Here is a 57671-nt window from a genome sequence, read left to right as displayed (position 1 = left end):
CTTGTTCCCTAAACCGATCACTAGAATTTTTGAATCCGCCGTAATCTTGACATCCTTGTGCAGATCATGCAGGTAATGGATTAAAGATTCCTGCATTTGCTCAAATCCATGGCGGTCTTCCGAAGTTAATGTAGGGATCGACAACGTTATATACGTCCCTTGCTTTTTACTTATTCTTTCTTCCCCGGTAGCATTCACTTCAACTTTTGTGATTTTGACACGATTTTGTTGGGATTCTTCCATGTGAATGCCACGTTCATGTTCCAATGTTTCCTTTTGTTGTTTCGTTTGATGTTGGACAACTTCTGCTGTTTCATCAATTAAATCTGTTCGATTCCAATCAATTTTTTTCATAATGCACCTCCACAATTCAGTTTGTTCAAACTGTCAAGTAAATATTCTTTGCATTTATGTATTGCAATTCTTTCAATCCTTTGGTAGAATGATTTTTGTTGTATTGACACATGAATAAGTGAGAAAATACTCATCTCGTACCTAAATCTAGGAGGTGAAAGAAATGCCAAACATTAAATCTGCTATCAAACGTGTAAAAGTTAACGAAAAAGCTAACGCTGCTAACGCACAAGCAAAATCTGCAATGCGTACTACAGTTAAAAAAGCTGAGCAAGCGATCGCAACAGGTGCTGAAAACACACAAGAATTAGTAGTTGCTGCTTCTAAAGCATTAGATAAAGCTGCTTCTAAAGGTCTTATTCACAAAAACGCGGCTTCTCGTAAAAAGTCTCGTTTAGCGAAAAAAGCTTAATTGTAAACTTATAAAGCCAACTGTGCATTAAGCACAGTTGGCTTTTTTCGTTGTTTCCTAGAATATAATAATTTCTATAGTTTCTTCATTAAAAACAGCTCAAGATGACGCTCACGATTTCCGCCTGTTGTTTTCAACTGCAGATCTACTTCCGCCAGACTATAGAGTGCTTGAAGTAAACGCTGGTCGGATGGCCGGTTTCTTTGACCTGAAATAACCTGCACTCGGTATGGATGAATTTTAAGCTGCTTTGCAATCTGTTGCTGATGGTACCCCTTTTTTTGCAAATAGAAAATATTGGTCATCGTCCGAATATTGTTTGCTAAGAGGCCTACAAGTTTGATTGGTTCTTCTTTTTGTCGTAATAGATCATGATATATTTTGAGCGCTTCTTCTTGATTATGCTCCAAATAGGCATTCAGCATTTTAAATGCATCATGCTCAAGCGTTTTTGCTACTAAATCCTCTACAAGTTCACGTGTAATTTCATGATCCTCACCTAAATACAAGGCCATCTTTTCTATTTCCATCTGAAGCTGGAGCATATTGGGACCAACCATTTCAAGAAGCTTACCGACTGCTTCATCTGTAATCGCTTTCCCATGCTGCTGTGCTTCATTTTTTACCCATACATTCAAGTCGTTGTTTTGAGGTGTTTCCGCTATTAGCAATGTACATTTTTCTTTCATAAGCTTCGTTACTTTTTTTCGCTCATCCAACTTTTCGTACGGCGCGATAAATATGGTGATGGCTGTATCAGTAGGATGTTGCAGCCAGCTTTCAAGGCGCTTTAAATCATGGTCAATCTTTTCTTTGCCTTTTTCAGTCACTTTTAAAAATGATGCATTTTTAGCTATTATTAATTTACGTTCCGAGAAAAACGGGATCGTATCCGCTTCATCAATAACATAATCAATCGGCTGTTCATTTAAGTCAAAGGTCATGATTTCCGCTTCTTCATTTTTTTGAAGAGCCGCCTTCAACTGCTTAATTGTTTCATCTACAAAATAGGATTCTTCTCCTACAAGCAAGTAAACCGGTGCGAAATTCCCCTTTTTAAAATCTTGCCATACTTTTGTTATCATACTGGGAACCTCCTTTACTTTCGTAGTTCTAAGTATACCATTTTTTACGTTATTGAGGATGTCCAGTTTCTTATCTCAATATGCCATGAAAAAAATATCCTTTCTATCTCCTCTTAATTAATTTATGGATATTTATTGAAACTCTCAACGATATAATAAACCAATAAAAGGAATAATTAGCATTTCATATAGCATTTTCAGTTAGAATATTCTATAATTATTGAAGATTAGGAGGGATACTTATGGCAGGACATCAAGATCCAAACTATGTAGCTGAAAACCCATTTGAAGGTCGTGGCCGCGCGATGAAAAGCAATGACTTCCCAGATGCCGGTTACGGTTTCGCCATCGGTGGCGGATTCTTCATCGTATTGTTTATTATTGCAATAATCGTAGAAGCAGCTACACGTCTGTAATTCCTTAGTAGTGGAATGATTTCTTATTAAAATGAGAAATCATCCCACTTTTTTATTTCCTGAAAAGAGCATTCGATTTTTCAATAAATATTTGATTCTCATAGATTGAGACTTCTACCGTACCATCTAATCCAGTTGTTGCGTATGGGATATTTTTCTCCTCAAACCGATTAACAACATCAATATGCGGATGATTGTATCGGTTATTTTCTCCTGCCATAAACACGGCAAATTTAGGGTTTGTTACTGTGACAAATTCCTCGATGCTAGATGTTTTACTGCCATGATGCCCCACTTTTAACAAATCGATATTTCGTAATTTCTCTTCATAAAGCTGAATCAGCTCCTTCTCGCCTTCCTGCTCCAAATCCCCTGTAAACAATGCGCGAAAAGCATTATGCTTTACGAAAAGAACGAGGGAATCATTATTTCCTTCATATTCAATTTCCAGCGGCCATAAATATTCAAAAGCAGTTTCTCCGATTTGCCACTTATGACCAGCCATTTTCTCGATCAGTTTTGTATTTGTTTTCTCTAGCTCATACAAAAAATCGTTCATAACCGGCTTAGCGATCGAGCCTGGTGTCACATGAACCTCCTTTACAAGGATTTCCCGCAACACCTCTTCAGCCCCCTCTACATGATCGGCATCCGCATGTGACAGCACAAATGTGTCGATTGTTTGCATCCCTCGACCTTTCAAATAGGGAACAACAACTTGACGCCCTACTTCATATACGGTTTTGCGCTCCTTCCATTCTTCCTGTTCAAATCGTAATATGCCCCCTGCATCGATAACGATGACCGATTTTCTGTGTGGCAACTCAATAACAATGCAGTCCCCTTGACCGACATTGACAAAAGCAATTTTCAGATCACTATGCAAAAGTGGCTGTACATGAAATATAAAGGCAGGCAGTATTAAAGCAATGAAGACCTTTTTTAACGTAGCATGCTGATCGAGCAAATATAAAGCGAAAAAAACAGAACTATATAAAAGGATCAGCCACATAATTGAAGGTTTACCAGGGTTCCACATTTGAACAATCGGCTGCTGAATATAAAGAATGAAATTTGTCAGCGCTGTACGCAAGGGCTCATAAATATAAAACAGAAAGGAGTCAAGCGGGAATGGCAAAAAAGTCAGTACAAGAGCAAATAAATTTATGGGCAAAATAATAAAGGAAAATAGAGGGACGAAAAAAATATTGGCGATAAAAGAGGAAAGGCTGATCTCATAAAAATGGTGTAGTAACAAAGGGTAAACGAGGATTTGACAAACAAAAGTAATATAAAAAGATTGTATCCAAAAATTAGAATAGCGCGCTAAAATACGGCTGGAATATACTAAGCTGTAAGTAGCCAAATACGATAGCTGAAAGCCGACTTGAAAAACTGCACCAGGCTCCAGTAATACAAACATAATAAAGCTAATTGACAGTGCATCATCCATCGGTATTTTCCAGCGAAAATACTGCGCAAGCATGATTAATTCGACGACGCTGACCGCACGCCAGATAGACGGTGCTCCTCCTGCTAAAACTGCATATAACGGCAATAAAATAAGCAGTAAAATTGTAGCGATTTCTCTGCGAATCCTCAAGCGAAGCAACAACTGAAAAAACAGGAATGAGACAAGTGCGACATGCAAACCCGAAATCGCGAATAAATGGGTAATCCCAAGCTTTTGATAGGCGCGATTTAATTGGTCATCGACATTTTCCTGGAAACCAATCAATAGAGCTTGTGCCTCTGCTGCAAGCGACGGCGGAAAAGTTTCGACAATGTGGCGCTTTAACTGAAAGCGCTGTTCAAAAATAGGCTGCATGATGGATTTTTTTTGATGGGAATATTGAAGCTGTTGAATTTCGATGATTCCTCTTGCATTTCTGCTTTGCAAATAGCGGGCCATAGAAAAGCCATAGCGGTGTGCAGGGATTGATGGGGATACTTGCTTCCCGGTTACAATAAAACTTGTACCAGCGAGCTGCTGTGCCTCAAAGCGCTGTTTTTCTTTTTCATTTTTCAATTCATAGGTAACATATACTTTCTCACCCGATTCATTAATCATGAATCCTCGCAGCATCACACCATTTATATTGTACTCATCGGTCCATGTCAACAATGCGGGAAGCTCGACCGGCCATGAAAGCTTATTGGCCTCATAGAAGAAATAGCTGTAACTCCCAATCCCAACAATTAAAATAAGCAACAGATGAATGTTTAACAGTCGTTTATAAAGACTAAATAATAACAATAAAGCAAGCAGGAAAAGAAGCCTTCCCGATTCAAATGCAGCAAGTGCACTAATACAAATCGACAAGGCGAAAAAAATCCAGTTATGCCTGAATAAGTTTACCAAATAAAGCATGCATCTTCTCCTCTAATGGGAGCAATTGATCGCGGCTTGCGCCTAACTCACGAAGTTTTTCGAGCATTTCAGCGGTTAGTGCGAACTTTTCATCTTGCAGAAAGTCAATTTTTGCTTCATCAAATGGAATATGTGCAACATGGACGTTAGCTTTTTTGAACAATTCCATTGCATAATTATTATTTTTATAATCTTTTGCATAATACACATTTTTAATTCCGGCCTGAATAATTGTCTTCGTACATGGCAGGCATGGGAAATGTGTGACATAAAGATCCGCACCATTTGCTGGCGTACCATATTTTGCACATTGCAGTAATGCATTTGTTTCAGCATGCACTGTGCGGACACAATGGTTGTCCACAACATAGCAACCTTCTTCGATACAGTGTTCGTCACCTGAAATGGATCCATTATATCCGCCGGCAATGATGCGCTTCTCCCGTACAATTGTCGCACCAACTGCAAGACGGCTGCATGTGCTTCTTAATGCGAGTAAATGACTTTGCGCCATAAAAAATTGATCCCAAGTAATTCGCTCCATATGATAACCCCCAAATGTTTTGTCACCTATCAGTTTAAACGTAGTTCCTGTCATTCGCAATGCAGGTTCGTTCAGAAATTTCACTTTATTTTACATCAATTAAGTCCTTTAACTGTTCAAATGTCTTATCTCCGATTCCCGTGACATTTTTTAAGTCTTCAATGATTTGAAAATTTCCTTGTTCGGACCGATGCTGAATAATCGCAGCCGCCTTGGCTGGGCCAATTCCTGGCAGCTGAGTCAATTCCCCTTCCGACGCTTTATTTATATTAATTTTCCCGTTGGAACTTCCACTACCGGAACCGGTTGCCGGACTCGCCTGTACCATCTGTTCCATTAACTCTTCAGGTTCTTCCCCTATTTTCGGTATATAGATTACCATTTCATCATGAAGCTTTTGAGCATGGTTAATGAGCGCCGGATTGGCATCGTCCGTGTATCCTCCTGCCGCTTCAACAGCATCGACAATCCGTTGTTCCTCGGATAATGTGTACACACCCGGATATATTACCGCGCCTTTTACATCCACCACTATTGGCTTAGATTCAGTTTCGATTTCCGTTTCCGGTATTGTGGAAGGTTCATCACTTGCAGCAAGTGTCATTTGGTCAATTGTTTCGATCGTAGCACGGTTAGAGGAATCATCAAAGACTAATAAGTAAATCAAAATCGCTGCAACTACTCCGCCCAGTATGGCAATTTGCTTTTTATACTTCTCCAGAAATGGCTGCAAAATAAAAAACACCCTTTCATAAAGAAGGTTTTATATATGGAGCTTACCTCCACTATACAAATTCCGCTTCTTTATGAAAAGGTATTTCAATCAAAACTGCCGAAACTTACTTTTTCGGCTATTTTATTTAACCGCCCGAATAAAAATTCGTTCGCTTTCATCAGTCGGTTGTGCTGTCGTCCAGTCTGCCGTCACTTCAACATGAGAAAAACCGATTTCTTTCAGCCATTTCACATATTGCCCATATGCAAATGTGCGCTGATAATGTTCCTCGTCAAAACGTTCATACAGTCCGCTTTCTGTTAATACAAAAAACGTCATCTGATGATACACGGAATGCTGTTCTTCACCCGGTTCAGTATGCCAAACATAAGAAATTTCCCCGTCATCAAACGTAAAAGGACCATCCAGAAAAATATTGTCCATCTTAAATAATGAATGTACATCAAAGAATAGCTGTCCGCCTTCACGAAGACTGTCAAATATCCGCTTCAATGTTTCCATTACATTGTGATGCTCTTTTACATAGTTGATCGAGTCAATCGGAATAATGGCAACATCCAAGTCGCTGAAGCCTTCCAGCTCGTCCATTGACATAGCAAAAAGAGGCATTGTAACTTTCTCAGCATCCATACGGGCACTGGCAATAGATAGCATTTCTTCCGATAAATCAATCCCTGATACAGCGTAACCGGCTTTATGCAACATTAATGCAAGTGTTCCTGTACCACAGCCAATATCGAGCAGATTTTTATAGTTCTGTGCAGGTGCATATGTCTGAATCCATTCCACATATTCCGTGTACGGGATATCGGTCATCAATTCATCATAAACTTCTGCAAAACGCTCATAACTATTCATTGTCCATTTGTGGCGCGTCTAGTTGTGGTGCATCTCCCCATAGGCGCTCTAGGTTGTAATAGGCACGCTCATCTTTATGGAAAATATGTGCAACAACATCACCCATATCGACTAAAATCCAGCGTGCTGTGTCAAAGCCTTCAAGCTTACGTACTGTGTAACCCGCTTCTTCTGCTTTTTCTTTAATTTCACGTGCAATTGCCTGTACTTGGCGCTCTGAGCTACCTTCCGCAATGATGAAATAATCAGCTAAAAGTGAAATCCCCTGCATATTCAATGCAACGATATCCTCTCCTCGCTTGTCATCGATTGCTTTGTACGTAATATTTAATAACGTTTCATTCATGTATGTTTATTCCTCTCTTATTAAGCTGTTGTAGCATTCAATTGAAACAGGGTAAATTGCCTGCTGTGACGAAACTAAAAAACTGAGCGTATGGGTCACACATGCCCTGAATGCATCCTCTAAACTGATGTCTGCCAATGTTCTTAGTTCCTCTACACCGAGAAATTTACGATTTGGTTCAATCATATCTGCTACATAAATAATTTTCTCAAAAGTTGTCATATTCGCACGTCCGGTAGTATGGTAACGAATTGCATTTAAAATGGCTTCATCATTAATTTGGAATTCCGTCTCGACAATCCAGGCACCGACCGGACCATGCAATATTTCTGCATCCCAGTCAAGCAGGCGTGCATCCAACTGCTGCTCGGTTACAACTTGCTTCATCCAGGTAACATCCGCATATTTGGCGATATCATGGAAAATTGCCGCAATCTCTGCTTTTTTGGGATTTTCATCGTATTGCTGAGCTAAACGGATCGCTGTTTCCATTACACCAATCGTATGAATATACCGCTTTTCGGGCATTCGCTCTTTAATCGCTGCCAGCATCGTTTGACGTTCCATACAAACCTTCCTTTCGAATATACTGTTCAACTGCAGCAGGCAATAAAAACTGTAAAGGTACCTCTGTTTGCTGTAATCGATTTCGAATATATGTTGAAGAAAGGTCAATTTGCGGAGCTTCCACCATACACACATCGTAGGTTGATTTTGCTTCACTGCCAGGGCGCTTTACTCCAACAAATGTGACAAGTTCCATTAACTCATCGATACGGTGCCATGTATGCAAAGAATCGATCATGTCCCCGCCGATAATAAAATAAAACTGTGTTTGTGGTTCTCTTTCGCACAACGCTTTCATTGTATCGAATGTATAGGATACCCCTCCGCGCTCAAGTTCATATGTTTCCACATGAAAATATGGAATGTCCTCGATCGCCAGCTCAACCATCCGCAGACGCTGTGCATTTGTTGCCGAGCGGGACAAATCCTTATGAGGCGGTTTTGCATTCGGCATGAAGCGTACTTCCGACAAACCAAGCGCTGCATACACTTCATTAGCCATCATTAAATGTCCGATATGCGGTGGATTAAAGGTTCCGCCAAAAAGACCGACTTTCTTCATTACACTTCACCTTATTTCGTAGCTACTTTAGGTAATACGATTTTTTTATTGTTGCGTGATTCTTTATATAATACAACTGTCAAACCGATCAGTTGAACGAGCTCTGCACGAGTACCGGCAGCCAGTTCTTCCGCCACGACATTTTTGTCTTCTTCACAGTTGTCTAAAATGCGTACTTTAATAAGTTCGCGTGCTTCCAATACATCGCGTAATTGTGCAATCATTGCATCATTTACGCCACCTTTCCCAACTTGGAAAATTGGATCTAAGTGATGTGCCTCAGCACGTAAAAAACGTTTTTGTTTACCTGTTAACATAATTTCCTCCTAATTGCGCCGTTAAACGGGCAATCATTGCATTTGTATTTGGATAATGACCTAACCAGTGTTCGTAGGCTATCGCACCTTGATGCACGAACATGCCTAACCCATTGATAATTATCGCCCCTTTTTGCTCAGCCGCTTGCAAAAATGGCGTCATTAATGGATTATACACAATATCTGCAGCAATTGCGCCTGCCGGGAACTTTTCAAGCGAAAATGGTAATGCAAAGTCGCCTGTAGTCATACCTGCTGGTGTTGTTTGAATAAAAATTTCAAAATTAGCAAGGCTTTGTTCTGCTTCTTGCATTGAAACAGCTTTGCCGGCATGCATGTCGTCAATGATCCGCTGTGCATTTTCAACTGTTCGGTTGGCAATAGTTATATTTTTATAACCTGTAAGCTGTAGAGCAAATGCAATACCACGGGCTGCGCCACCTGCTCCGATTAGTAAAATCGGTGCGTCACGCTTCATTGTACCGATCGCCTGCTCAAGTGATCTTACAAAACCAGGACCGTCAGTATTATAGCCTTTTAATTTACCTTCTGCAGTGCGCACGACCGTGTTGACCGCACCCATTTTTTCGGCAAGGTCGTCGAGCTCATCCAGGAACGGAATGATCGTTTGTTTATGCGGAATCGTTACATTCCAGCCGCTTGTCCCTAACAGTTTGAATGATGCAACAGCTTGTTGTAGATGTTCTGGCTTCACGTGTATCGGAATATACGTTGCATCCACATTTCCCTCTTCATACCATGCATTATGCATTTCTGGAGATTTTGACTGTGCAATCGGATCCCCAATAACCGCAAACCACTTTTTCATCGACATTTCCCTCTTTCCTGCTACCATTCATTCACTACAAAGTAACACTTGCTCCTACTGATGAAGAGACCGTTCAGTTAAATTAGTGACGGGCGAATGAATACTTCTACGCCTTTTGGTGCGTGTGCTGCTACGACAACATTGGCATGCTGCACGGTAATCCAGCCTAGCCCTGAGATGACTACATCTGTTTTCGGTTCTTTAATCGAAAACTCGTGACGCACTAATGGCGGTAATTGATCGATATGTTTAGATGTTGGAGGTGCCAGTAACTCACCTTTGTGCTCTTCATATAATTGATCCGCACGTTCCAGCTTCGTACGGTGAATCGGTAAGTCATTTGCCACATGGACAGTAAATGCCGAACGCTCGCCTTGAATAAAATCAAAACGGGCAAGAGCACCGATAAATAGAGTTTGTCCAGCATTTTGCTGGTACACTTTTGGTTTAATTTCTTTTTTCGGCATAATATATTTTAATTCGCTTGAATCGATATGGTGTGCCATTTGGTGATGATTAATAATACCAGGTGTATCATATAAAGATGATCCGTCATCTAGCGGAATGCCAATCATATCAAGCGTAGTTCCCGGGAAATGAGAAGTTGTAATAATTTCTCCTTCACCTGTAGCTTGCTTAATAATTCGGTTGATAAACGTCGATTTTCCGACATTTGTACAACCTACAACATATACATCTTTGCCATTACGGTATTCTTCAATTGCTTCAACGACTTCCTGCATGCCTAATCCTTTATGTGCCGAAACAAGCTTCACATCAACAGGCTTTAAACCAAGTGCTTTCGCTTCACGTTTTAACCAGTTAATTACTTTCTTTTCTTTTACCGATTTAGGTAAAAGGTCTGCTTTATTTGCTACTAAAAGAACGGGATTATTTCCAACGAATCGGTGTAAACCTGGTAACCAGCTGCCATTAAAATCGAATATATCCACGATTTTTACGATTAGACCTTGCTGTTGTCCAAGGCCGTTTAAAATACGTAAAAAATCATCATCCGTTAAACTAACAGGTTGGATTTCATTATAGTTTTTTAAACGGAAACAACGTTGACAAATAATCATTTCCTTTTCCAGCGAGGATGCAGGTGCATACCCTAATCCATTTTTATCTTCAGTTTGAATCACTGTTCCACAGCCAATACATTGTGGCATTTCATTCATTCACTATTTCCTCCTAACTACTATTGCACATTCATGCAAAAAAACTCGGGTCGTTTTTAGTCTTCCCAAGGATACTTACCTTTCCGCTTTAAATCGTTGTATACACGACGTTCAACAAAGCGGTTAAATTTTGTAACGAGTCCATCAGAATCAGCAACAGGACGAACTAAAAACGTATAAAGTTTTTGACGTTTTGCGCCCATCACATCTGTTAAAAGCTGATCTCCCAGCATCGCAACTTCATGGCGACGTAGACGTAGCTGAACAAGGGCCGCATAATATGCTGCACCTAATGGTTTTTTGGCACGAAAAATAAACGGAATGCCATGCGGTTCTGCAAACTGGCGTACACGTGCTTCATGATTGTTTGAGGCAATTATAATTTTTATGCCTGCTTCACGCATCATTTCAAACCATTGTACAAGCTCTTCCGTTGCATCAGCACGATCCCATTCAACAAGCGTATTATCTAAATCTGTTATGATCCCTTTAATGCCTAAATCCTTTAATTTTTCAGGTGTAATTTCATATACACTGCGAATAAATTCATCTGGTAATAAAAAGTTATACAAAGCCGTAACCCCTAACTCAAAATTTATTTATTCATTATACCATAGTAGCAAAGGCTTCTCCCATTTTTATCTTCGCCCCATTTGTTACATTCTCTGTAAATTCAATTGTATTTTGTTCGAATAGCATTACAACAGTTGAGCCAAAAGCAAAATAGCCAACTTCTTCGCCTTTTTTCCACTGTGTTGATGTGTTCGTAAGTTCGATTGAATTCACAAATGTCGCTCCTACTTTAATGAATGCTGTATAATGATCTTTTTCATAGTTAATTTCGCTAATCATACGATAATTATGACTGATCGGTTTTTTCCCGTATTGTAAGCCCATCTGGTTAACAGGATAAGACTTTTGCCCAAGTATGTATTGTCGCGTAACAACACCATCAATCGGACTATGAATACGGTGATAATCTGCAGGACTCAAGTAAAAAACAATATATTTTCCATTATTATACCTCTTTGCCTGTGTTTCATTTCCCATTAGATCAATTAAAGAATACGGCTTATTTTTCACAGTAAACATTTCCTGATCTTCAATATTGCCGAAAGCTTCTATTTTCGCATCAACAGGACTCGCAAATATATCCGCGCGAACATCTACCGGACGCACTTCTTCTTTCAACTGACGAACAAAAAAATCATGCAGGCTCGTAAATTCTTTTGGAGATTTTGAAACTTCTTGTATGTTAATTCCGTATATTTGACTATAGCTACGAATAAAATTTTTACTTAAACGGGATTGAGCAATCTGTTGTAAAATTTTCGAAGAGATTTTACCATTTGATAGTTCTATCATATTCCGGTATAATTTTTCCTTCATTCTAGGTCCTCCGGTTTTAATTAAGTATTGGTAAAGTGAATACGGGATAAAAGTAAATTATATAATGACTGGCCATACAAAGATAGGTCTTAATATGAATTAACTATTACCTTTTTTTAATAGAACAAGTATAATAGAATATAGCCGATGTGCAAGGGAGTGTTTTCCAATGTTTCTACTTCAAAAAGTCGATTCAACATTTAAAAAAATAAAAGCAAATGCTGCTAACATTATTACAATTACAAATATGTCATTTGGTGGGGCTGCAATTATGGCTACATTGAATGAGTATCATAGCTATAGTGTATTATTAATTTTTATCGCTGCTTTTTTAGATCGGTATGATGGTAAAGTTGCCCGTAAATTTAATCAGGAGTCCGAATTGGGAAAACAGCTTGATTCAATGGCAGACATTATTTCCTTCGGTGTGGCACCTGCCCTTTTAATGTATGAAATGGCATTAATGAATGCAGGGTTTACAGGAATGATGATGCCCGTGTTATTCATTGCTGCCGGTGCGTTGCGTTTAGCTCGATTCAATGTAATGGATTCAACAGGCTATTTCGTAGGTCTGCCAATTACAGCCGCAGGTACGTTACTAACTATTTCATATTTCTTTACAAATACGTTATCTGAAACATTTTATTTTATTCTTTTTCCGGTATTAGCATTATTAATGGTAAGTACGTTTACATTGAAAAAAGTGTAAGAGCAAAATATCGCTCTTACACTTTTTTTCATTTCTGCGCAAAATTCATCATATACTGTCGAAAAGATGAAAGGATGTTAATTGCTTGAGCGGTTTTGTGACAGCATTGGTTCAACTTTGGCTTGAGCTTCCCGCATTATTAGGCTATTTAAAAGGGCAGACGTTTTATAAACCGTTATCACGCGAGGAAGAAGAGGAAGTCATCAATCGTTTTATAAAGGGGGATGAAAGCGCTCGTGTTGAATTAATTGAGCGAAACATGCGTTTAGTTGCACATGTCGTAAAAAAATTCCATCCTTCACACGATTTGCTTGATGATTATATTTCAATTGGCACGATTGGTCTTATGAAAGCCGTGAGCAGCTTCACACCAGAAAAAAAGACACGTCTCGCCACATATGCCGCCCGATGTATCGAAAATGAAATTCTGATGCATCTTCGTGCACAAAAAAAAGTGCAAAAGGATGTCTCGTTATTTGAGCCGATTGGTATCGATAAAGATGGGCAGTCTCTTCAAATCCGTGATTTACTGCAGCTTGACGAACCTTCAACAATCGAAAAAATTGAACGACAGGAAGATTTTGCCCAACTGTATCGCTATTTAGATACATTAGATCCGCGTGAGCTCGAAATTATTTCCTACCGCTATGGGCTCCAAAACTTCGACCCGCATACCCAAAAAGAAATTGCTAAAAGACTCAATATTTCACGCAGCTATGTTTCACGCATTGAAAAACGGGCACTTATTAAGCTTTACCAGCAGTTTAAGCATGGAGAGAAAGAATAAGCTAACTTTTACAAAGGAAGTTATTTTCCAACAAACATTAAATTAAAACATGATAAAAAAAATGCCCAATCTTTTTTGTGATTGGGCATTTATCATTTTAATCCAAATTATAATTTTGTAATAGCGTTTAATACGATTTCTGTTGAGTGTTTGGCTGCAACAGGTAAAAACTCATCAAATGACATGCTTGATTCTTGTCCTGCAATGTCTGATAGTGCACGAATGACAACAAACGGTGTATTGAATTGATGGCATACTTGCGCTACAGCCGCCGCTTCCATTTCCACGGCTTTCATTGTAGGGAAATCTTTTCGTACTGCTTCAACACGCTCAGGATTGCTCATAAATACATCGCCTGAACAAATTAGACCTACACTGTAATTATGCTCTCCCACTTCTTTTACTGCCTGTTTTGCGACTTCCATTAAATTTTCGTCCGATTTATATGCTGCCGGCATCCCAGCCATTTGACCGATTTCATAGCCAAAAGCTGTTACATCTACATCATGGTGACGTACTTCATCCGAAATGACAATATCCCCAACTTTTAATGCTGCATCAAAACCGCCTGCAGATCCTGTATTGATGACAACTTTCGGATTAAACTTTTCCAATAAGATTGTCGTAGACATTGCCGCATTCACTTTACCGATACCGCTTTTTAAAAGTACCACTTCCTTGCCTTCATATGTACCTGTTGTGTATTCACTGCTTGCGATTGTTTCAGTTTTCGTATTTTGTAGTGCGCCTCGTAATAATTCTACTTCCTGCTCCATTGCGCCGATTACTGCTATTGTCATTTATTCATTCCTCCAATTAAACTTGCTCATAAACGCGTTATTGTGAACCTTCCAGTGTTGATAAAACTTCCACTTGAATCGGTTTCCAGCCTTCATTGTCGACCCATTCAATACTTACACGGTATTTCTGTTCTTTATCCATCGATGTGACAACGGCAATTGCATTTTCCGCGCTACCGTTATTATTCACCCGCAGCACAATACTGTTTTCCTGCTGTAAATCGATGACACTAAATATTGCTTTAAGTTTTTCTTCGTAATCAATATGCCCTTTTTCATATGTCGACACATGTTCACCAGTTTGTGCCGTCGGATAGGCCGGCCAATTCGGATTTGTAATGACTTCTTTTACTGCCGGATCATTGGAAGGACTTACCATATTACCCGATTCAGAAGTCGGCTGTTCCGTTTCATCCGAAGAGTTTTCTTCCTCTTCCGCTTCTTCCGGGACATTTGTTTCTGTTTCATTATCTTCCGTCTCCTGCCCAGCATCATCTTCCGGAACATCTGTAGCTACTTCCGCCGGTGAATCTTGTTGTTCGGCTTCGTTTTTGGGGCTTGGCTCTTGCGTAATAATAAAAATTAATGTTGCCACAATTAATACAGCGACTACGGCGATTAAGTAATTTAATCTTTTATCCGCTTTCTGAAATTTCGTCTTTTTTGATTTTTGTTCAGCATACTGTTGTCGTGTTTGAAATCGTCTTTTTCGTTCCATTTCAATTCCTCCTATGCAAACCTATTTTAGCATTAGAACATCAAAGGTTGCACGGAAATTAAACACTGAAAAGTCTTCCAGTAATCAACAAGAGAAAAGCAGCTAGCAATTTATGCTAACTGCTCCAATAATTATTTTACTTCTAAAATAATAACTTCCATTTCTCCGCCTGGTGTTGTCAGTTTTACAACATCATCCACATGCTTGCCCATCAATGCTTTAGCAATTGGAGAATCATTTGAAATTTTACCTTCCATCGGATCGGCTTCAGCTGAACCAACAATTGTGTATGATTCTTCAAAGTTTGCACGTTTACCGTTGATCAGCTCATCAAATGTAACTGTTTTACCTAAAGAAATTGTATTTGATGAATCGTCCTCAGTAATAATAACAGCATTGCGCAGCATTTGTTCAATCAAAGAAATACGACCTTCCACAAATCCTTGCTCTTCTTTTGCTGAATCGTATTCAGAGTTCTCAGAAAGGTCACCGAAGCTGCGAGCTACTTTAATGCGCTCTACTACTTCCGGACGCTTTACTGTTTTTAATGTGTTTAATTCATCTTCTAATTTTTGTTTTCCATCAAGTGTCATTGGATATTGTTTTTCGTTTGACATTATTCCCACTCCTTAGTATTAACTTGAAAACGTTTACTTTTAGCGTTTTCTATTTCTATTTCTAAATAAATACGTATAAATTTAAATGTTATTTTCACGTATTTTGTTCATAAATAACAGAAAACCCGACTACTAGTTTACGGTATGTGTAAATGCCTTCTTTTAGAAGAAGTTTACACCGTAATACGGGCAGCCGAATTTTATGATTAATTATTTATGTTGTTCTATCAATTTAAAATGTAATTATTGTAAATACTACATCATCATATTACAAGTTCGATTCAGTTTCAAGAATTGTTTTTATTTTCGTTACCATTAAGTCAATTGCAACGTTATTTTCCCCACCTTCAGGGATGATTACATCTGCATATCGCTTAGTAGGTTCAATAAACATATTGTGCATTGGACGCACTGCAGTTAAATACTGTTCGATTACCGAATCAGCTGTGCGACCGCGTTCTTTAATATCGCGTTGAATGCGTCGGATAATACGTAAATCAGAGTCCGTATCCACAAATAATTTAATATCCATTAAATCGCGCAGACGCTCGTCCTCCAGCACTAAAATTCCTTCGACGATGATTACATCTTTTGGTTCCACATGAATGACTTCATCTGAACGTGTATGCTGTACATAATCATAGACCGGTTTTTCCACTGATTCATAGGCAAGTAAACGATGAATATGCTCAATCAGCAAATTATTGTCAAATGCCAGCGGATGATCATAGTTCGTTTCCAGACGCTGTTCAAACGTCATATGGCTTTGGTCTTTATAATAATAATCCTGTTCGATTACAACTACTGAATGTTCACGGAAAACATCATATATAGAACGTGTCACGCTAGTTTTACCTGAGCATGAACCACCGGCAATACCGATTACAACTGGACGGTTTGACATTTAATTATTCTCCTTTCGCATCATATCAAAATGTGATAATGAGCGATCAACTTTAAATTTAACGATTTGTAGCGGGTGGCGGGCAACATCTAGTTCATTGCCGTCTTTATCCCAAAGCTGGCCAACCGTCATTTTGAATGTATCCATATTAGGGCCGAAAAATTCAACCGTATCGCCTGTCTTGAAATAGTTACGTTGTTCCAATGTAACCATTTGAGTGCCGGCATCGTAATCCATTACAAAACCAGCAAAATCCCACTTCATTTTATGTGAATGGAAACCAAACATTTGTTGCTTATAGCTTGGCTCACCTTCAAAGAATGACGAAGCAGTTGCACGGTTTGCACAGCGCGCCAATTCTTCCAGCCATTCTTTTTCAAATGTAAAGTTTTCCGGGTCTGCACAGTATGCATCAATTACTTTACGATAAACAGAAATAACTGTAGCGATATAGTGAATCGATTTCATACGGCCTTCCACTTTTAATGAGTCAATACCTAACTCAATCATGTGAGGAATGGATTCGATTAATTTCAGGTCTTTCGGGCTCATTGCAAACGGTGCTTCGCCTTCGTTAAACAATGCCACTTCTTCACCGTCATTATTTTCATATAAATCATAATCCCAACGGCAAGACTGACAGCAGCCGCCACGGTTTGAGTCACGTGCCGTCATATGGTTTGAAAGCGTACAGCGCCCTGAATAAGCGATACACATTGCACCGTGCACGAAAGCTTCGATTTCAATGTCTACCTCTTCTTTCATTTTACGCATTTCTTCTCCGCCTACTTCACGTGCCAAAACAACACGCTCCAACCCTTCTTCTTTCCAGTACTTTACCGCTTTCCAGTTTGATAAAGACTGTTGTGTAGAAAGGTGGATTTCTAAAGAAGGTGCACATTTTTTACAAGTTTCAATAATTAACGGGTCTGCAACGATAATCCCTTTTACGCCTGCTCCCTCGATTGCTTGCAGATATTCTTCCAAACCGTCCATGTTTTCATTATGAGCGAAAATATTCGTTGTTACATATACAACGGCTCCGTATTTGTTTGCAAATTCAACGCCTTCCTTCATTTCTTCAATCGTGAAGTTCCCTGCGTTTGAACGTAAACCAAATTCCTGGCCACCGATAAATACAGCGTCGGCACCGTAGTGTACGGCTACTTTTAATTTTTCCAGGCTTCCTGCTGGTGCTAAAAGCTCTGGTTTTTTCGTAATTACTGTTTTCCCGTTAATTGTTTCACGGATTCTTTCATTTTGAATTAATTGTAGCATACTGCGTTCGTTCTCCTTTCTAGTAAACTGTTTCCTTGTAGATGAAGCCAGTATCCAGTGGACGTAACGCTGGCTGAATTGCTTCGATTTGCTCAAATAGTTCAGATTTAATGTCATCGTACGCATCTTCACCTTGCTCAAAATACGTATCAATCGCTTGACGGTAAAGTTTTGTAACTGTCACCGTATAATCAAATGTTTGAAGGACACCATCGATTTTAAATGAATCGATGCCCGCTTCAAATAATTCATTTAACTCCTCGATAATGCACATATCATTCGGTGAGAAAATATGTGTGCCATTCATATCCTCATAGATCGGATATTTATTTTTGCGCTCTTTATCGTGAAGGAACATATTTTTGTTTTCTTTTCGATTTTCAATTTCCATCGCTTCGTCACGGTAAAGGAAATAGTTTCCTAAAAGTGAGCGCTTAGATTGGAACATACAAGTCATACCATGTACTTGCACTTCGATTTCATGCTTTGTATTTTCTTTAATTTCGATAACTTCATCCACTGAAAGTTCACGTGCCAGTACAGCACGCTTACTTCCGCGTTCACCCCAATAGTTCACTTGGAAGAAGTTTGTTGCTGTCGTTTCCGGATTCCAATGTAACGGAATGGTTACGTTGTTTTCACGCACAGCGATAATTACGGCTGGGTCTCCGAATAATAATGCATCTACCCCAATACGCTGCATCTCCACTAAATATTCATCCAACGCATCTAAACGATCGTTGTGGAATAAAGCATTGACTGCTACATAAACCTTCTTACCTGCAGCGTGAATCAGCTTTGTTGCTTCTTCCACCTGTGTTACCGTAAAGTCTCCAGCCAAACGTAAGCCAAATTTTTGTTCACCGATCACAAAAGCATCTGCACCTGCCTCAATTAGTGCTGTAATATGCTCAATGGATTGTGGTGTTACTAATAATTCTGGTTTTTTCACACTAATCACCTCTTCAAACAAATTAACAAACCATCACCGACAGGGAAAAAGGCACTCGAATAATCCGGATGTGCCATAATCCAGTCTGAAAATGTTTTTAAGTTGCGAATCATCGTTCTTTTTCTTCTAGGTACTTCTTTTATATCTAAATCCGATAGTCCGTGCATATACATATTATCGATGTATAAAACGCCACCCGATGGAACAAGTGATGCATATTTTTCGAAAAACTTCATGTATTGCCCTTTTGCCGCATCAATAAAAACAGCATCAAAAGTAGTAGGAAGTGTTTCCATGTCTACCTCTAACGCATCGCCCTCAATTACTTGTATGCGGTTTGCCACCTCTGACCTTGCAATGAATTCCTTGGCATACTGAACCCGCGATACATCGCGTTCTATCGTCACAATATGACAATTTGGCAGCGCTTGCGCCATTCGTATAGCAGAATAACCAATTGCCGTACCAATTTCCAAAATCGATTTCGGATTTTGAATGCGTAAAATTTGATTTAGTGACTCAATCCCGGCAAGCTGCATAATCGGGACATGATTCTGTTCTGCGAAGCGTTCCATTTCCATAAGTAATTCATCACGTTCAGGAATGAAGGAAGCAATATAAGCGTCTGATAATTCCATTCGTCATTCTCCCTTTACCTGGTTGTTTGCGCTCATCTTTCATTCACAAGAAAAAAGACGAAACGAAGATGTTTGCGCCTACAAAATTGTTATATAAGGACAAAAAATCACAATTTATAATAGCATGAAAAGAAAAGGAATGCGAACAATTTACTGAATTCCATTGTAAAACGGAAATTTCAAGCCATTCGATTCCTTTTCATCCATTAAACTTTCTTAGCGTAAGTATTTTTCGATGTTCGTTAAATGTTCATCATACGTTTTAGCAAAATGATTTACGCCTTCTTTATCTGCCAGGAAGTATAAATAATCCGTTTGTGAAGGGTTCAGTGCCGCTTCAATCGATGTTTTACCGGCTCCTGCTATTGGTCCCGGCGGTAATCCAACATTTTGATACGTATTATACGGGTTGTCCACTTCCAAATCTTCATACAACACGCGGTCTTTATGAGAGCCTAATGCATACAGTACGGTTGGGTCTGTCTGTAAAGGCATATCAATTTCTATACGGTTATAGAATACACTTGCAATTGTTTCACGGTCCGTTTGGGCAGTTGCCTCTTCTTCAAGCAGTGATGCAAATGTCAATAGTTCATGAACAGATGTTTCACGTTCTTCCAATACCGGTGTATATTCGGAAACAATCGTATTCATTGCAGTAAGCATTGTATCGATAATTTCCTCAATTGATGGATTTTCCTCAAAGAATGGATATGTTGCCGGATATAAATAACCTTCTAATGGATGACGAATATTTTCCTTTAAAATGGCCTCTGACAATAAATCAGGATACTCAGTGATCAATTGCTCCACATAAGCGGCATCCGTCACTTTTTTCATGAAGTCCTCTGCTTTGTGAGAAGTATTTTTCTGTACAACATCAGCTACTTGCTCTAGCGTTAACCCTTCTGGCACTGTCATTGTAAATACAGGCTCGCGATACACACGACCTGTCTTTAAGCTTTCAATAATTTCGTCGAGTGTCATGGATTTCGTCAAAGCATAACTGCCTGCTTGGAATTCCGATTCATTTTTAAATTTAGTGTAATATTTAAAAATCTGCGCATTCTTTACAATGCCCTCATCTTCTAAAATAGTTGATATTAATGTAATACCCGATCCCATCGGAATTTCGACTTCAACTTTTTCGTTCGATTCCGGATCCGTTGGTTTCAATGCCGATGTCACATAGCTATATCCTGCGAAACCGACGATGGCGATAATCAGAAGAGCGACAAGCGCGATGATTCCCACAATTTTACGCACCGTTTTAACTTCTCCTTTACGCTCTTTCATTTTATTGAACATTTCTTGCTTTTTATTTTCGTCCAGCACGGGAGCCCCCCCTTTTTCTCTTTCATAATGATACATAAAAATCTCTTTCGACACAATATCGAGCGACGAAAGGTATGTAAATTCTCACTATTTGCGACGTTTTATAATAGAAAATGTTCGTTTTTGTCTAATTTTGAACAATAAAAAAACCTTACTGCTGTATACATCGTCAGTAAGGTACTTGAAATTAGTTTTGTGCTAATGAATTTAATACTTGCTCTACCATTTCCCACTCTTCGTCTGTTTCGATAGGCAGCAAGTCCGCTACTTCACCGTTGTCGCCAGCGATATAGGCAGAAGCGAATACTTCTTCAAGAGCAGGCTCATCGTCTTCCATTATGGCATAGAATAAGTAATTTTTGCCGTTGCTTTCGAAGCGGTGCAAAATTTGGCACATAACTTCTTCGTCATCTTCATTCGTGATCGTGAAGTAATTTGTCTGATCTGCGCCAAACTCCGCTAGCACCGTATTCATAACCTCTTCAACCATCGCCCATTCGTCATCTGTTTCAATATCCGAAAAGCCGCTCATTTCGCCATTTTCGTCAAGTACATAGCGAAGTGCAGAAATACCGGCTTCTTCATCACCGATTAATGAGAATAACACATAAGAATGCTCTTCTGAATCAAATGTAAAAACAACGCGGCATTGTTGCTCCCCGCCGTCTTCTTTTTGCAATATAAAAATATTTTCTTCCATACTATTTCCTCCCAATGAATGAATAAAACAGAGCAGGCTCAACACCCACTCTGTTTTTATCGTGTCAAATGAATTATTCTTCTTCGCCTAATTCGTCTTCGATTTGGTTTAATACTTCTTCGATTAAATCCCATTCTGCTTCTGTTTCAATCGGCGTTAATTCGCCATCTTCACCGTTTTCAGCAGGAACAAATGCAGAGGCAAAGATTTCAACTGCGCCGTCTTCATCTTCTTCTGCACCTACTAGAGAGTATAATACGTATGATTTACCGAACTCTTCTGAATCGAAAGTGTGTAAAATTTCGCAAAGTTGTTCGTTGCCGTTTTCATCGACTACTGTAATGTGGTTTTGTTGTTCTGACATGATCGTCACCTCTTCATAATATTTAGGCATTGGTGCCTGTTGCTGCTCAATTCATTATACATAAAGCCTTTTCGGATAAGTACAAAAAAGCCTCATATAAAGCAACTTTAGTTTTTACTATCTAAATAACCTTGTAAAATCATGACAGCAGCCATTTTATCAATAACTAGCTTTCGCTTTTTACGGCTTACATCTGCTTCGATCAGCATACGCTCAGCAGCCATTGTTGTCATACGCTCGTCCCAAAGTTTAACAGGAAAACCAAATGTATCTTCCAGCAACTTTTTATAGCTTTCGGAAGCTTCCCCGCGGGGACCGATTGTATTATTCATGTTTTTTGGGTAGCCAACAACAAATTCTGTTACATTGTGTTCCTTTACAAGCTCATTAATACGTTCAATACCAAATTCGCCTGCCGCTTCATCGATTTTTATCGTTTCGATTCCTTGCGCTGTCCACCCTAGCGCATCGCTAATTGCAACGCCGACTGTTTTCGAGCCGACGTCTAAACCCATAATTCTCATTTATCCGCCTCAGTATTCTTTCTAATATAAAATCTAACGAGTTCCTCTAAAATCTCGTCACGTTCAAGCTTGCGGATTAAATTACGTGCGTCCTGGTGGCGAGGGATGTATGCCGGGTCGCCAGATAATAAATACCCCACAATTTGATTTGTTGGATTATACCCTTTTTCCTCTAAAGCCGTATACACCTTCAGCATCACTTGCTTTACTTCTTGTTCCATGGATTCTTCTGGAAAACTGAATTTCATTGTTTTATCGAAAGAACTCAAGACCAGCACCTCGCTTTCAGCAATAGGGAGATGGAGCACTATCTCCCATCTCCATTTATATCATTATAACTTATTCCTGCAAGCACTTCAAATATGCCAGTAGTAAAATTTAGATGTTTAGAAAGATTTTACATGTTCGTAAACAGCATTCAACGCATCTTCCAATTTAGAAGCATCTTTCGCACCGGCCATCGCCATATCCGGACGACCGCCACCTTTACCGCCGCAAGCTTCAGCAACCTGCTTCACAATGTTACCAGCGTGATAGTTTCCACCAACGATTTCCTTCGTTACACCCGCACATAACATGACTTTATCGCCATCGACTGCGCCAAGAACAATTACAGCTGATTCCATTTTTTCTTTTAAATCATCCATCATCTGGCGTAATTGATTATTGTCTTTTGCTTCTACACGAGTTGCAAGTACTGTTACATCACCAATTTTTTGTGCAGCATCCAATACTGCGCCAGCTTGTGCATTTGCGATTTTTTGTGACAATGAATCATTTTCGCGTTGCAGTTCTTTGTAATCTGCTTGAAGTGTTGCAACACGAGTTGCCACGTCTTTTGCATTCGATTTTAAAAGGCCTGCTGCTTCATTTAAAATTGCTTCTTCTTCTTTAATCGCTTCATATGCCGCTTTTCCTGTAACAGCCTCGATTCGGCGTGTACCTGCACCGATTCCGCTTTCGGATACGATTTTGAAAATGCCGATTTCAGATGAACGGCTTACATGCAGTCCACCGCAAAGTTCGATCGAATAATCCGAAACAGCTACTACACGGACAACATCCCCATACTTCTCACCGAACAGTGCCATTGCACCCATTGCTTTTGCAGAATCAATATCCATTTCCTGAATCACGACTTCGATATCTTCCCAAATTTTTTCGTTCACTGCACGTTCAACTTGTGCAAGCTCTTCTTTTGTTGCAGCACCAAAGTGAGAGAAGTCAAAGCGCAAACGATCTGGTCCTACATAAGAACCTGCTTGTGCTACATGGTCACCTAATACATCTTTTAATGCACGGTGCATTAAGTGTGTTGCAGTATGGTTTTTAAGGATTAATTTACGTTTTGCTTCTTCAACTTTTGCAGTAGCGATATCGCCGACATTCATTTCACCCGATTCCACTACAACTGTGTGCAATGGCTGGCCGTTTGGTGCTTTTTGAACATCTTTTACGATGGCCGTGAATCCGTCTGCTTCAATGATACCTGTATCTGCAATTTGTCCACCCATTTCAGCATAGAACGGTGTTTCAGATAGAATAACCAACGCTTCTTCACCTTCGGAAGCTGTTGAAGTTTCTTGACCGTTAACAACAATTGCAGCAACTTTTGCAGAAGCTTCAAAAGCATCATAAATAAATGTAGATTGCTGTGTTAAATTTGACAGCACTTCGTTTTGCACTTGCATTGAATCAACATCAGCACGTGCATTACGCGCACGTTCACGCTGTTGTTCCATAGAAGCTTCAAAACCTTCATGGTCAACTGTCATGCCAACTTCTTCTGCGTACTCTTCCGTTAATTCAATCGGGAAACCGAATGTATCATACAGACGGAATGCATCAGCACCCGGGATAACTGTTTCACCTTTAGCTTTTTGGCTTTCTGCAACTTCGTTGAAAATTGCTAATCCGCCATCAAGTGTTTCATGGAAACGCACTTCTTCATTTTTAATCACACGTTGAATAAATGCTTCCTTTTCTTTTACTTGCGGATAAAAATCATGCATAATCTCTCCGACAGTCGGCACTAATTCAAACATAAACGGTTTTTCGATGCCGATTTTTTTCGCATATCGAACAGCACGACGTAATAGACGACGCAATACATAGCCGCGGCCTTCATTTGATGGCAATGCACCATCCCCAATAGCAAATGCTACTGTACGGATATGGTCGGCAATTACTTTAAATGGTGTATTCACATCTTCGGTCGATCCGAAAATTTCTTTTAAATCCACTTCATGCGGACGTTTGTAAGTACGGTTTGCGAACGTTTCTGTTTTTTCAATGATTGGCATGAAAAGATCTGTATCAAAGTTTGTTGGTACATTTTGTACAACAGAAACGATACGCTCAAGACCCATACCTGTATCGATGTTTTGCTTTGGAAGTGGCGTATAAGTGCCGTCCGGATTATGGTTGAATTGAGAAAATACAAGGTTCCAAATTTCAAGATAGCGCTCGTTTTCCCCGCCTGTGTACATTTCTTCTTCCGGTGCACCAACGCCGTACTCTTCACCGCGGTCATAGAAGATTTCAGAGTTTGGACCTGATGGACCTTCCCCGATATCCCAGAAGTTGCCTTCCAATCGGATTAAGCGCTCTTTCGGAATCCCGATTTCATTGTGCCATACGTCATAAGCTTCCTGATCTTCCGGGTGGATTGTTACCGATAACTTTTCAGGATCGAAGCCCATCCATTTTGGATCCGTTAAAAACTCCCAAGCGTAATGAATTGATTCTTTTTTAAAGTAATCCCCAATAGAGAAGTTCCCTAACATTTCAAAGAATGTGTGGTGGCGCGCTGTTTTCCCTACGTTTTCGATGTCGTTCGTACGAATCGATTTTTGTGCGTTTGTAATGCGCGGGTTATCTGGAATGATACGTCCGTCAAAATACGGCTTTAATGTTGCCACACCTGAGTTGATCCATAAAAGCGATGGGTCATTAATTGGCACTAATGGTGCTGATGGTTCAATATGATGCCCTTTTTCTTTAAAGAAATTCAAATAAAGACGACGAATTTCAGAACCTGTCATAGTTTTTGTTGTCATGATTTTTTCCTCCTAAAATTTATTGAAGTCGATGAATTGTGGTACAGATTAATTACACCTTCACGCATATAAGCGCTTCATTTACCGGAAATTTCTATGTTCCGCAAAATGAAAACAAAAAAAGCCTCCATCCCGGTAAAGGGACGAAGACTATTATCTCGTGGTACCACCCTAATTTATAATGCGCTGTGCATTATATCTCAAGTGCTTGTAACGTAAGCAAACGGCAGTGGTTAGCTGCACTCTGGAGTAGCTTTCAGTATTTGTTCGGGGAGATTTTTTCAGCCGGGAAATCTCTTTCTGTTCACGAAGTCCATACGTACTTGTTCCATCATCGTTTTCATTTTATTATGCTCTTCATTATAAAAAATAGACATCGTGCTGTCAATTGGCATTCCTTAATAATTAAAACGTTTTTTCGTCAGTAAAATTAATAGGATGGCCGGCACGGTACAAATGATCATTCCCAAGAATGCCAAACCTGGCTCGATTTCATAAAGTGCACCACCTAAAAGTGTAAGAATCGCTGCACTTAAACTCATTGCAAGTGCAGAATAAATCCCCTGTGCATTTGGGATCTGCTCTTGAGGTAAAGCTTTGGAAATATAGCGGATAAAGGCATAATGCGCCATCGCAAATGACAGAGCGTGTAGTGCCTGAGATAAGATAAACATCGGCATATTCGGAAATGCGTAAACTAGTATCCAACGAACACTCGAGCCAATTGCAGCAACGAGCATTAACGAAGAAGGCTTCCATTTTGTCAAAAATGTATCTGCCTTATAAAAATAAAGGATTTCAAATATTACTGCGACATTTAAAATCATTCCGATATAAAACGGATTGACATTCAGCTCCTGTAAATAAATATAGCCGTAGTTATAATACGATGCGTGTGCCCCCTGAAGCAAAATAACAACAAACAATACGATGATGAAGCTTTTTACTTCAAATAGCCCTTTCATTGAGAGCGTTTTACCTTCCTCTTTTACCGGCACTAAACTCAATACTTGAGGTGCAGGCATAAATTGAATGATGAGTAATGCGGCCAATCCTACAATCATCATCCATAAAATCATTTGCTCCCCGTACATCCCGCTAATCATACTAATGATCAATACAGCGACAACAAACCCGAAAGATCCAAATGAACGTGCTTTTCCATAATGGATGGATCCATGTTGCATTAATGTGGAAGCACTGCTCTCAACAGCCGGTAGTAATGCCGGGTAAAAGGCGCTGAACAGCAATGTCATTAAAAACAGGCCGCCAAATGAATTAATCGGTATGTATAGCAGTGTCACAACTAATGAACTTGCAGTAAAAAAGATCAGCACATTTTTGTTGCTCATCACTTTTGAAACAAACGGAAAAATAAACATCGTTGAAAGGGCCCTTGCAACCAGCCCAAAACCCATTATTATGCTCGCTTCCGAAACCGTAAGCTCTTTATCATTAATAAGCCAACCCGTCCAATATGGCAGGAAAATCCCCCACGTAATAAAGAACATAAAGAAATTTTTCGCGAGCCAACGCTGATTATTCATAATCTTCATCCTTTTTTCAAATTTATTAAGTTGAATATTAACATGAGAAATACTACAATAATGTGAGAAATCTCATATTTTATTGGAAGGAGTTGCTCTATAATTTGAGAAAGTTACCAATAGATGAAAGTCTCCCCTATATCGAACAATACCCGATTTCCCAATTTTTTTCGTTTGACATTGTGCCATATATCAATGTGTACGAATTCGACAAAGGGGAATTTATTTTCCATGAGCATTCTTTCCCCGACTATTTATATTACATGGTTGAAGGGAAAGCTAAATTATATATTACCCATAAAAACGGGAAAATTTCGCTCATCGATTTTATTACCGCCCCCACGTTTATGGGGGAAATGGAGCTGCTAAACGCTGAACGCTATTCAAAAGGCATTCAAACTTTGTCAAAGTCGGTATGTTTTGCGATTGCGATTCAGGAAGTGAAGGAAAAATTATTGGCAGATCCTGTTTTCCTAAAAATGCTCTGTCTATTTTTAAGTCATAAAGCAACAACAGCAACAACAAAATATACGCAAAATCAGGCCTATCCTCTGGAAAACCGGTTAGCTTCATTCATTTTACTATCATCGGATCAACAATTCTATAAAGAAAAACATACTGAAGTCTGTGATTACTTAGGTGTATCATATCGCCACCTGCTTTTTGTTCTTGCACAATTCAGCGAGGCGGGCTATATCACGAAGCAAAATCGGGGTTATATTCTGACAAATCGGTCTGAACTGGAAAAACTCGCAGCAGAAATTTCGTATTAAAAAAAGACTGCGCTAAATATATTTTTAGCACAGTCTCTTGAATACTGAATGATATTAAATAAACATACCGGCAATTGCAGCTGATAATAATGATGCCAATGTTCCTGCAGCAACTGCTTTAATCGCAAGCTGTGCAATCATTGGACGTTTATCCGGCGCCATACCACCTAAACCACCGATTAAAATACCCATTGAACTTAAGTTTGCGAAACCACAAAGCGCAAACGAAATAATGATGGCTGTTTTGTCTGAAAGCTCGCCGATAACCGGACCGAAGTTAGAGTAGGCAACAAATTCATTTAAGATTAATTTTTGACCGATAAATGAACCTGCACGTACTGCTTCATCCCAAGGAACACCGATTAAAAATGCCAGTGGAGCAAATACATAACCTAATAAACCTTCAAGTGTTACATTTTCAAAGCCGAATAATCCTGTGATACCGCCTAAAATACCGTTTAATAAGGCAATTAATGCGATGAAACTTAATAGCATTGCTCCAACGTTTACTGCTAATTTCAAACCGTCAGATGCACCAACAGCCGCTGCATCAATAACGTTTGTTGCTTCAGAGTTACGCTCTAATTTAAAGTCATCTTCATTTACTTCTTCTGTTTCAGGAATCATTAATTTTGCCATTACCAATCCTGCTGGTGCAGCCATGAAGCTTGCCGCCAATAAGTATTCAAGCGGAACACCTAATAAAGAATAACCGATTAAAACTGAACCCGAAACCGATGCAAGTCCACCTGTCATAACCGCGAACATTTGTGATCTTGTCATTTTATTTAAAAATGGACGAATAACAAGCGGAGCTTCTGTTTGTCCAACGAAAATATTAGCAGCAGCATTCACTGATTCCGCTTTTGTCGTACCTAATACTTTTGATAAGAAACCACCGATAATCTTAATGACAAATTGCATAATCCCTAAGTAATAAAGGACAGAGATTAAAGATGAGAAGAAAATAATAATTGTTAATACGCTCATTGCGAATACAAATCCGACATTATCCGGATCTGCTAAACCGCCAAATACAAAGACAATCCCTTCATTGGCATAACTAACCAGCTTCTGCACACCTTCAGAAAGTTGCATAAGCTTCTCACGGCCGAAAGACCATTTTAATACGATAAATGCAAAAATCAATTGGACAATTAATCCTGAAATAATAATTCTCCATTGAATTGCTTTACGGTTATTAGATAACCCGATGGCAATCGCTACGATTCCCAGAATACCTATGATTCCCCATACGAAATCCATGTATGTGCACCTTCTCCTTTGTTTTGAAAACCTTTTCATTTTGTAATTACTGACATCCAACTTCGGACGTCATATAAGTTTTTTTCATACTAACATACCCATAGAAATAATATTAATTAATAGTTTCTTTTAAAAGTTCTGATTTTTCAGCAAAAAGTTATCATTTTTTTAGTATGCCCCGTTTTGTTTCAAACTTTTATTATATTTTAAAAACATTTTCCCTGTACACGTGAACATAAACTCATCATTTTTTAAAATTTGTCCTAAATAGTACTTTTCCATAAATTAAAAAAACTAGCCATTTCCGTTCAAACATGAACGGAAATGGCTAGTACTATTCTTCGTTGAAATCATACGGCGATATATTTGCCATACCAATTAATGGATGAATATATGGTGCTGTTTCTGCCGTTAAGTGATTTGGCAGGGATTCCCCGATCTTATGTGAAGCCGAAACATTCAAGAGACCGAGCTGCTCTGATGAAGGAATTTGTTTCACTTCACTTACAGACGCCTTTTTCTCTTCCAATTCCGGTGTCGCTTCCATCTTTTCTTCAGCAATAAATTCTGAATTTAAACGTGCCTTCAATGTTGTCAAGCGTGTTAAATCATCTGTTTTTGCTAAACCGCTCGCCAGTACATCCGGCTCACCACATAATATTAAAAAGTTTTTAGCACGTGTAATACCCGTATACAGTAAATTTCTACGAAGCATTTTCGAATAGCCGCGAACAATCGGCATAATGACCGTTTGAAATTCAGAGCCTTGCGATTTATGGATCGAACAGCAATAGGCCAATGTAATCTGATTTAAATCAGCACGCTGATATGTTACTTCGATCCCATCATAGCTGACGATAAGTAAATCCTGCTTTTCCACTGTTTCCTTTGCACGGATAATGGAAATCACTTCTCCCATATCCCCGTTGAATACATTATTATCCGGCTGATTCACTAGCTGCAGCACTTTGTCCCCTATACGATAAATCGTATCACCAAAAACAAGTTCTTTTCTCGTCCCATCATTCGGATTGACGAGCTGCTGAATTTCTTTATTTAAATTATCGATGCCTGCAGGTCCTTTGTACATTGGCGCCAATACTTGAATATCTCGAATTGCCTGTCCCTTCGCAAGTGCACCTTTTACAACCTGTGTGACAACACTCGTTACTTGTGCGGCTCCAGCTTGTATAAACGAGCGGTCCGTTGTTTTTGCAGTCAACGTATCCGGAACTTTGCCTTTTTTGATTTGGTGGGCCATCTCGATAATTGTAGACCCTTCCGCTTGACGGTATATATCCGTTAATTCGACAGTCGGAATTTGTTTGGATGCAAGCAAATCCTTTAAGACTTGCCCTGGACCGACAGGCGGTAACTGATCTTGATCCCCTACAAAAACTACTTGAACATCTTCATGCAGTGCTTTTAACAGTTGATGTGCCAGCCATGTATCAACCATCGACATCTCATCGATAATAATGAGACGACCTACGACTTCACGCTCTGTTTCTTCATCCTTTTCCTGACCATTAAAGCCTAACAGCCTGTGTATTGTCATAGCAGGTAAGCCTGTCGATTCCGCCAGTCTTTTCGCTGCACGTCCTGTTGGGGCTGCAAGGACAATAGGAAACGGTTCCTCTTTTTCAGCATATGTTTTTGGATTTAATGATAACCCGTGAAGTTCCGCATATACTTCCACCAAACCTCGTACAACGGTTGTTTTTCCCGTGCCGGGTCCTCCTGTTAAAATCATGACGGCAGAATTGATCGCCGTTTCAATCGCCTGTGCCTGTGTTGGCGCATACGTCACATCATATTGTTCTTCAATATCGCCAATCGCTTTTCGGATTTCATCTTTCGTAAAACTTTCGGCTGTTTTGTTTTTTTCTTTCAGTTCATTGATCTTACTTGCAATACCTACTTCACTAAAATAGAGTGACGGTAAGTACATGCGTGTTTCCTCACCGCAAATTTTCGATTCCTCACGCATATCGATTGCCGCTTTCGAAATCGCTTCATACGGGATTTCGATGCGCTGACTTTGTTCAAGCATATCTTTAACCATTGGAAGCACCATTTCCGCATCCAAATAAACATGTCCTTCTGATAACGCGGCATTTGTCAGTACATGGAAAATGGCAGCCTTTATTCGATCCGGGTGATTTCCCGTAATACCCAGCTTCGCACCAAGTTCATCGGCACGTATAAAACCGACCCCTTCCACTTCCTCGATTAAACGGTAAGGGTTTTCTGTCAGTAACTGAATTGTTTCTTCCCGATAAGCCTGGTAAATTTTCATCCCAAGCTGTGGCCCAAAGCCCCAATCATTCAGCCGCACCATCACCCGTTCCAGTCCAAGGTTTTCCTCGATCGTTTGGCGAATATGTAACTTTTTTTCAGCTGATAACCGGGGAACAGCATCGAGTGCAGACGGATCCTCCAGTATTTTCGTAAGAGCATCCATACCGAGCTTTTCCACAATTGTCTCTGCCGTTTTTCTGCCCACACCTGAAAATAGGTCACTTGATAAATAATGGACGATTCCTTGCTCGGTTGTCGGCACTTCTTTTTCAAATGTATCAATTTGAAATTGCATCCCGTATTTCGGATGACTTTTTAACTGCCCTGTAAAGCGGTATTGTTCATCATTGACTAATTGCGGGAAGTAGCCAACAATGATGATTTCTTTTTCGTCATACTGAATATTTGTTTCTTGAATTTTGACACGAACAATGGAGTACATATTCGTTGCATTATGAAAAATTGTTACAATCGGTCGACCTAAAATAAAGAGCTTATTTACGTCAAACAAATTTAGATTTTCCGCCATTTCCATGCCACGCTTTCTAATAAATTGTAAGCCCATTTTATCATACCGATTAAAGCATGTCCTACAATAATGCAAACAAGCCATTACGTCTGATTTTTCTATTAATTTAGTACACTAAAATGTTATGATGATAATAGAATGTTAGAGAAAGTAGTGACGAACATGAATTTTAGACCTTGTATTGACTTACACGATGGAGAAGTAAAGCAAATTGTCGGAAGCACACTTGGCTACGAAAATAAAGAAGTGGTTGAAAATTTCACTTCTGACCAAGGCGCCTCGTATTACGCTTCATTATTTCTGCAAAACAAACTGACGGGCGGACATGTCATCATGCTTGGTCCCGGTAATGAAGAAGCGGCAATTTCTGCTTTACAAACTTACCCGAACGGTCTTCAAATAGGCGGCGGTATTACGGCCAACAACGCACAAAAATATATTGATGCTGGTGCTTCACATGTAATTGTGACATCATATATTTTCCATGACGGCCAGCTCGATATGGACCGGCTGGAACAATTAGTCAAAAAAATCGGTAAAGAAAAACTTGTCCTGGATCTGAGCTGTCGGAAACGTGACGGTAAATGGTATGTTGTAACTGACAAATGGACAAAATTCAGCGACTTTGAAGTTAATGCGCAGTCAATTAAAGAAATTGAAGAATATTGTGACGAGCTGCTCATCCATGCGGTTGATGTAGAGGGAAAACGCAGTGGTATGCAGGAGGATTTAGTACGTGACTTGGCAGAATGGACATCAATTCCGACAACGTATGCTGGCGGTGTGCGTTCAATTGACGATCTGAAAAAGTTCGAATCACTTTCAAATGGAAAATTGCACGTTACAATCGGCAGCGCCCTTTCCATTTTCGGCGGTGACCTCGACTTCCAAACAGTAGTGAACTATTGCGAAGGTATTGAATAGCCTAAACTTTAATTACGAATGCTGAAGATGAAGATTTTTCAATGAATACGGTAAGAAACGGATATTTTTAACAACAAACACCCATTTTTCTCAGAGAAAAATGGGTGTTTGTATTACATATTGAACATAAGACGTTTCGCGATCATCTGGAACTCTTCCGGACCGATACCCGGTGCAAACTCTTCCGGCAATTCATCTAAATCCGGCATTTTTGCACCTTTTGGCGTGCCCTCTTCAACAATGAGCGGTGCATTCGTTGTCGGATGTGTCCCTTTCCATATTTTATTAATATCCTGGTAATCCCCTACGTAATTCCACGTAAACAATACATTTCCATAACCACGTTCTTCGTATTTTCTTGCGTGGTCAAATACATGATTGTCAAGGCTAGGAATTGGAACCATTCGAGTTACATCCACACCTGTCGCCATTTCCAGTGCTTTTGCATAGGCAACAACATGTGTCCCGCCGCGCACCAGTAAATAGCCGATCATTTCACGGGCTGTCGGATGATCCGTCATCTCATATACCCGCATTTTATGTGTCCGCGCGCCACACTCCAAGAAGAAATTATGCAGTAAATCGAGCACTAAATTCCCGCTGGTAAACACATATTCCCCATTCCATGGCTTACCCATCGAATCAACAGGTAAAGCTGTCTGTGCAGAAGCGATAAAGCTTTGCGTATTGCGCATATTTTTGGCGTTCATCATCGGTGCCAGATTCGGGTTTCCGGAAAACGTCGTATCTTTGCTGAGTAAATTGATTGTCGTCGCTACGAGCTCCACATGTCCAAACTCTTCTGCTGTAATACTCGCAACTAAATCATAAAATGGCTTTAATTTCTTTTTACCTCGGAAATTGAATGACTGATACATATAGTTATTCAAAGTCGACATTTCGCCAAACTTACCGCCTAGTAATTCCTGTACTGCACTTGCAGCATTTGCGTCTCCATATTCAACCTGTGGTAAATCAATAAGTAATCGATTGACGCGTTGAAACAATAAAGCACCCCCTAATTGTCATTGTAAGCTTATGACGATTAGGGAGTGCGTAGACCACATTCATTTTATTTTTTTAAAAACGGCATGATCGAGACTATTTTATCGATACGAATATAGAACGGTGTCTGGCAAACATCAAGCACAATATAGTCCGGACAGATTGCTGCCAATATCCCTTGCTGAACACGATTCCCTTCTTGCTGGACGGCAACCATTTGCCCTAAATAATTTTGGATCGCTTCAAGCCAGTACGCGTTCGGATATGCGTTCATTTGAACCAAAAAATCACTCCTTTGTATGCATACTGTACAATATGCGAAAAAGGAGTGATCCGTTCATCGATTATTTACCTTTAGACTCAATCGTGATTGTTACAGGGCCATCATTAATAAGCGCGACATCCATCATTGCACCAAAAACACCTGTTTCAACATGTAAACCATTCGCCTTTAACTGTTCGTTAAGTGCTTCCCATAACGGCTTTGCTTGTTCCGGTCTTGCCGCTTCAACAAAACTTGGTCGCTTCCCTTTTCGAGTATCGGCATATAGTGTAAATTGGGAGATTGATAAAATGTCACCCCCTGCTTCAGCAATGGAACGATTCATCTTGCCGTCCTCATCTTCCCAAATACGCAAGTCGGTAATTTTTTTCGCTACATATGCGATATCCTCTTCTGTATCACTATGTGTAATGCCAACTAGCAGTACATAGCCTTTTTGAATAGCACCTGTTACTTGTCCATCGACTGTAACAGATGCCTGTTTTGAACGTTGTAATATTACGCGCATCTTTTCCCCCTACTATCTATTAATTAATTACACGCTGAACCGAATAAATATCCGGTAGCTGTTTAATTTTTTCGACAACACGATGTAGTCCCGAAATATTGGTGATGGCAATCGTTAAATGAATCGTGGCAATTTTTTCACGATCCGCACGGCCTGTAACTGCCAATATATTGGTTTTCGCTTCACTGACAGCATGCATGACATCATTTAAAATTCCTGGACGGTCGAATGCAGAAATCTCGATATCTACTGGGTAGTCTTTCCGGATTTGTGTGCCGTCATTTTCCCATTCCACTTCAATAAGACGCTCCAGGTTTCCATCCTCCTGGATGTTCGGACAATCTGCACGGTGTACTGAAACACCACGACCTTTCGTAATAAAGCCGACAATATCATCACCTGGTACCGGAGTACAGCAACGTGATAAACGAATTAATAAATTATCGATTCCTTTAACTATAACACCTGATTCCGTCCGTTTTTTCGGTGTCGGGTTATTCATGCTTTTAACGATTTTTTCGAGCGCTTCTTCCTGTTCACGCTCTTTGCGCATTTTTTCTGCCAGACGATTGACGATTTGCTGAGCCGTTATTCCGCCTACGCCTACAGCTGCATATAAATCATCTTCATGTGTATAGTTGAATTTTTCAATAACCCGTTTAATATTTTCGGTTGTTAAGACTTCCTTCATATCAAACTCCTGAGCCTTAATTTCTTTTTCAACGAGTTCTTTCCCTTTAACAACGCTCTCTTCACGCACATGCTTTTTGAAAAATTGCTTGATTTTGTTTTTCGCCTGCGAACTTTGTGCAATCTTGATCCAGTCTCGGCTCGGGCCGAATGATTGTTTCGATGTTAAAACTTCTACAATATCCCCAGTTTTTAAAGGCGTATCAAGCGGTACCATTTTACCGTTTACTTTTGCACCAATTGTTTTATTCCCGACTTCCGAGTGAACGCGGTAAGCAAAGTCGATCGGCACAGAACCGGATGGAAGCTCAATAACGTCCCCTTTTGGCGAGAATACATATACCATGTCCGAGAATAAATCGAATTTCAGCGATTCCATAAATTCTGCTGCATTCGACGATTCATTTTGGAACTCCAGAATTTCACGGAACCAAGTCAGCTTTTGATCAATTGTTTCAGCATTTTGTTCAACGGTTTTGCCTTCTTTATAAGCCCAGTGTGCGGCGATACCGAACTCCGCTATTTTATGCATTTCCTTCGTACGGATTTGCACCTCAAGCGGATCCCCATATGGTCCGATGACAGTTGTATGTAGGGATTGGTATAGATTTTGCTTTGGCATCGCAATATAATCTTTAAAACGTCCCGGCATCGGCTTCCATAATGTATGGATAATCCCGATTACCGCGTAGCAATCTTTAATACTATCGACTAAAATACGTACAGCCAGTAAATCATAAATTTCATTAAACTGCTTTTTTTGAAGGACCATTTTGCGGTATATGCTGTATAAATGTTTCGGACGCCCAAAGATATCCGCTTCAATTTCCACTTCTTTCAGCTGAGAATTGATTTCGTCCATCACGTTATCCAAATAAGCTTCCCGTTCATCACGCTTTTTCTTCATCAAGCTGACGATCCGGTAGTACTGCTGCGGATTTAAATAACGTAATGCCGTATCCTCCAGCTCCCACTTCACTTTCGAAATTCCTAATCTGTGTGCTAATGGTGCGAAAATTTCAAGTGTTTCCTGTGAAATGCGGCGTTGTTTTTCAGCAGGCAAATGCTTTAATGTCCGCATATTGTGTAGACGGTCTGCCAGCTTAATTAAAATCACCCGAATATCCTGAGCCATTGCGACGAACATTTTTCGGTGGTTTTCAGCCTGCTGCTCTTCTTTTGACATATATTTAATTTTCCCAAGCTTCGTTACCCCGTCCACAAGCTTGGCTACTTCTTCACTAAACTCGTTTACTAGATCTTCGCGTGTCACTTCCGTGTCTTCCACGACATCATGCAAAAATCCTGCTGCCACTGTTTCAGGATCCATCTGCAGCTCAGCCAAAATACCCGCCACTTGTACCGGGTGAATAATATATGGTTCTCCTGAACTGCGGAATTGCTCTTTATGTGCTTCTTTCGCTACCTCATATGCTTTAACAACAAAGGTAACATGTTCTTCGTTCATATAAGATTTGACGAGCTCGAAAACATCTTCGGGCGCCAATATTTGTTCTTTCGCCATTATGAGTCCACCTGTTCTTTCTATTTTCGCTTTAAGTATAAGTTCAATTGTATAAAAGATATCTACTAAATGTAAAGGCACGTGGGCATTTAGTTTTGCAGAAAGTCGAAATTTGTAGAATTATTGAACAGCTTCTAGTATAGAACTCATTGAAAAAAACTATCCCGCAAAGTTTTTGCAGGATAGTTCAGTGAATTAATATTGAATTAAAGTTTTAATTGGAATATTGTTGATTTTGTTACGGCCATTCAATTCTGTAAGTTCGATAATAAATGCTGCACCTACTACTTCGCCGCCTAATTGTTCGATTAAGCGAACTGTTGCTTCAACTGTACCGCCTGTTGCAAGCAAATCATCACAGATTAAAACTTTTTGACCAGGCTTCACAGCATCTTTATGCATTGTTAATGTGTCTGTACCATATTCCAAACCATAATCTGCAGAGATGACTTCACGTGGAAGTTTTCCTGGTTTACGAACTGGTGCGAAACCGATTTCTAATGCATAGGCTACAGGACAACCAATAATAAATCCGCGTGCTTCCGGACCTACGATGATTTCAGCGCCAACTTCCTTCGCATATTTTACAATTTCATCAGTCGCATATTTATATGCAGGACCATTATCCATGATTGTTGTAATATCTTTAAAGCTGATGCCCTCTTTCGGCCAATTTTCAACTGTTGTTACGTATTGTTTTAAATCCATTCTTCCTATGTCCTCCTCAAGAACTCAATCGTTCATTAAACCATTGCTTGAGTTCGCTGTATGTGGCATATACCAGTTTTTGCTCAAGTTCGATTTGTTGTGAACGCAATTTATATGACGTTGCTTCGGATAATGCTTTTTTCGGTGCATTTTCGTTTACTGTCGTCAAACCATTCTCTATTGTAACAAATCCTAGCTCAAAAAACACTTTTGTCATAAATTTAATTACTTCTATATTTAGTCCGATATGTTCGGATAATTGTCGAATATGTTCTTTCAAGTTAAAAGCCGGACGTTTTTTCAGGAATCCATAATACCATTTAAAGTGTTCCCTTGTCGGCATGCCATTAAAATACGCTGATTGGTCTGTATATAAATGTGCATAGATTCGTTCAATTTGAACGTCTTGCAGTAATTTTTCCAATGCCGCTACATTTTCCGGCAAATCGAGCAATACGATATTTTTGTGCAGTTTTTCGGTTTCCGTTTCAATTGTGAAATTAATAATTTCTTTCGGAATTTCCTGTTCAAAGTGCAGTTTTGTCTGTTGGGAAAAAGCAATAAAATCTGTTTTTTCCACATGAATTTTAGCAAGCCAGTTTGCGGTCTTGCTTTTCCCACGGTAATCGTACAGCTGCCATTCATTGACCCGAACATCCTGAATCATGAATTGCGGTTTTTTATTTCCCTGCCATTCATTGATTTGCAAATCACCAACCAATGATAATGCAACACCATATGAAATTTCATCATGTAAAAAACCTTTATTGAACCCAATTGCATCAAGAGTACGATACGGATCTTCCAATTCCATTTTCAGATGATTTTCACCGGAACCGATTTTGCGCATCGATTTTACTTTTACATCCTGAATACCAAAAACCGGTTTCGGAAATTCTGTACCAAATGGAGCCAATTGCCGCAGTTCTTCAATCGCCTCAACGGTAATTTCACTTAGCTCTATCGGTACATCAATTTGCATGTTTTGCACAAGCTGCTCTTCTGTTAAACAAAGTTTAGCCTGTTCGTTTAACCGGGTACGTAATGATGCCACATGTTCAATCGGTAACGTCATCCCTGCTGCCATTGGGTGGCCGCCGAAATGTGGTAAAATATCACGGTTTTTTGCCAACTCATTGTACAGATGGAACCCTTCAATACTTCTTGCAGAACCCTTAGCAATCCCCTTTTCATGATTAAGTGAAAGAACGATTGTCGGACGGTAATATTTTTCGACTAATCGCGATGCAACGATCCCGACAACCCCTGGATTCCAGCCTTCCCCTGCTACGACCAGAACAAGGGAATCTTTTAATGAAGCATCTTCTTCAATCATGGCCATTGCTTCATTTGTAATGTCTTCCACAATTTTTTTCCGTTCAGTATTTTTATCATTCAATTGGGTAGCCAATGCATTTGCCTGAAGCGGGTCTTCGCTCATTAAAAAGTGTACTCCCGGCTCGGCACTGCCTAGTCGTCCGATTGCATTCAGGCGGGGGCCAAAATAAAAGCCAACAGTTTCTTCATTGATGTCTTTCTTGTTTGCCCCTGATGCATCGCAAATGGCCTTTACCCAAGGATTTGGAGACTGCTTTAACGCCTGTAAACCGCGCTGTACTAAATAGCGATTTTCGCCAACGAGCGGCACTAAATCGGCAATAGTCCCAACTGCCACATATTCAAATAGATGATCAGGCAACTCGCCGTACAATGCATGTGCCAATTTAAAGGCTACCCCTACCCCTGCGAGTTCTCCAAACGGATAATGACCTTCTGGTACACGCGGATGGATGATGACATTGGCATCCGGTAAAATGTCACCCGCTTCATGGTGATCGGTAATAATCACATCCATACCAAGCTCTCTTGCCATTTTTACTTGTTCAATCCCGCTTATCCCATTATCGACCGTAATAATTAAATTTACGCCATCTTCATAAGCTTTTTTGAAAAGTTCTTCATTCGGTCCATATCCATGAATAAACCGATCCGGAATGACAAAACTGACATCTGCCCCAAGATCAAGTAAAGCATTTAGCAGCACAGTTGTACTTGTAATACCGTCCGCGTCGTAATCGCCATATACCAGAATCTTTTCTCCATGATCCAATGCCTGTTCAATGCGCATAACTGCGTCGTCCATACCAGCCATTAAAAATGGATCATGATACTGGGTTTCATCAATTTTCAGTAATGGTTTTGCCTCTTCTATCGATGTGCAGCCACGTGCAATTAAAATTTTTGCTGCAATCGTTGAAATATTCAGCTGTTCACTGAATTGTTTTACTAGCTGCTCATCTTGCTTTGTTATTGTCCATACTTTTTGTGACTGTATCATATATATTCACTTCCTCACGCAGTTCATTATAACGGAAATCTATCATGTTTCCCAAAGTTTCTTCTGATATTACTAGAAATATTGATACGAAAATTTAATAATTCTGCTAGTTAAAATGACCATACGTTTTCTTAAATGAATCTATTAAACAAAAAAAAAGCTATTTGGAACGATGTTCACGTTTCAAATAGCTGCTATAGATCAGCATCACATATTATCTACTCTTTCTGAATTTTATCGCCACCCGAGATTTCTTCGGTTATAAATGCGGAAGCACCCTGTTCCCGAAGCTCGTTTTTCAGTCGGATAATCTCTGCATCTTTTTCATTAATCAGTACATGTGCTGCTTCAAGATCTTTTCGAACTGCTTTCGTCCGCCTTTTTCCTCCGTACATACGGAATGCCGAAAAACAAAAACTGATGATAAAACCGATTAATACCGATCCTAAAATAACTAATATCAATGGCCAGCGTGCTTCTCCAAAGACATAATTAACCTGTACGCTATCCACATTAACTGTAGCAAAAATGGCAATAATAATAGCAAAAATAAGTCCAACTACTAATGTCCATTGAATTTTCATAATGAACCTCCTCTCAAGTCTTATTTTAAAAATTTATTCCTTTTTTTCAGTGAGGGTAAACAAAAACCGCGTAATTTGCCCGAAAGCATTACGCGGTTCATATCTTTATACTTGTGGCTCGTCTGAACCCCATTGTTTTTTCTCTTTTTTCACAACAGAAGTACCTTTTTTGTCCATTTCACGGCATTTCAGTGAATACCAAACTTGTGCCGCGATACAGATTGAAGAGTAAATCCCTGTAACTAACCCGATCAATAGAGCGATTGAGAAGTTTTGAATTGATGGAGCACCTAGGAAAATAAGTGCAATTACTACAACAATAACCGTCAATACTGTATTAACAGAGCGTCCCATCGTTTGACGAAGTGATTTGTTGACGATTAATGCCAGCTCTTCTTTCGTCGTAATTTTTTCGTGACGGTCGATATTTTCGCGGATCCGGTCAAACGTTACAATTGTATCGTTAATCGAATAACCGACAATCGTTAATACCGCAGCGATAAACGTAATATCTACCTCTAGACGCAGTATACTGAAAATCACGATAATAAAGAATACATCATGCAGTAATGAAACAATCGCCCCTAGACCCATACGCCATTCAAAGCGGATCGCCACATAAATAATGATACCGAGTGCCGCCAGCGCCAATGCATACATTGCATTTTTCGCCAGTTCTTTCCCTACTGTATCCGATACTGTACTTAAGCTTGGCTCATGTCCGTATTTTTCATTTACCTGCTCTTTAAAATCAAGTACTTGTTGTTGAGAGAAGTCATCTTTATAGCGCATTACGGCGATTGTCTGATTATCGCCTGAAATCACGACATCCTCGTTTGCAAAACCGATTTCATTCAGATAATCCTTCACTTCTTCTTGTACCAGCGCTGTATCAGATTTAATCTCTACACGCGTACCACTTGAGAAATCGATTCCTAAATTCAGTTTGAATACACCAAGCACAACAATCCCTGCAACTAAAATGATTGTAGATATCGCATAGAATTTTTTACGATTTCCAACGAAGTCTAATTTATCGAATTTCGTTGATAAATCCAATGAAGTGATTCCTTCATCAAGTGAATGCTGTTTCGATCTGCTAATTCCGAACCATGCCGGATTATTGAAGTAACCGCTGTTTACAAGCAGTCCCTGTAGTACACGAGAACCCCATACAGCTGTTACAAATGATAGTAAAATCGAAATAATTAATGTCGTTGCAAACCCTTTAACTGAACTTGTCCCGTAGTAGAACAATACGGCAGCAGCAAGTAAAGTTGTCAATTGCGCATCAATGATTGCTGATAGTGATTGTTTTGAACCTAATTTAAATGCGTCTTTTACTGAATGGCCAACACGCAGTTCTTCACGAATACGCTCAGCTGTTAAAATATTTGCATCAACGGCCATCCCGATTCCTAATACGATCGCGGCGATACCCGGTAATGTTAATACAGCATTAATACCGTTAAAGACGATTAACACTAAATATGTGAAAACCGATAAAGTAATAATTGAGATAAACCCTGGTAAACGGTAGTAAAGCAGCATGAACAGGAAGATTAACAGTACGCCGACAACCCCTGCGAATACTGTATCATTCAAAGCATCTTCACCGAATTGTGCCCCAACCGATGTTGAATAAATCTCCGTTAACTTAACAGGTAATGAACCTGCATTAAGTATAGAAGCAAAGTTTTTCGTTTCATCTACTGTGAAGCTACCAGAAATCATAACATCTGTTGTATTTAATACTTGAGTAACAGAGGCTGCAGAAACAAACTTTTGCTCTTCAGGTGGCTTTTTGCTTTCTTCAGCGTAAGAATCTACGCCCTCTTCAAAGTCCAGCCAAACAACTAATAAGTTATTCGGTGCGCCCATGCTCATGACTTTTTGCGTCACTTCTGCGAATTTCGCCGCATCTTTCAATGTTAAAGTTACAATTGGCTGGTTTTGCTGATCAAATGAAGGCGCTGCGCCACCTTCCTTTAAATCTGTACCATCCAATAAAATATTATCATTTACATCACGGAAAGTTAAATTCGCTGTACTCGATAATAGCTCACGAGCAGAATCCTGATCTGCTAATCCTGCTAGCTGTACACGAATTCGGTCTTCTCCTTCGATTTCAATGCTTGGCTCACTAACACCAAACTCATTAATACGATTGTCTAATGCTTTCGTTGTGTCCGCCAATACACTCTGCGTAATCTTTTGTCCTTGATCAAGTGCTTCCACTTCATAAAGTACTTCAAATCCACCTTGAAGGTCCAATCCAAGTTTTACATCGTTTAAAACCTTCTCTACCGTTGTGCCCATCCCTGTAAATAGCAATGCTACGACAAGAACGAACGTAATGATACGGTTTGCTAATTTCATTAAAAAATCCTCCTCAATATCACACGAAACGCGGTGTGATGTAAAACGTAAAAATTACCTTCCACAAACTATGTATTCATTTCAATAATTTTCTGAATCACTTTTCAAAAATAACAATCCGATAGTTTGAAAAGCACAACACTCTCATTATGAAACAGCTTATGGAAACTGTCAAATTATTACTAGATAATTTATTATATTATTCTTATTTTTCCCTACTCTTTAAGCGGATGGAACAAACCTTGCAGCTCTTCATTGGAAAGCTTTAAGTTCAATTCATTGCGCTTAAAATCCTTTATTTGCATATAGCTTAACACTTCCGAAGCAGTTGCACCGAAAATGCCTGCTGTCAGCTCATGCAATCGCATATTTTGCACATCTCTTTTGCGCCACACCTTATCGATGCAATATTTCCATAAATCTTGTTCTGTTATCGAATCATATCCATAGTAATGAAATTCCTCGATTTTGTTCGTCAATATAAGCTGTACCTTCTCGTAAAGGCCGAAAAATGGAATTTGCATGTCGATCACTCCTGAACTTAGGTTTTAACTGCGATTACTACTGCATACTTTATTGTATATGAATGAAATTAAATTGAGAAGGGAGAAAGTAGAAGTTATTTGGGCTCATTTCTAAAAGGAACATTATTTTTAATGTTTGTCATATTTATTTCAAAATGTCTCGGGTTTATGTACAGAATGCAGTTTATGCGTATTGCCGGGGAGGAAGCGGTCGGACTCTATATGACGGCTTACCCGACATTTATATTTTTCATCTCGCTAATTCAATTAGGTATTCCGATTGCCATCTCTAAGCTGATTGCAGAATACCACGCGAAACGGAAAACGGAACATGTCACATCGGTAATGAAAACTGCAATCAAAATTTCGGCCATATCAATTATTTTATTTAGCCCATTCATTTATTTTGCTATTCCGTATATCGCAAAAGTGCTTTTACATAATGAAAACCTTATTTTCACTCTTTATATTAGCCTTTTCACAATTCCGATCGTTATTTTTTCAAGCTTAATAAAAGCATATTTACAAGGTTTAGCGAAAATTGCACCAACTGCATGGGCACAGCTTCTTGAGCAGCTTGTACGAATTGGTCTCATTGTCGTATTATTGCCGTACTTTATTTCAGAGTCGCCTGCATTGACGGCAGCAGCCGCTATGGGAATAACAGCAATTGGTGAAGTTTTTTCATTACTGTTTTTAGCGATCTTTTATAAACGCTCGAGTAGAATGTTCAAAAAGGGGTCAACAGGCACTTCCTTTACAAAACCGATTTTTAATATTGCACTGCCTTCAGCGGGCAGTAAATTGTTTGGTACCTTTACATGGTTTTTGGAACCAATCATTTTCTTAAAAGCACTGACGGTTTCAGGAGTGGCTGCAGGCGCGGCAACTACATTGTACGGTATCATCTCAGGTGTGCATATACCATTACTCTTGTTTCCGGCTTTCATTCCTGCTGCATTGGCAATTGTACTCATTCCTGCCGTTAGTAGCGCACTAGCCAGCAATAATTACCCGTTGCTGAATAAACGCATTACACATTCATTACGACTATCTTCTTTAATTGGCTGTATGGCCGCTACTGTGTTTTTCATACACGGCGATGAGTTGACTATGGTACTGTTCCATCTTGAGGAAAATCGTGGCTATATGAAAATATTGGCTCCTATTTTTTATTTTTATTATATACAGAGTCCGCTTCATTCCATCTTACAAGCACTAGATGAAGCACAGGCTGCCATGATGAATTCCATCTATGGGGGAATAGGGAAACTATTTTTACTGTTTTTCCTTGCCTCACAACCTGCCATTCAGGAAAAAGGCGCGATTATCGCTATAGGTTTTGGCGTATTGATTACGTCCTTCTTACACATCGCTTCTATTAGACAGCAGAAAAAGATTAATGTAGGTTTCCGCTTCTTCGTTCTGCCGTATGGTATTTTCATCCTTACTTGTTTTGTACAGCCGATCATTGCTGCCGGAATGCCGCTTATCGTAAGCGTTGCAATTACGATTGGGTTTGTCTTGCTGTTACTGTTCATTACAAAACAAATCCGTTTTAACGATTTCCATTATCTTCGTTCAATATTTTCGCGCTCGTAATTGGACAAACCACTTTCCGTCTTCATAACTGCAGTAGAATATATCGCGTATATTGGGATAACCGTTTACCAATAATTCATGAACGAGCCATTTTTCATCTTTACCAATAATTTTTAAATGTCTTTTGTCAACATAGCCATCCAAAATGAGAGGTAAAATAAATCCGCCCTGATCTTTTTGGTAAATCGATAGCTTTCCGGATTGCTCCAAAAAAGCGTAGGCAACATCCTGCACAGAGCATACTCCCTGTTCACGTAATTGTTGGAGTAAATCGTCGAGATTATAGCGCTGCTTTTTCATTTCCGCTTCACAAATATATCCGTCGCGGATAACAAGCGACGGATCGCCTTCAATAAAGTCGCGCAGTTTTTTATTTTTTAATATGAGCCAGGAGTTTAAATATTGAATCAAAAATAATAAAATTATCGGTAAAATGGCTTTAAAGAACTGCCTGTCATAATCGTCCAAGGCGATTGCAGCTACTTCAGCCATCAATACGAATATTGCCAAATCCACAATACTGAGCTCACCAACTTCACGCTTGCCCATAAGGCGGAAAACAACTAGTAAAATAACATATAAAACAATTGTTCGAAATATAATTAATGTATAATCTTCCAATTGATTCACCTCTCATACAATAGCTTGTTCGAAATTGCATGAAAAATACAAAAAAGCTTGTGGAAAATTAAACTCCACAAGCTTTTTTATGTAACGTTTAAACCGATTCTATACGGCCAATTGCTTGGCGTTCGAATTTTAAACGTGTATTTCCGTCAACTAATAAATAGACAGTCGTATCTTCAATTGCATCTACTTCTCCGTGTAAGCCACCTACAGTAACTACTTTATCACCACGTTTTAAGCTGTTTTGCATTGTAGCAGTTGCTTTTTGACGTTTTTGTGCCGGACGAATTAAAATGAACCACATCGCAACAAACATTACGATAATCGGTAAAAATTGTACTAAACCTTCCATTTTCAAATTGCCCCCTTTCTCTATCTCTTTCTCACTTACCTAGTATAGTATAGAATTGCAGGTTTTTGCGCAAAAAACTCTTTTTTTTCTCAAAAAAATTATATTGAATTTCGAATTTCGAACATATTTTTAGAAATTTTTAGCATTCGGTTTATTGTAACCGTACTTTTCAAAGAACTCTTCTTTGAAATCGCCTAGACGGTCTTCGCGGATTGCCTGGCGTACATCTTCCATTAATTTAATAAGGAAGCGTAAGTTATGGTATGACGTTAAACGTAAACCGAATGTTTCTTCTGTACGCAATAAATGACGCACATACGCGCGTGTATAATTTTTACATGTGTAGCAATCGCAATTTTCATCGATTGGCGTAAAGTCTTTTGCATATTTCGCATTTTTGATGACCATACGTCCTTCAGATGTCATCAATGTACCGTTACGTGCAATACGTGTTGGTAATACACAGTCGAACATATCGATGCCGCGCATTGCTCCATCGATTAAAGAGTCAGGTGAACCGACACCCATTAAATAGCGTGGTTTATCTGCCGGCATCATTGGTGCAGTAAAGTCCAATACTTTATTCATAATATCTTTCGGCTCTCCAACTGATAAACCGCCGATTGCATAACCAGGGAAATCGAGCTCTACTAATGCTTCTGCCGATTTACGGCGCAGCTCTTCATATTCCCCGCCTTGAATAATACCGAATAGCCCTTGCTCTTCCGGGCGTTGATGTGCTTCTTTACAGCGTTTTGCCCAACGTGTTGTGCGGTCAACAGATGCTTCCATGTATTCGTATGTTGCCGGGAAAGGCGGACATTCATCAAATGCCATCATAATATCAGAACCTAAGTCGTTTTGGATTTCCATCGCTTTTTCCGGTGATAAAAACAGCTTGTCGCCATTTAAATGGTTTCGGAAATAAACGCCCTCTTCTTCGATTTTACGGAACTTAGATAATGAGAACACTTGGAAACCGCCTGAATCAGTTAGAATTGGACGATCCCAGTTCATGAATTTATGCAGTCCACCTGCTTCTTTCACGATATCATTTCCTGGACGCAACCATAGGTGATATGTGTTAGACAGAATAATACCTGCATTCATTTCTTTTAATTCTTCAGGGCTCATTGCTTTTACTGTCGCTTGTGTACCAACTGGCATAAATGTTGGTGTTTCAAAGGAACCGTGTGGTGTATGGACAATACCTAAACGCGCACCTGTCTGTGCACATGTTTTAATCAATTCATAACGAATTGGTGGTTGTTTTGTTGTTTCAGTCATATAAAAAAATCCTCTCGTTTCTAAAGTAAATACAGTACTTCGAATGAAAACACCTACTAAGTTTAGTAGGTGTTGCACAAATTATTATTGTATATAGGTTTTTGTTTAATTGCAAATTACTTAGCCGGACGGATAAACATGGCATCGCCAAAGCTGAAGAAACGGTATTTTTCTTTAACGGCTTGTTCATAAGCGTTCATAATTGTTTCTTTCGAAGCGAGTGCGCTGACAAGCATCACTAATGTTGACTTCGGTAAATGGAAGTTTGTAATCAGGCCGTCGATTGCTTTATATTCATAGCCCGGATAAATGAAAATATTTGTCCAACCATGAGAAGCGACAATTTTACCGTCATTTTTCGATGCAACGGTTTCAAGAGTACGGGTTGAAGTTGTCCCTACCGAAATAACTTTGCCTCCAGCTTGTTTGACACGTTCAATTACAGCCGCTGCCTCTTCTGACACACTGTAAAATTCAGAGTGCATATCATGGTCCTCAATCGAATCCACACTGACAGGTCGGAATGTACCAAGTCCCACATGCAGTGTAATAAATACGACTTCAACACCCTTTGCTTTAATCGCTTCAAGTAATGGCTGTGTAAAATGAAGGCCCGCTGTTGGTGCTGCTGCAGAACCGCGCTCTTTCGCATAAACCGTTTGATAACGATCTTGGTCTTCCAACTTTTCACGAATATATGGCGGTAATGGCATTTCACCCAGTTGGTCTAAAATTTCATAAAAAATCCCGTCATATGTGAATTTAAAAGTACGGCCACCGTGATCCAGTTCACCTGTGCAGGTCGCAGTCAACAGCCCATCACCAAATGTAACGACAGTGCCTGTTTTAACACGTTTTGCAGGTTTTACTAACGTCTCCCACTCATCGTCATTTGTCTGTTTTAACAGCAACAATTCAATGTTCGCGCCAGTATCTGCTTTAACACCCATTAAGCGTGCAGGTAATACACGTGTATCATTCAGTACAAGGCAATCCCCTGCATTTAACTCATCTAAAATATGACCGAATGTGTGATGCTCCACTTCCAATGAGTTTGGATTTACTACCATTAAACGACTCGCTGTACGATCCAATAATGGTGTTTGGGCAATTAATTCCTCTGGTAAATAAAAATCAAAATCTTCTACTTTCACGTTCAAAACTTCCTTCTATTCTTTTTGTGTCTGCGGATAACCGAAATGGTCGTAACAAAGATTTGTCGCGATTCGGCCGCGTGGTGTTCGTTGAATAAATCCGATTTGCAATAAATATGGTTCATATACATCTTCAATCGTAATACGCTCTTCTCCGATCGATGCCGCTAATGCATCCAATCCGACAGGACCTCCGCCAAATCGTTCAATCATTGACTGCATCAATTTATGATCGATATGATCAAGTCCTCGTGGATCAACTTGCAGCAGTTCGAGTGCCTGTTCCGCCAAATTTGTGGAAACAATGCCATCTGCCAATACTTGTGCATAGTCACGGACACGTTTTAACAATCGATTTGCGATACGAGGTGTCCCTCGGGATCTGCGGGCAATTTCAAATGCCGCATGCTTATCCAGCGCAACACCAAACAATTCACCGGAACGGATAACAATTTCGGCTAATGATTGTTCATCATAATATTCCAATCGCGATAATACACCAAAACGGTCACGAAGCGGTGCAGATAAAGCACCTGCTCTCGTTGTTGCACCAACGAGTGTAAATGGCGGCAACTCCAATCGGATTGAACGGGCTTCAGGACCTTTTCCGACTACGATATCCAGACAGAAATCTTCCATCGCAGAATAAAGCACTTCTTCAATCGCTCTTGGCAGGCGATGAATTTCATCGATAAAAAGCACATCCCCTGCTTCAAGAGAGCTTAAAATCGCGGCTAAATCACCAGGTCGCTCAATCGCAGGACCGCTCGTCATCTTTACATTTACATCCATCTCGTTCGCTATGACAATCGCTAACGTCGTCTTCCCTAAACCAGGTGGACCATAAAGGAGAACATGGTCAAGACTTTCCTGACGTAGCTTAGCGGCTTCGATAAATATTTTCAGGTTTTCTTTCACTTTATCTTGGCCTATGTATTGCGCTAAACGTTGCGGTCTTAAAGAAAGCTCAAACTGCTGCTCGGCATCTGTTGCTTCACCAGAAAGTACACGGTCTGACATGCTTCTCACTCCTTTTTATTTCAATTTCAACAACAGCTTCAATGCCTGTTTAATATAGGCGTCTGTTGTCGTTAACTTATCGTCTTCACTTAATTGCGGTCTGATTTTGTCTAATTCCTTTTCTGAATAGCCTAATGCGACAAGTGCCAGCATCGCTTCCTGCAATTCATGTTCATTCGGATTCACTCCAAACAATGGCAGCTCATTTTCTGCACTTGGTAACTCGACGTGATCAAGCAGCATGTCCAGCTTCCCTTTTAGATCGAGAATCATTTGACGTGCTGTTTTTTTCCCGACGCCCGGGAAACGGATTAAAAATGCTTCATCTTCCATTTCAATTGCCTGAATGACTGAAGTCGGATTACCGCTCGCTAAAATAGCAAGCGCGCCTTTTGGACCGATGCCCGATACTTGAATCAGCTTTTTAAATAATTCACGCTGCTCCAAACTATTGAATCCGTATAAATTTTGGGCATCTTCACGCACTTGCAAGGATACATATATTTGCTGTTCGCTTGCAGATGTACGGAATGCAAATGGATTTGGCGTATACAGCATCCAGCCAATGCCTTGTTGCTCTAATACAATATACTCGGGTGTAACCCTGGTAACCTGTCCTTTTAAATAATCATACATCGTTTTATCCCTCACATTTCTCGCTCTATTATAGCATAAGAGTTGTGAATTACCGAACGTATGTTGGTTCAAAAAGAAAAGACCGTCCTTTAAGACAGCCTTTAATAGTTTATCATATTCTTCTCCATCTAACATCGATTATAAACTGCCAATTAATTTTGCAATGTATCGATCTGTCTTGCAAAAGAATCGTAATTTTTCATCCAGTCATAAACAATCGATTGAATAAACGGATAGCAGGAAAGCTTTTGACGGTCGCTGAGTTTCAGATAAAACAGACATTCCCTTAATATTTCATTCGGGAAAAACAGATAATGAAGCTTTTCCTGCGCTTTATGCAAATAATGGTGGTCATTTACAAGCGGTTGTATTTCATACTGAACATGCGGCAATACGCGATGAAGCCATAAAATAATTTCATCTGAGGCTTCCCCTAAAGAAGCTAAATCAAAATCAATAAGTTTCACGTCTTCACCACGTAGCATCACATTATGATGAACAACATCCCCATGTAAAATCGTTTGCTTTTCACTCGGAACTGTTATTTGAGCCATTAAACCTAAGGCATAGGAAGCATGGTTGACTAAAATATCATAATTGCTTTTTAATAAACGTCTTAGTTCTCTTTCATGATGGATAAAACGCTCAAATCTCCTCTTCCACTTCTCCTCTAATCGATATGTGGACAAGATGCCTGTTTCCGCCCAAGGAATGACTTCACATGTTTCATGCAGTTTTTCGATTGCATGCAGGGAAAGCTGCTGATGTTCAAATCGTTTATACTCCGCACTTTTCCCTTCAAACCAAAACTGCTTTAATATATGCGGCTCTTCATTTTCTACAAGTGGAATATGATATGGAAATTGTATATTTTCAAGCTCTCGATGAATCGCTTTAACTTTTTGCGCCACAAAACCATTCTCATAATACTTCATAAAAAAGGACCCTTTATGTGTATCCCACTTCCAGCAATTCTCTTTAATTACTATTGACATGACTTAGGCGGATGTGGCATTTGGTGCATTTGGGGCATCGTATTTGCTGGATATGGCATCATGTGCTGCATTGAATTTTCTTGATATGGCATCATGTGTGGGTAACAAGGGTTTGGTTGACGCATCATGTGGTCAATTTCTTCATAATACTGGTGCACTAGGTGATCTTTATCATGGCAATGATCTTTCTTTAATGAAGACTCTTCATTAAAAATCGGCTGCATTTGCATTTGCATCGGCATCGACATCTGCATTGGCTCCATGTACATATTTGGTTGCATTTGCATCGGGGATTCCATTGCCATTTGGTTACATTTTGAACATCCATGCATTTGAGGCATCGGCATTGGATGCATGTGCATTGGCATTGATTGCATGTGCATCGGAGATTCCATTGCCATTTGATGACATTTTGAACATACTGGCATTTGTGGCATCGGCATTGGCATTGGCATTGGCATTTGGTGACATGTTGGACACACAGGCATTTGCGGCATCGGCATCGGCATTGGCATTGGCATCGGCTGAATATAGTGTGGTTGTTCGATAAAAATCGGTTGCTGTGGTTGCTGCGGAGGTTGTTGAATAACCGGTTGCTGTGGCAATGGCATTGGTTGCGGTGCTGTCACCGTATTTTCAAATGTCGGCTGAACATGTACATGTGTTTGCCAGTTTGGCATTGGCATTGGCATCGGCATCGGCTGTGGTGCCGGTGGCTGGAAATAAATATCCCCTTGCCAAATCGGTTTTTGCGGCTGTGGCATCGGCATAGGTGTTGGTGCAGGCACTGGTGCCGGCTTAACGATTTGCTCTTTCTTCGGTGCTGGAGCTGGTGCAGGCATTTGTACCGGCTGCTCTTTAACAGATTTCGGCTGTTCTTTCACAGGTTGCCGCATTTCTTTTTTCGCTGTCGTGTCCGGTAAATAAATTTCCATTCCCGGAACAATATAATCAGGGTTTGCTAAATGGGCATTTAATCGCTTTAATTCATCAAAGCCAACCGCGTATTGCTTCGCGATTTTCCACAAAGTGTCTCCCTTTTGAACAATATGAACGCGCACTTCTTTCCTCCTTTTCTCGTAATAGCATATGCACAAATTGTGCTATTGCCACAATGTTCACGCTTAGCCAGCGGTAAATATGATAAGATGAAAAGGAACTGGTATGCTAATTGAGGTGATTATATTGAAAAAATTATTAGGTGAAGAACGGCGTTTGGAACTGCTTGCATTGTTAAAAACGGCTGAACAGCCAATGACAGGTACGGATTTGGCGAAGCGTACAAATGTTTCAAGACAAGTCATCGTCAATGATATGAATTTATTGAAAGCACGAAATGAACCGATTGTAGCAACAAGCCAAGGGTATATTTATATGCACAATGTCCAGCAAACACGCCTTCAACGAAAAATTGTATGTATGCACAATCCAAATGAGGCAAAAGAAGAACTTTTCATATTGGTCGATTGTGGGGTTATGGTCGAAAGCGTTATAGTCGAGCATCCGGTATACGGAGAAATTACCGCTTCAATTATGGTATCAAACCGCTTGGAAGTGGAGCATTTTGTAAAACGCGTCCAAGAAACTAATGCCCTTTATCTTTCTGCATTAACGGACGGTACACACTTACATGTCATTAGCTCAACATCTGAAGAAAGCTTGAATCTGGCAGAAGAGAAATTACGTCAGCGCGGGTTTTTGATTGAAAACTAAGATAAAACAGCTTATTCAAAAGACACCCTGTCACATGAATAAGCTGTTTTTCTTATGAATAGTTCTGCTGCACTCCACTCCCTATGAATGTTTTCCGGCGATACACGCTTAGTGCAATCCCGATGACAAATGAGTTTATTAGGAGAGATGTAAAACCGTAACTTATAAAAGGAAGCGATAATCCGATAATCGGCAACCAACCAAGAATCATTGCCACAGAATATCCAAACTGCATGCAATAAAAAGATACTGCTCCTATTACAAGCAATTTGCCATATGAACGGGCTAATTGTTTTGCTTTCCAAAGTATACGAATTGCGATGGCGAATAATACCGTTACGACAGCAATTCCTGCAATGTAACCAAATTCCTGGATAAGCTGTACTAAAGCAAAATCTGTATGCCCTTCCGGAATATATCGAATCGTCTCTGCCCCAAACCACCCAGCTTCATCTAATGCATTTTTGATTGCCAGATAAACATAGCCTTCCTGTGTAGCATAGCTTTCTGGATTCAGAAAAGCATAAATACGTACAAGCTGGTAATGGTGCAGCTGCGGAGTAATCAAAAACATTGCACTAGCGATTAGGCCGATCCCAGTTAAACTTGTCATAATTTTCGATTTCAGCGAGTAGTCACTTAAATAAAATAAAATAGTAACGACCCCTGCATAAATAAGGGCTGCTGTCAGGTTTGGCGCACTTAAAATAAACCATAACGGCAAAACAAATAAGACGATTAACTGCCAACTTTTAAATTTTTTTTGTGTAAAAAAGCCTGTCCAAGCAATGAGCAGCAACGGTAAAACGGTCCAAGCCTGAATCTGTATCGGCCCTACCATTAAATAGCTTTGACCGGAAACTGTAGTTGTTGGAAAATAATTTAATATCATTAACAAAATAAGTGCACTCAAATATATAGCTAAACTGAAACGTTCCAGCTTCCGATAATCGATATACATCAGTGCTGCAATCAATATGACGGCACAAAGAAGGTGCAGCCATTTGTTTCGAATAAAATAATCAGTCATATCTGCCCCAAAAATAACGGTACTATCAAATGTTAAAATCGGGATAAAGCTCGCCCCTAATAGAATAGCAACTAAACTAATCAGCAGCCAATCGACTTTCGGCCGGTGAATCTTGTCCATCGATTTTCCGAGTGCGGATGGTGAGCCCATTTCATCTATTGCTTTTCGTTCCGCTTCATCGGGTGTATACCCTTTTTTTAACCAGGCATTTTTCGAATGTTCTATATGGTGCTTTAATTCATCATATACATGTACCTGAGCTTCTTTTGAACGAATAAAGGCTGTTACTTTATTTAAAAAATGTTCACTCTGCATGCATACGCACCCCCAATAGACGTTCCTTCACTGTCAGTTTGATTTGTCCCTCTTGCTGTAACTGTTTTTTTCCGGTCTTCGTTAACTCATACCGCTTAACGCCGTCTGTCCAATTTGCGAGCACAAACCCATTCCTTTCCTGTTCATGAAGAATTGAATAGATGATTCCCTCATTATTGATTACAGCCTGTATTCCCCTTACATGCAGTAATTGCGTAATTTCAATACCGGACTTTGCTTCAATTAAAAGTGATAAAATTACCTTTTTCAGCTCATCGATGTTTAACTGTCGTTGGACATTTTCTTTATGCTGCTCTGTGAACTTTGTGCTGGAAAATGCAGTGCGATCCATGGCTTTTTTTAAATTTTTTAAACGATCATCCATTTTCTTCACGCTCCAGATGTTTTTTTAATAGCTGCTTTCCTTTTCTAAGCCTTGTTTTTACCGTGTTTTCACTAATTTGCAGTACTTCGGCCATTTCCTTCATCGTCTGATCTTCGTAATAGCATAAATAAATAACTTCACGGTATTTGACCGGCAGTGTCATGACCGCCTTGACTAAGTTATCATCTTCCTGCTGCTGTATGACTTCTTGTTCAACGGACATACCGCTTTCTACTTTCATAAAAACTTCATCATCTTTTGCTTCGACATTTTTGGCATACCAGCTTTTCAAATAATCTTTTGAATGGTTTATTGCAATGCGCCAAAGCCATGTTTTTAACGATGAACCATATTGAAAAGAAGGAAGTGCCTTGTAGCATTTCACGAAAATTTCCTGCGTCAGATCCTCGGCAACCGAGTGATTATGTACATATTGCATAACAAGCTTTAATATTTCTTCTCCGTACTGTTGCATTAATTCATCTATAATCATTTCATTTGATAAATTAGCGGTATCATTAATTAAATAACTTTCCACCGAAATACCTCCTTTCATCAATTAGACGAGCCCCGTTTTAGGAAAGTTTGATTTTCATAAGGAAAATTCTAATATAATTACAGAACTTCTAAAAAAACTTTTTATCTTCTAATAAATTGCCGATTTTCTAATATATCGTTTGGATGTTCTAATAATGGGTTACTTTTTTCTAATATCGCAGCTGGATTTTCAAATATCCTAATGATATTTTCTAATATCCCACAGCAATGTTCTAATATGTACGTCACGTATATTCTTTTTCAACCCTCCACCTTCAGAATTCAATAAACCCATTGCATTTCCTAATAAAAGCCACATTTCTTCTAATAACCGCACCCCACTGTTCTCATAAAAATCCGAACAAAAAAAGCACTCCGCATGAAGCAGAGTGCACATATAATTATAAAAATCGTTTTCGCTGTTCCGGTGACGGTAACATGCATTCCTGCTTTTTCCCGAACCATTTGTAGCGATTTTTGGCAATCCAGCGATACACAAGATCACGAACGGGTTTTGGTACAACTACAAATACGTAAAACAGCTTCCACAAACCAGATAAGTTTCGTGTAATTTTAAGTGCGGCCGTCGATTCCGTAAAATGCTGGTCGTCTTCTATAAACACAATACTATCTGTGTTTTCCGGCACATCATACTCTTTTAACAATGCCCTTCCAATTTCACTTTGCAGCGACGCAAACTGAAACAATGCTTTCGGGTCACGTTTAATAATAAACTGGACACTTGCATCACAGAAATTGCACTCTCCATCAAATAATAGGATTCGCTTCATGCTCTTCACCTCACTCTGGTGTGACGTATGTATAATATGTACCGAGTGACTTCACTTTGCAGCCTAGTGCTATCAGTTCTTCCACTGCACCTTTCATCATCGGTTCCTCTTCATCTGCTAGTATATCAGTAATGAAGAAATAATTCCCGAGTCCAGTTTTAAGTGGTCGTGATTCAATCTTACTCAAGTTCAGTTTACGCCATGCAAATACCGAAAGTACTTGATGAAGCGCACCAGATACATCTGTCGGTAATGTAAGCATAAACGTAGTTTTCGGTTGTGCCTGCAACGGTACTAAACCATGCTTTGTATTTTGCTTCGATAAAACGAAGAAGCGCGTATGATTAAAATGGAAATCATGGATATTGTGTTCGAGTATATGTAAATTATATTTTTCAGCGGCAGAAAAGTTCGCAACGGCAGCAATACAGCGGTCTTCTGTTTGGGATACAAGCTCTGCTGCGGCGGCAGTTGAAGAATACGATGTCTGTCTTATCCCTCCATGATTATAATATAAATATTTATGGCACTGTGCTAAAGCATGCGGATGTGAATAAATCTCCTCGATTGCCTCTTTATTTTCCGCAAACTTTTTATTCACTAATAAATGCTGCTGAATTTTCGACATCACTTCAGCTGTAACGAAAAGCTCGGATTCATGGTACAAGTAGTCAATTGTTAGCGGAACAGAGCCTTCCAGCGCATTTTCCACCGGGACTACCGCCAGCTCAACTTTTCCTTCCGATACCGCTTCAATGCATTCCGGTATGGACTTATACGGAATATGCCAATCATGCGGAAATAGTCCCTTTGTTGCTAAATATGTAAATGATGCTTCCGGACCTAGGTAAGCAACTCTTTTTTCCCATTTTTTTTCTGACATCAATAAGCACCTCGATCATAAGTTCTAAATTTTCTGGAAATTTATCCTATAAGAAAAGCTGTCCAAAATGCCCTAAAACACATTGGACAGCAATTTTATTTATTATATCCTGATGTATTTGCACCGGAACATCTCACTTTTTCTGTTAAGCAACATTTCTCTTCAAAGGAAAGTTAAAATGCGCCAGAACTGATTACTTCAGCAGATTCTATAAATTCAAGCTGATTTAAGCTGCGAATAAGTTCATCCAGCTCATAAGACATGCTTGTCACATCTAAAGAAAGTGTCACATTGGCACGTCCTTGAATCGGAATCGTCTGGTGAATCGTCAGAACATTGCAATGTGCATCAGATACAGTTTCGAGTAATTTGGCAAGTGTACCTTTTCGATCTTGCAATTGAATGAAAACCGTTAAAATACGCTCTTGCACAATCGAATGGAAAGGAAAAACTGCATCACGATATTTATAAAATGCGCTTCGAGATAAATCCACTTCTTTTACCGCATCCCATATAGATGAAACAGATCCTTTTTGCAATAATTGTTTTGCTTCCAATGTTTTTTGCATCGCATCTGTCAGGACATCTTCACGCACTAAATAATATCGCTGATTTGCTACGTTTTTCATCGTCATCCCCCACTTAATTAGTCGACAAAGTCAAATTCGAATTCCATTAAACGTACAGTATCGCCGTTTTGGGCACCGCGTTTACGTAACTCTTCATCGACACCCATCGCACGTAATTGGCGAGCAAAGCGTCGAATACCGTCTTCACGGCTGAAGTCCGTCATTTTGAATAGGCGTTCGATTGTGTATCCTGACAGAACATATGCGCCATCGTCATCACGTGTAATTTCGAAGTCGCCGCCTTGGCCTTCATGCTTGTACATTACGACTGCATCTGATTCTTCTTCAAGTACATCATGTAATAAGAACTCCGGTGTCACTTCTAAAAGATCCGCAATTTCAAATAGTAATGGCTTTAATCCTTGACGAGAAACTGCTGAAACCGGTAAGACCTTTACATCTTCTCCCACTTTCTTTTTAAACTCTTTCAAGTTTTCTTCCGCATTCGGCATATCCATTTTGTTTGCAACGACAATTTG

62 protein-coding genes and 1 other annotated feature (2 of these 63 running past the window's edge) are annotated in these 57671 nt (G+C 39.6%); of the genes, 8 read left to right on the top strand and 54 right to left on the bottom strand.

The genetic code is table 11. The features are described 5' to 3' along the window. Positions 1–354: the start of a GPR endopeptidase gene (gene gpr / locus CBM15_RS05065; RefSeq protein ID WP_087615987.1), read on the bottom strand. It extends 681 nt beyond the left edge of the window; 354 of the gene's 1035 nt are visible here — the first part of the coding sequence; its start codon is at positions 352–354; the stop codon falls past the left edge of the window. A gap of 163 nt (positions 355–517) precedes the next feature. Here gpr and rpsT point away from each other — a divergent pair, with 163 nt between their 5' ends. Next, positions 518–766, top strand: a complete 249-nt coding sequence (gene rpsT / locus CBM15_RS05060; protein WP_008407613.1) for a 30S ribosomal protein S20 — start codon at positions 518–520, stop codon at positions 764–766. Between the two features lie 74 nt (positions 767–840). Here the strand turns inward: rpsT and holA are convergent, their stop codons facing one another. Continuing rightward, positions 841–1851: a DNA polymerase III subunit delta gene (gene holA, locus CBM15_RS05055; protein ID WP_087615985.1), complete on the bottom strand. Its 1011-nt coding sequence runs from the start codon at positions 1849–1851 to the stop codon at positions 841–843. A 242-nt stretch (positions 1852–2093) separates the two neighbouring features. Between holA and CBM15_RS05050 the strand changes: the two genes are divergently transcribed. Next, on the top strand, positions 2094–2267 hold the full coding sequence (locus CBM15_RS05050; RefSeq protein WP_008407615.1) for a YqzM family protein: 174 nt from the start codon (positions 2094–2096) through the stop codon (positions 2265–2267). A 52-nt stretch (positions 2268–2319) separates the two neighbouring features. Here CBM15_RS05050 and CBM15_RS05045 read toward each other — a convergent pair whose 3' ends face one another. From CBM15_RS05045 to CBM15_RS04990, 12 genes are all read right to left on the bottom strand, one after another. Then, a complete protein-coding gene (locus tag CBM15_RS05045) occupies positions 2320–4638 on the bottom strand; it encodes a DNA internalization-related competence protein ComEC/Rec2 (protein ID WP_087615984.1) in 2319 nt (772 codons plus the stop codon). Continuing rightward, complete coding sequence (locus CBM15_RS05040) at positions 4607–5182, bottom strand: ComE operon protein 2 (protein WP_008407617.1); 576 nt, start codon at positions 5180–5182, stop codon at positions 4607–4609. The genes CBM15_RS05045 and CBM15_RS05040 overlap by 32 nt, the downstream gene beginning before the upstream one ends. 85 nt (positions 5183–5267) lie before the next feature. Then, positions 5268–5915 carry a helix-hairpin-helix domain-containing protein gene (locus CBM15_RS05035; protein ID WP_087616582.1) on the bottom strand — a complete coding sequence of 216 codons (648 nt, stop codon included), beginning with the start codon at positions 5913–5915 and terminating at the stop codon, positions 5268–5270. A gap of 123 nt (positions 5916–6038) precedes the next feature. After that, a complete protein-coding gene (locus CBM15_RS05030) occupies positions 6039–6776 on the bottom strand; it encodes a class I SAM-dependent DNA methyltransferase (protein ID WP_087615983.1) in 738 nt (245 codons plus the stop codon). Further along, entirely contained in the window at positions 6769–7122 is a 354-nt protein-coding gene (gene rsfS / locus CBM15_RS05025) for a ribosome silencing factor (protein WP_008407622.1), read from the bottom strand. Before rsfS ends, CBM15_RS05030 begins: the two co-directional genes overlap by 8 nt. A gap of 6 nt (positions 7123–7128) precedes the next feature. Then, positions 7129–7689 (bottom strand): bis(5'-nucleosyl)-tetraphosphatase (symmetrical) YqeK, encoded by a 561-nt coding sequence (gene yqeK, locus CBM15_RS05020; protein WP_087615982.1) that lies wholly within the window; start codon positions 7687–7689, stop codon positions 7129–7131. After that, the gene (locus CBM15_RS05015; protein ID WP_087615981.1) at positions 7658–8251 is read right to left on the bottom strand and encodes a nicotinate-nucleotide adenylyltransferase; all 594 of its coding nucleotides are present in this window, start codon (positions 8249–8251) and stop codon (positions 7658–7660) included. The genes yqeK and CBM15_RS05015 overlap by 32 nt, the downstream gene beginning before the upstream one ends. An 11-nt stretch (positions 8252–8262) precedes the next feature. Further along, positions 8263–8568 (bottom strand): ribosome assembly RNA-binding protein YhbY, encoded by a 306-nt coding sequence (gene yhbY, locus CBM15_RS05010; protein WP_008407625.1) that lies wholly within the window; start codon positions 8566–8568, stop codon positions 8263–8265. Beyond that, the gene (aroE, locus tag CBM15_RS05005; RefSeq protein ID WP_087615980.1) at positions 8555–9397 is read right to left on the bottom strand and encodes a shikimate dehydrogenase; all 843 of its coding nucleotides are present in this window, start codon (positions 9395–9397) and stop codon (positions 8555–8557) included. Before aroE ends, yhbY begins: the two co-directional genes overlap by 14 nt. A gap of 77 nt (positions 9398–9474) precedes the next feature. Beyond that, positions 9475–10578, bottom strand: coding sequence for a ribosome biogenesis GTPase YqeH (yqeH, locus tag CBM15_RS05000; RefSeq protein WP_087615979.1), 1104 nt, complete (start codon positions 10576–10578; stop codon positions 9475–9477). Between the two features lie 56 nt (positions 10579–10634). After that, positions 10635–11150, bottom strand: coding sequence for a YqeG family HAD IIIA-type phosphatase (locus tag CBM15_RS04995; RefSeq protein WP_008407628.1), 516 nt, complete (start codon positions 11148–11150; stop codon positions 10635–10637). Between the two features lie 34 nt (positions 11151–11184). Next, a complete protein-coding gene (locus tag CBM15_RS04990) occupies positions 11185–11967 on the bottom strand; it encodes a phosphatidylserine decarboxylase (protein WP_008407630.1) in 783 nt (260 codons plus the stop codon). A gap of 169 nt (positions 11968–12136) precedes the next feature. Here CBM15_RS04990 and pssA point away from each other — a divergent pair, with 169 nt between their 5' ends. Further along, positions 12137–12676: a CDP-diacylglycerol--serine O-phosphatidyltransferase gene (gene pssA, locus CBM15_RS04985; protein WP_008407632.1), complete on the top strand. Its 540-nt coding sequence runs from the start codon at positions 12137–12139 to the stop codon at positions 12674–12676. 85 nt (positions 12677–12761) lie between these two features. After that, on the top strand, positions 12762–13463 hold the full coding sequence (gene sigK, locus CBM15_RS04980; protein ID WP_008407633.1) for an RNA polymerase sporulation sigma factor SigK: 702 nt from the start codon (positions 12762–12764) through the stop codon (positions 13461–13463). A gap of 107 nt (positions 13464–13570) precedes the next feature. On the opposite strand, the gene mtnN is transcribed toward sigK, so the two are convergent. From mtnN to CBM15_RS04910, 14 genes are all read right to left on the bottom strand, one after another. After that, positions 13571–14263, bottom strand: coding sequence for a 5'-methylthioadenosine/S-adenosylhomocysteine nucleosidase (gene mtnN / locus CBM15_RS04975; RefSeq protein ID WP_087615978.1), 693 nt, complete (start codon positions 14261–14263; stop codon positions 13571–13573). Between the two features lie 37 nt (positions 14264–14300). Beyond that, entirely contained in the window at positions 14301–14981 is a 681-nt protein-coding gene (locus tag CBM15_RS04970) for a YrrS family protein (RefSeq protein ID WP_087615977.1), read from the bottom strand. 131 nt (positions 14982–15112) lie between these two features. Further along, on the bottom strand, positions 15113–15598 hold the full coding sequence (gene greA / locus CBM15_RS04965) for a transcription elongation factor GreA (protein WP_079527954.1): 486 nt from the start codon (positions 15596–15598) through the stop codon (positions 15113–15115). A 268-nt stretch (positions 15599–15866) separates the two neighbouring features. After that, positions 15867–16502, bottom strand: a complete 636-nt coding sequence (gene udk / locus CBM15_RS04960; RefSeq protein WP_008407640.1) for a uridine kinase — start codon at positions 16500–16502, stop codon at positions 15867–15869. Further along, complete coding sequence (locus tag CBM15_RS04955) at positions 16503–17780, bottom strand: peptidase U32 family protein (RefSeq protein WP_087615976.1); 1278 nt, start codon at positions 17778–17780, stop codon at positions 16503–16505. It abuts the gene before it with no gap. A 19-nt stretch (positions 17781–17799) separates the two neighbouring features. Then, the gene (locus CBM15_RS04950) at positions 17800–18732 is read right to left on the bottom strand and encodes a peptidase U32 family protein (RefSeq protein ID WP_087615975.1); all 933 of its coding nucleotides are present in this window, start codon (positions 18730–18732) and stop codon (positions 17800–17802) included. 5 nt (positions 18733–18737) lie between these two features. Then, positions 18738–19370: an O-methyltransferase gene (locus CBM15_RS04945; RefSeq protein WP_087615974.1), complete on the bottom strand. Its 633-nt coding sequence runs from the start codon at positions 19368–19370 to the stop codon at positions 18738–18740. Between the two features lie 216 nt (positions 19371–19586). After that, positions 19587–20705, bottom strand: a complete 1119-nt coding sequence (gene mltG / locus CBM15_RS04940; RefSeq protein WP_087615973.1) for an endolytic transglycosylase MltG — start codon at positions 20703–20705, stop codon at positions 19587–19589. A 187-nt stretch (positions 20706–20892) separates the two neighbouring features. Next, a complete protein-coding gene (locus CBM15_RS04935; RefSeq protein WP_087615971.1) occupies positions 20893–21405 on the bottom strand; it encodes a DUF1292 domain-containing protein in 513 nt (170 codons plus the stop codon). 73 nt (positions 21406–21478) lie between these two features. Beyond that, positions 21479–21769: a DUF1292 domain-containing protein gene (locus CBM15_RS04930; protein ID WP_014823362.1), complete on the bottom strand. Its 291-nt coding sequence runs from the start codon at positions 21767–21769 to the stop codon at positions 21479–21481. 107 nt (positions 21770–21876) lie between these two features. Beyond that, positions 21877–22293: a Holliday junction resolvase RuvX gene (ruvX, locus tag CBM15_RS04925; protein ID WP_087615969.1), complete on the bottom strand. Its 417-nt coding sequence runs from the start codon at positions 22291–22293 to the stop codon at positions 21877–21879. Continuing rightward, positions 22290–22562 carry an IreB family regulatory phosphoprotein gene (locus CBM15_RS04920; protein ID WP_014823361.1) on the bottom strand — a complete coding sequence of 91 codons (273 nt, stop codon included), beginning with the start codon at positions 22560–22562 and terminating at the stop codon, positions 22290–22292. The genes ruvX and CBM15_RS04920 overlap by 4 nt, the downstream gene beginning before the upstream one ends. Before the next feature lie 117 nt (positions 22563–22679). Then, positions 22680–25352 carry an alanine--tRNA ligase gene (gene alaS / locus CBM15_RS04915; protein WP_087615967.1) on the bottom strand — a complete coding sequence of 891 codons (2673 nt, stop codon included), beginning with the start codon at positions 25350–25352 and terminating at the stop codon, positions 22680–22682. A gap of 136 nt (positions 25353–25488) precedes the next feature. Next, positions 25489–25696, bottom strand: a binding site (T-box leader). Positions 25697–25750: 54 nt separating this feature from the next. Next, entirely contained in the window at positions 25751–26899 is a 1149-nt protein-coding gene (locus tag CBM15_RS04910; RefSeq protein WP_087615965.1) for an MFS transporter, read from the bottom strand. A gap of 104 nt (positions 26900–27003) precedes the next feature. On the opposite strand from CBM15_RS04910, the gene yeiL reads away from it, so the two are divergent. Next, positions 27004–27672, top strand: a complete 669-nt coding sequence (gene yeiL, locus CBM15_RS04905; protein ID WP_087615964.1) for a transcriptional regulator YeiL — start codon at positions 27004–27006, stop codon at positions 27670–27672. Between the two features lie 54 nt (positions 27673–27726). Here yeiL and CBM15_RS04900 read toward each other — a convergent pair whose 3' ends face one another. Together CBM15_RS04900 and recD2 are read right to left on the bottom strand one after the other, a co-directional pair. Next, complete coding sequence (locus tag CBM15_RS04900) at positions 27727–28938, bottom strand: NupC/NupG family nucleoside CNT transporter (RefSeq protein WP_087615962.1); 1212 nt, start codon at positions 28936–28938, stop codon at positions 27727–27729. A 334-nt stretch (positions 28939–29272) separates the two neighbouring features. Continuing rightward, positions 29273–31768 carry an SF1B family DNA helicase RecD2 gene (gene recD2 / locus CBM15_RS04895; RefSeq protein ID WP_087616579.1) on the bottom strand — a complete coding sequence of 832 codons (2496 nt, stop codon included), beginning with the start codon at positions 31766–31768 and terminating at the stop codon, positions 29273–29275. A gap of 162 nt (positions 31769–31930) precedes the next feature. Between recD2 and hisA the strand changes: the two genes are divergently transcribed. Beyond that, entirely contained in the window at positions 31931–32692 is a 762-nt protein-coding gene (hisA, locus tag CBM15_RS04890; RefSeq protein ID WP_087616576.1) for a phosphoribosylformimino-5-aminoimidazole carboxamide ribotide isomerase, read from the top strand. Between the two features lie 113 nt (positions 32693–32805). On the opposite strand, the gene CBM15_RS04885 is transcribed toward hisA, so the two are convergent. From CBM15_RS04885 to CBM15_RS04845, 9 genes are all read right to left on the bottom strand, one after another. Beyond that, the gene (locus CBM15_RS04885) at positions 32806–33699 is read right to left on the bottom strand and encodes a manganese catalase family protein (RefSeq protein ID WP_087615960.1); all 894 of its coding nucleotides are present in this window, start codon (positions 33697–33699) and stop codon (positions 32806–32808) included. Positions 33700–33764: 65 nt separating this feature from the next. Next, positions 33765–33971 (bottom strand): YuzF family protein, encoded by a 207-nt coding sequence (locus tag CBM15_RS04880; RefSeq protein ID WP_231918654.1) that lies wholly within the window; start codon positions 33969–33971, stop codon positions 33765–33767. A 70-nt stretch (positions 33972–34041) separates the two neighbouring features. Then, a complete protein-coding gene (gene dtd, locus CBM15_RS04875) occupies positions 34042–34488 on the bottom strand; it encodes a D-aminoacyl-tRNA deacylase (protein WP_087615958.1) in 447 nt (148 codons plus the stop codon). A gap of 19 nt (positions 34489–34507) precedes the next feature. Beyond that, the gene (locus CBM15_RS04870) at positions 34508–36703 is read right to left on the bottom strand and encodes a RelA/SpoT family protein (RefSeq protein ID WP_087615956.1); all 2196 of its coding nucleotides are present in this window, start codon (positions 36701–36703) and stop codon (positions 34508–34510) included. A gap of 195 nt (positions 36704–36898) precedes the next feature. Further along, complete coding sequence (locus tag CBM15_RS04865; RefSeq protein WP_008407673.1) at positions 36899–37411, bottom strand: adenine phosphoribosyltransferase; 513 nt, start codon at positions 37409–37411, stop codon at positions 36899–36901. Between the two features lie 16 nt (positions 37412–37427). Continuing rightward, a complete protein-coding gene (gene recJ / locus CBM15_RS04860) occupies positions 37428–39749 on the bottom strand; it encodes a single-stranded-DNA-specific exonuclease RecJ (protein WP_087615955.1) in 2322 nt (773 codons plus the stop codon). A gap of 218 nt (positions 39750–39967) precedes the next feature. Beyond that, positions 39968–40333: a LapA family protein gene (locus CBM15_RS04855; RefSeq protein ID WP_087615953.1), complete on the bottom strand. Its 366-nt coding sequence runs from the start codon at positions 40331–40333 to the stop codon at positions 39968–39970. 105 nt (positions 40334–40438) lie between these two features. Then, positions 40439–42712 carry a protein translocase subunit SecDF gene (gene secDF / locus CBM15_RS04850; protein WP_087615951.1) on the bottom strand — a complete coding sequence of 758 codons (2274 nt, stop codon included), beginning with the start codon at positions 42710–42712 and terminating at the stop codon, positions 40439–40441. A 215-nt stretch (positions 42713–42927) separates the two neighbouring features. Further along, positions 42928–43236, bottom strand: coding sequence for a post-transcriptional regulator (locus CBM15_RS04845; RefSeq protein ID WP_008407679.1), 309 nt, complete (start codon positions 43234–43236; stop codon positions 42928–42930). 132 nt (positions 43237–43368) lie between these two features. Here CBM15_RS04845 and CBM15_RS04840 point away from each other — a divergent pair, with 132 nt between their 5' ends. Next, complete coding sequence (locus tag CBM15_RS04840; protein ID WP_239534689.1) at positions 43369–44838, top strand: putative polysaccharide biosynthesis protein; 1470 nt, start codon at positions 43369–43371, stop codon at positions 44836–44838. On the opposite strand, the gene CBM15_RS04835 is transcribed toward CBM15_RS04840, so the two are convergent. From CBM15_RS04835 to CBM15_RS19600, 8 genes are all read right to left on the bottom strand, one after another. Continuing rightward, positions 44818–45459 (bottom strand): DUF421 domain-containing protein, encoded by a 642-nt coding sequence (locus tag CBM15_RS04835; protein WP_014823350.1) that lies wholly within the window; start codon positions 45457–45459, stop codon positions 44818–44820. The genes CBM15_RS04840 and CBM15_RS04835 overlap by 21 nt on opposite strands. A gap of 97 nt (positions 45460–45556) precedes the next feature. Beyond that, the gene (gene yajC, locus CBM15_RS04830) at positions 45557–45817 is read right to left on the bottom strand and encodes a preprotein translocase subunit YajC (protein WP_008405239.1); all 261 of its coding nucleotides are present in this window, start codon (positions 45815–45817) and stop codon (positions 45557–45559) included. A gap of 129 nt (positions 45818–45946) precedes the next feature. Further along, positions 45947–47104 carry a tRNA guanosine(34) transglycosylase Tgt gene (tgt, locus tag CBM15_RS04825; RefSeq protein ID WP_008405238.1) on the bottom strand — a complete coding sequence of 386 codons (1158 nt, stop codon included), beginning with the start codon at positions 47102–47104 and terminating at the stop codon, positions 45947–45949. 116 nt (positions 47105–47220) lie between these two features. After that, positions 47221–48258 carry a tRNA preQ1(34) S-adenosylmethionine ribosyltransferase-isomerase QueA gene (queA, locus tag CBM15_RS04820; protein ID WP_014823347.1) on the bottom strand — a complete coding sequence of 346 codons (1038 nt, stop codon included), beginning with the start codon at positions 48256–48258 and terminating at the stop codon, positions 47221–47223. Between the two features lie 15 nt (positions 48259–48273). Further along, complete coding sequence (gene ruvB / locus CBM15_RS04815) at positions 48274–49278, bottom strand: Holliday junction branch migration DNA helicase RuvB (protein WP_087615947.1); 1005 nt, start codon at positions 49276–49278, stop codon at positions 48274–48276. A 15-nt stretch (positions 49279–49293) separates the two neighbouring features. Next, on the bottom strand, positions 49294–49914 hold the full coding sequence (ruvA, locus tag CBM15_RS04810) for a Holliday junction branch migration protein RuvA (RefSeq protein ID WP_008405232.1): 621 nt from the start codon (positions 49912–49914) through the stop codon (positions 49294–49296). Between the two features lie 152 nt (positions 49915–50066). Continuing rightward, a complete protein-coding gene (locus CBM15_RS04805) occupies positions 50067–50849 on the bottom strand; it encodes a phosphotransferase (RefSeq protein WP_087615945.1) in 783 nt (260 codons plus the stop codon). A 50-nt stretch (positions 50850–50899) separates the two neighbouring features. Next, positions 50900–51970 carry a LysM peptidoglycan-binding domain-containing protein gene (locus CBM15_RS19600; RefSeq protein ID WP_087615943.1) on the bottom strand — a complete coding sequence of 357 codons (1071 nt, stop codon included), beginning with the start codon at positions 51968–51970 and terminating at the stop codon, positions 50900–50902. 124 nt (positions 51971–52094) lie between these two features. Between CBM15_RS19600 and CBM15_RS04795 the strand changes: the two genes are divergently transcribed. After that, positions 52095–52622 carry a transcription repressor NadR gene (locus CBM15_RS04795; protein WP_014823343.1) on the top strand — a complete coding sequence of 176 codons (528 nt, stop codon included), beginning with the start codon at positions 52095–52097 and terminating at the stop codon, positions 52620–52622. Positions 52623–52674: 52 nt separating this feature from the next. Here the strand turns inward: CBM15_RS04795 and CBM15_RS04790 are convergent, their stop codons facing one another. The 7 genes from CBM15_RS04790 to obgE form a co-directional block, all read right to left on the bottom strand. After that, the gene (locus tag CBM15_RS04790; RefSeq protein ID WP_087615939.1) at positions 52675–53967 is read right to left on the bottom strand and encodes an FtsW/RodA/SpoVE family cell cycle protein; all 1293 of its coding nucleotides are present in this window, start codon (positions 53965–53967) and stop codon (positions 52675–52677) included. Continuing rightward, on the bottom strand, positions 53957–54352 hold the full coding sequence (locus CBM15_RS04785) for a helix-turn-helix transcriptional regulator (protein WP_087615937.1): 396 nt from the start codon (positions 54350–54352) through the stop codon (positions 53957–53959). Before CBM15_RS04785 ends, CBM15_RS04790 begins: the two co-directional genes overlap by 11 nt. Beyond that, positions 54345–54890 carry a sigma-70 family RNA polymerase sigma factor gene (locus tag CBM15_RS04780; RefSeq protein WP_087615935.1) on the bottom strand — a complete coding sequence of 182 codons (546 nt, stop codon included), beginning with the start codon at positions 54888–54890 and terminating at the stop codon, positions 54345–54347. Before CBM15_RS04780 ends, CBM15_RS04785 begins: the two co-directional genes overlap by 8 nt. Positions 54891–55290: 400 nt before the next feature. Next, positions 55291–55680, bottom strand: a complete 390-nt coding sequence (locus tag CBM15_RS04775) for a thiol-disulfide oxidoreductase DCC family protein (protein WP_087615933.1) — start codon at positions 55678–55680, stop codon at positions 55291–55293. A 10-nt stretch (positions 55681–55690) separates the two neighbouring features. Then, on the bottom strand, positions 55691–56563 hold the full coding sequence (gene pheA, locus CBM15_RS04770) for a prephenate dehydratase (RefSeq protein WP_087615932.1): 873 nt from the start codon (positions 56561–56563) through the stop codon (positions 55691–55693). Between the two features lie 173 nt (positions 56564–56736). Then, positions 56737–57192: an ACT domain-containing protein gene (locus CBM15_RS04765; protein WP_008405215.1), complete on the bottom strand. Its 456-nt coding sequence runs from the start codon at positions 57190–57192 to the stop codon at positions 56737–56739. Between the two features lie 17 nt (positions 57193–57209). Continuing rightward, on the bottom strand, positions 57210–57671 hold the 3' portion of the coding sequence (gene obgE, locus CBM15_RS04760; RefSeq protein WP_087615930.1) for a GTPase ObgE. It continues 828 nt past the right edge of the window; the window shows 462 of its 1290 coding nt (coding positions 829–1290); the start codon falls outside the window, past its right edge; its stop codon occupies positions 57210–57212.

Source organism: Solibacillus kalamii, from assembly GCF_002174535.1.
Taxonomy (GTDB): domain Bacteria; phylum Bacillota; class Bacilli; order Bacillales_A; family Planococcaceae; genus Solibacillus; species Solibacillus silvestris.
Note: the sequence above shows the minus strand (reverse complement) of the source record. Positions and strands in the feature narration are given on the sequence as shown.

Excerpts from the sequence above, each read along its gene's own strand:
- rpsT (WP_008407613.1), top strand. The coding sequence starts at position 518 with ATGCCAAACATTAAATCTGCTATCAAACGTGTAAAAGTTAACGAAAAA.
- holA (WP_087615985.1), bottom strand. The coding sequence starts at position 1,851 with ATGATAACAAAAGTATGGCAAGATTTTAAAAAGGGGAATTTCGCACCG.
- CBM15_RS05050 (WP_008407615.1), top strand. The coding sequence starts at position 2,094 with ATGGCAGGACATCAAGATCCAAACTATGTAGCTGAAAACCCATTTGAA.
- CBM15_RS05045 (WP_087615984.1), bottom strand. The coding sequence starts at position 4,638 with ATGCTTTATTTGGTAAACTTATTCAGGCATAACTGGATTTTTTTCGCC.
- CBM15_RS05040 (WP_008407617.1), bottom strand. The coding sequence starts at position 5,182 with ATGGAGCGAATTACTTGGGATCAATTTTTTATGGCGCAAAGTCATTTA.
- CBM15_RS05030 (WP_087615983.1), bottom strand. The coding sequence starts at position 6,776 with ATGAATAGTTATGAGCGTTTTGCAGAAGTTTATGATGAATTGATGACC.
- rsfS (WP_008407622.1), bottom strand. The coding sequence starts at position 7,122 with ATGAATGAAACGTTATTAAATATTACGTACAAAGCAATCGATGACAAG.
- yqeK (WP_087615982.1), bottom strand. The coding sequence starts at position 7,689 with ATGGAACGTCAAACGATGCTGGCAGCGATTAAAGAGCGAATGCCCGAA.
- CBM15_RS05015 (WP_087615981.1), bottom strand. The coding sequence starts at position 8,251 with ATGAAGAAAGTCGGTCTTTTTGGCGGAACCTTTAATCCACCGCATATC.
- yhbY (WP_008407625.1), bottom strand. The coding sequence starts at position 8,568 with ATGTTAACAGGTAAACAAAAACGTTTTTTACGTGCTGAGGCACATCAC.
- aroE (WP_087615980.1), bottom strand. The coding sequence starts at position 9,397 with ATGAAAAAGTGGTTTGCGGTTATTGGGGATCCGATTGCACAGTCAAAA.
- yqeH (WP_087615979.1), bottom strand. The coding sequence starts at position 10,578 with ATGAATGAAATGCCACAATGTATTGGCTGTGGAACAGTGATTCAAACT.
- CBM15_RS04990 (WP_008407630.1), bottom strand. The coding sequence starts at position 11,967 with ATGAAGGAAAAATTATACCGGAATATGATAGAACTATCAAATGGTAAA.
- pssA (WP_008407632.1), top strand. The coding sequence starts at position 12,137 with ATGTTTCTACTTCAAAAAGTCGATTCAACATTTAAAAAAATAAAAGCA.
- mtnN (WP_087615978.1), bottom strand. The coding sequence starts at position 14,263 with ATGACAATAGCAGTAATCGGCGCAATGGAGCAGGAAGTAGAATTATTA.
- CBM15_RS04970 (WP_087615977.1), bottom strand. The coding sequence starts at position 14,981 with ATGGAACGAAAAAGACGATTTCAAACACGACAACAGTATGCTGAACAA.
- greA (WP_079527954.1), bottom strand. The coding sequence starts at position 15,598 with ATGTCAAACGAAAAACAATATCCAATGACACTTGATGGAAAACAAAAA.
- udk (WP_008407640.1), bottom strand. The coding sequence starts at position 16,502 with ATGTCAAACCGTCCAGTTGTAATCGGTATTGCCGGTGGTTCATGCTCA.
- CBM15_RS04955 (WP_087615976.1), bottom strand. The coding sequence starts at position 17,780 with ATGCTACAATTAATTCAAAATGAAAGAATCCGTGAAACAATTAACGGG.
- CBM15_RS04945 (WP_087615974.1), bottom strand. The coding sequence starts at position 19,370 with ATGGAATTATCAGACGCTTATATTGCTTCCTTCATTCCTGAACGTGAT.
- CBM15_RS04935 (WP_087615971.1), bottom strand. The coding sequence starts at position 21,405 with ATGGAAGAAAATATTTTTATATTGCAAAAAGAAGACGGCGGGGAGCAA.
- CBM15_RS04930 (WP_014823362.1), bottom strand. The coding sequence starts at position 21,769 with ATGTCAGAACAACAAAACCACATTACAGTAGTCGATGAAAACGGCAAC.
- ruvX (WP_087615969.1), bottom strand. The coding sequence starts at position 22,293 with ATGAGAATTATGGGTTTAGACGTCGGCTCGAAAACAGTCGGCGTTGCA.
- alaS (WP_087615967.1), bottom strand. The coding sequence starts at position 25,352 with ATGACAACAAAAACTATGACAGGTTCTGAAATTCGTCGTCTTTATTTG.
- CBM15_RS04910 (WP_087615965.1), bottom strand. The coding sequence starts at position 26,899 with ATGAATAATCAGCGTTGGCTCGCGAAAAATTTCTTTATGTTCTTTATT.
- CBM15_RS04900 (WP_087615962.1), bottom strand. The coding sequence starts at position 28,938 with ATGGATTTCGTATGGGGAATCATAGGTATTCTGGGAATCGTAGCGATT.
- recD2 (WP_087616579.1), bottom strand. The coding sequence starts at position 31,768 with ATGGCGGAAAATCTAAATTTGTTTGACGTAAATAAGCTCTTTATTTTA.
- hisA (WP_087616576.1), top strand. The coding sequence starts at position 31,931 with ATGAATTTTAGACCTTGTATTGACTTACACGATGGAGAAGTAAAGCAA.
- CBM15_RS04880 (WP_231918654.1), bottom strand. The coding sequence starts at position 33,971 with ATGAACGCATATCCGAACGCGTACTGGCTTGAAGCGATCCAAAATTAT.
- dtd (WP_087615958.1), bottom strand. The coding sequence starts at position 34,488 with ATGCGCGTAATATTACAACGTTCAAAACAGGCATCTGTTACAGTCGAT.
- CBM15_RS04870 (WP_087615956.1), bottom strand. The coding sequence starts at position 36,703 with ATGGCGAAAGAACAAATATTGGCGCCCGAAGATGTTTTCGAGCTCGTC.
- CBM15_RS04865 (WP_008407673.1), bottom strand. The coding sequence starts at position 37,411 with ATGGATTTAAAACAATACGTAACAACAGTTGAAAATTGGCCGAAAGAG.
- recJ (WP_087615955.1), bottom strand. The coding sequence starts at position 39,749 with ATGATACAGTCACAAAAAGTATGGACAATAACAAAGCAAGATGAGCAG.
- CBM15_RS04855 (WP_087615953.1), bottom strand. The coding sequence starts at position 40,333 with ATGAAAATTCAATGGACATTAGTAGTTGGACTTATTTTTGCTATTATT.
- secDF (WP_087615951.1), bottom strand. The coding sequence starts at position 42,712 with ATGAAATTAGCAAACCGTATCATTACGTTCGTTCTTGTCGTAGCATTG.
- CBM15_RS04845 (WP_008407679.1), bottom strand. The coding sequence starts at position 43,236 with ATGCAAATTCCATTTTTCGGCCTTTACGAGAAGGTACAGCTTATATTG.
- CBM15_RS04840 (WP_239534689.1), top strand. The coding sequence starts at position 43,369 with ATGTTTGTCATATTTATTTCAAAATGTCTCGGGTTTATGTACAGAATG.
- yajC (WP_008405239.1), bottom strand. The coding sequence starts at position 45,817 with ATGGAAGGTTTAGTACAATTTTTACCGATTATCGTAATGTTTGTTGCG.
- tgt (WP_008405238.1), bottom strand. The coding sequence starts at position 47,104 with ATGACTGAAACAACAAAACAACCACCAATTCGTTATGAATTGATTAAA.
- ruvB (WP_087615947.1), bottom strand. The coding sequence starts at position 49,278 with ATGTCAGACCGTGTACTTTCTGGTGAAGCAACAGATGCCGAGCAGCAG.
- ruvA (WP_008405232.1), bottom strand. The coding sequence starts at position 49,914 with ATGTATGATTATTTAAAAGGACAGGTTACCAGGGTTACACCCGAGTAT.
- CBM15_RS04805 (WP_087615945.1), bottom strand. The coding sequence starts at position 50,849 with ATGAAGTATTATGAGAATGGTTTTGTGGCGCAAAAAGTTAAAGCGATT.
- CBM15_RS04790 (WP_087615939.1), bottom strand. The coding sequence starts at position 53,967 with ATGCAGAGTGAACATTTTTTAAATAAAGTAACAGCCTTTATTCGTTCA.
- CBM15_RS04785 (WP_087615937.1), bottom strand. The coding sequence starts at position 54,352 with ATGGATGATCGTTTAAAAAATTTAAAAAAAGCCATGGATCGCACTGCA.
- CBM15_RS04775 (WP_087615933.1), bottom strand. The coding sequence starts at position 55,680 with ATGAAGCGAATCCTATTATTTGATGGAGAGTGCAATTTCTGTGATGCA.
- pheA (WP_087615932.1), bottom strand. The coding sequence starts at position 56,563 with ATGTCAGAAAAAAAATGGGAAAAAAGAGTTGCTTACCTAGGTCCGGAA.
- CBM15_RS04765 (WP_008405215.1), bottom strand. The coding sequence starts at position 57,192 with ATGAAAAACGTAGCAAATCAGCGATATTATTTAGTGCGTGAAGATGTC.